This window comes from Haloarchaeobius sp. FL176, assembly GCF_024609245.1.
Lineage (GTDB): Archaea > Halobacteriota > Halobacteria > Halobacteriales > Natrialbaceae > Haloarchaeobius.
Genome location: NZ_JANJYH010000001.1, coordinates 1 through 53,307 on the forward strand (window position 1 = coordinate 1; position 53,307 = coordinate 53,307).

Sequence of the window (53,307 nt, forward strand, 5' to 3'; positions counted from 1 at the left end):
TGCTGGCGACGTGGCGCCAGCAGGGACGCAATCCATACGAAGAGCTTCGTCGAGTCGTCAGCAGCAATGATATGATCTCACGGGCTCACGCTGTGCCGGCTGTCGAGACCTCGGGGTAAACACATACCAACCTTCTTTCACTCTTAGAACCTCGCAGAGTTGCGACGCCCCTTCCAGTTGACAACGCATTCAACCCCGCGTACGACTCTCTATACTATAGGGGGTCAGCCAGCCAACACCGCCAGCCCAAACAGTCAAATAACTAACCACCAATTCTAATCAACCACACGACACGAATTGGTGGTCATGTTTCTTACAATTTGGGCGCGCGGTCCCAGCGAAATGACCCCCAATGTAGTAGCTGAATAGTTACAGTGTGGATAGGGAGGGCGCGGCGGCTGCCGCGCTCGATTGTGTTCGGGCGACTGTTCGTCTGGATCGATGGTCTCGGTGTTCTGTGCTGTCGTGTGCACGTGTTAGCCGCGTGTGCTGGGTCAAGAGACCGAGACACGTGTGTGGGTGTGAGCATTGAGTGGCGTGTGAGCGGTTTCTGAGCTGCTGCTTCGTGTTACTGTCGGGGAGCACTGGCGGCGTGTGAGTGGTTGCTGTCGTTGACAGGGTCATTGGTGTCGGTCGTGACTGTGGCGACGTCGTCGTCTGCACCCCAGGCCGGGCTGGCGTGACACTGACCGTGGCTGCGGGCGGCGTGACACTGTCTCGAAGCCCAGCGGCGTCTGAGTGACCACCAACCCGCCACTTCTCAACGGAGGGTAAATCCCTCTATACCGGACACCATCTTTGGACGAGATCGGCCGATATACAACCCTGGCAAACGGGATTTACGCGCTTAGATCGCATGCCAGGGTGGTATATCGCCTTAGCTACCCTGGTTCGTTTCACGTCGATTCCGCGCCTGATGTCCGATCGCGGGATTTTGCATTGATTCTCGTAACGGTTCCTCGGGAGTCGTTGAGCTGCACGGCGTGTGAGCGAAGTCACAGTGACACTGAACGTCTCAGACTCTTGGGAGGTAAATCCTCCACCCACCCTACATCTAACACCCTCTTCGGACGAAAACGGCCGGTATAGACCCGCGCCAAACCAGCTTTACGCTCTTAAGTTGCTTGGCGCGGCTTCTAAAGCGCTTAGAACCCGCGCCACGATTAAACAACTCAACGGTTTGAGATGGGGTGGTGAAACGGGTTCTGCGTGGGGTTTCTGCACCCCCAGTTTCGTTTCTGCGCGGTATTCTGCGAGGGTGTTTGATTTCCGCGGGGGTGTTCTGCGAGTGGTTTTCAGACGCGCCCGCGGAATACCCCGCGAAAGCTTATACCGCCACGCGCAGAACCTCTAACCGAAGAATCATGCCACAAGCAGATATCACAGCGTTCGACACTGACGACGGTGACGGGGAGGGTGACACTGCGGGTGAGACCTTCGTCGCAGTCGTGACTGGGGCGACGTGGAGTGAGGTGGACGATTCGCTCCGCCAGGTCCTCGCAGCAACTCGCGTGATTGCGGACAGTGGGCTTGGTGCAGCGGAGCGTGACAAGTTTGTCAGGCGTGTTGTCAATCAAGAGGTGGACATCCCTGCATTGGTTCGCGGCGAGAACAACGGGCGTGTCGGTGTTGGCCGGTCAGCAGATAACGCCAAGATCGCCGGGGCAGTCGGGTACGTTACCAGTCACGACATCCCGCACTTCTTCGTTAACAACCTCGTCACTCTCGGTGAGTCACCGGGTGAGATTGCTGACCGGGTCAGGGAGTTGGTCGATGCTGGTGTTGAAGTGCATGTCGTCTCGCAAGGGTTCGACATCACTGAGGATAACGTTGACGCGGTACTGGGGGTGCTGGACGGGCTCGATGCCGCCGGACTGGAACTGCAGCGGCGATCGGATGTCCGTGACGTCCAGCGCTGGTTGCCTGAGACCGCGCAAGCTGGACGGCCGCCACTCGGGTATGAGAAGGTCGATGGTGAACTGGTTCCGGGTCCAAACATCGAGGACGTCCGCGCGGTGATCTCGATGCGACTGCATGAGGACATCAACAAGCGGCAGGCTGCGGACCGTCTCGGTGTGTCACCGCGGACGATCACTCGTGCTGAGGAGAATGCTGATCGGTACGGGCTTGAAGGGGAGGGTGACACTGAGGAGTGACGTGGGCGGGTCCGGGGGTGCCTGCCTCTCTCCCGCGGTGCTCAGAAGTTCTCTAACGCGTCTCTACGGTCTTCCACTGGAACCTGATCGTACTTCATCGTCGTTTTCGCCGACTTGTGCCGTAACTGGTCCTTCGTCGCTTTCAAATCCCGCTCTGCAGTCATCAGGGTGCCAACACTGTGTCGAACGGCGTACCACGTCAGACTTCGTCCGCCTGAGTCGATTCCTGCATCGTCGCACAGTCTGGACAGTAACCGGGAGAGTGACCGGGACCCGTACGCAGTTGCTTCTCTGGTTAACCAGAGTTCGTCACGATCGTCGTACATCGAGTCGTCGCTGCGTTCCTGCAGCCAGTGTTCGAGCGCGGTCGCCGTTCGACTCGTTAGACTGACGCGCCAGTTATCGACGTTCTTCGATGAGTCTTCGCGCGGGATTCTGAGTAGCATGTTCTGCGTATCAACCCACGCAGGTCGCGCTCGCGCGACTTCTACGGGTCGTAACCCGGCATCGAGGCTTGTGAGAACGATTGATGCGACGCGCCACCCGTCGCCCGTTTCGAGGGCTTCCTCGCGCACCAGGCGTCGCTCACGCCGGGTCAGGTAGTCACGCGGAGCATCGCCCCCGCCGGAACGGAATCGTTGTTCTCGGTCCCACTCGGCGACGTGAGACGTCCCTGATGCCCATCGGTAGTACCGCATCAAGGCCTCCTCCGTCTTGCCCTTCGTCGCGTTCGTGATGTCACGGTATGCGACGACGTCGTCCATGTACTCCGTCGCCTGCTCGGGTCGTGGCGGGACGGTGTATCGACCGTCTTCACCCCATGTCCATCGATCGAACCGGGCGGTCTTGTACGCGGTCTCGTACACGGTGTAATCTGAGTACCCTTCGCGCTTACCCGGGTTCTTCCCCTTCGACCGTAGCCATTCGATGAACTCGGCGCGGTGCTCGCGGTAGTCCACGAGCTGCTTATCGTTCAGTGCGTCACGGTTCGGTTCCGGGACTAATCGGATCTTCCGCCCGGACTCGATTCGAATGTCACAGCGTTCGTTTTGCTTGGCTGTCATGCTTGTGTGCACAAGCAAAACCACGGGACTGCGTGAGGATTGAGTGCGCGGGAGGAGATTTGAACTCCTGGACCCCTACGGGACAGCGTCCTAAGCGCTGCGCCGTTTCCTGGCTTGGCTACCCGCGCTCAGCCCGAATTTCACCCGAAGGCTGTAAGAACCTGTCGGGTTCAGACGGCAGGCGATTTATGTACGAGAACGCGCTACGACCGGGCATGTACAGCGCACGGGACCAGGTCGAGAACGAGGAGTGGCTGGCCGAGATGGAGGTCGCCGCCGACCGACTCGACCTGAGCGCCGACGCACGCTCGTACGCGGTGGACATGTTCCTCTCCTCGGTACCGGAGTCGGACCGCTCGAAAGGGCCGGCGATGGCGGCGAGCCTTTACGCCGGCGCGCTGGTGGCGAGCGAGGGGCGCAGCCAGACCGAGGTGGCCGAGGCTGCGGGCGTTTCACGGCTGTCGATTCAGCAACGGTGGAAGGACGTCCTCGAGTCGGCCGGATTGCAGCCGCCCAGCTGGTGAGCTACCGGGTGGCGTCGCGGCCGTCGCGCTCGGGCGTGAGGTTGCCGTGTTCGTCGATCTCGCCCTCGACGATGCGGGTGCTCGAGATGACCGCGCCGTCCTCGGCGTAGACGTGGTCGACGACCTCCACGGTGAGTGGCTCGTGGCCGCGTTCGCGCCTGACCTCGTTGACCAGCTCGCCGCCGTCGCGTGTCTCGGGCGAGACCACGAGGTAGTCGAACTGTGGTTCCGTAGCGATACCTGTCGGTTCGGTCAGCTCGCGCACCTCGAACTCGCGGTCGTGCTCCGCGGCGAGTTCGGTCAACTCCCGTTCGAGGGCCGCGGCTCGTTCGTCGTAGGGCCTGACGTATCGGTCGACGTTCCGGGTCTTCGGTGCGAGCTCGTCGCTCGTCAGGCCGACCGTCACGTCGCCGAGTTCGAACGCTCGCTCGAAGAGTGCACGGTGTCCATCGTGCACCGGGTCGAACGTCCCGCCCAGCGCGACTTCCATGCACGGCCAAAAGCCTGCCCGTGCAATAAAAGAGTCGAAAGCGTGGGTCGTCCGTCGGCGAGCGCTACTCCGATGTGGGCTGGCCGTCGTCTGCCGTGGAACCCTCGTCGGCGTCGTCCTCGTCCGCGTCGGAGACCTCCTCGACGGTTATCGTGACCGGCTCGGCAGTGCTGTCTTCGGTCCGGCGCTCGCCATCGAGCACCTTGTCGAGGTTGAAGACGGTGTTCAGTTCCTCCTGTACCTGTCCGACGACACCGCCGACGAGCTCGCTCGGCGCGATGGCCGTGTACTCGTAGGGGTTGTTGCCCGCGCCGGCGCTCTCGCGCTTCTCGCGGTGAACCTTCTCCTCGTCGTGCAGTTCGGCGAGTGCCTCCCGGACGGTGGAGGGATACAGGCCCGTCCCCTGGGCGATCTCCTCGCTCGTACTGCCTGGACGCTTCTGGAGGTAGACGTAGATCTTCGCGCGGGTCTCGGTGTCGAGTACCCACGAGAGGAGGTCGACGAGGCCCTGGTCGAACCCTTCGACGGCCCTGTCTCGTCTCGACCGGTCGTCGAAGTCCTCGAACTCGTCGTCGGTCACGTGCTCGTCGTGGTCTGTATCGTCAGAAGACATGTCCTCTACAGGAGGACACAAGCCTCGGAGTGGTAAAAACCCATTGCTCACAGCAGGAGGTCCCGACAGAGCGCGTCGAGGCCCTCCGATTCGAGGATGCGCCGCTGCCTGGTGGCTCCACTGTCGGCGTCGTACACGTCGCGGATGCCCGAGACGCCGAGTCGGTCGCACTCGCGGTCGACGACCTCGCCGAGGTCGACGGTGCCGCTTCCCTCGCGCTCGATGAACGAGGCGGCGTGGCCGTAGCGGAGCGCTCGCCACTTGTTCTCGTCGAGCACCTCGCGGCGCATGCAGCCGTCCGTGCCGTCGGGGGTCGCCAGGTCCTCGTAGCGCTCGGAGAGGTCGGTGACGAGTGCCTGGGTGTACTCGAGGAACGCGAGGACGACGTCGGCGTCGGCCTGTGCGTCCGGCGCTCGCACCTCGACGGTCCCGTGACCTGAGTGGGGCCGCACGTCGTGCCAGAGCTCGCCGCGGTCGTTAATCGAACCGCTGTCTATCATCCGGTTCTCGAAGCGCTGGTACGATTCGTAGTCCGCAAACGCGGTGGGCATCCCCGTGTTGGGCAGGCCTTCGAAGATCTTCGCGCGGGCCGAGGCGAGACCGGTGTCGTAGCCGTTCCAGTACGGCGAGTTCGCCGAGAGGGCGAGCATCACCGGGAGGTGCCAGCGCAGTCGGTTCGCTACCCAGACTGCTTTGTCGGGGTCGTCCACGCCGACGTGGACGTGCAGCCCGGCGGTCGTGTTTCGGTGCTGTGGGTACTGGATGCGTTCGAGCTGTGCGCGGTAGCGGTCCTTCTCTGCGTGTTCGAGCTCGCGCCACCGGGCGGCCGGATGCAGCCCCGCGGCCGCGACCCCGAAGTCGTGGTCGGCGGCGTACTCGACGAGCGCCTCCCGGACGGCGCGGACGTTCGCTCTCGCCTCCGCGAGATCCGCCGACTTCGGTGTCTGCGTCTCGATGACGGTCTTGAACAGCTCGTGGTCGAGTCGGTCGTCCAGTAGCTCCGGTCGCTCGCCCTCGTAGACCAGTTCGTCACTGCCAGAGACGGGGGAGCCCGCCTCGTCGACGACGAAGAACTCCTCTTCGACCCCGAGCGTCCCCTGCTCGGTGAACGCGTCGGGTGACCCTCGCTCCATCGGACATCTCTTCGAGGGGGCGCCTCAAAAGGCGTGCGGAGTCGGGCAGCTTCACCGCGGACGCGCGACGACGGCGAGGTGATCCTCGTGGAGCGGGTCCATCCGCTCCGTGGTGACGACCTCGTACTCGGTCTCGATGGTGTCGACGACGTGGCCGAACGTGACCTCGGTGGGGCCAGTCACGTCCTCGCTCCGTGCCTTGATGGTGGCGACGAGCCAGCCGTCGTCCGCGAGGAACTGCCGGTTCCGGCAGGCGACCTCGCCCTGCCCCCGTGTCGCCACGTCCTGGAACAGCACGTCGACACCCGACTCGACGACGTGGGCGTAGGTCTCCGGCTTGCGGGCGTCCTTCAGCAGCGGGAACAGGTTCGGTCGGCTCTCGGCGGCTCGCACGAGGTCCCGTGCCGGTCGGGGCGCGAACTCGACGGCGTAGGTCGGGCCGGCGAAGTCGGCGACGTGGCTCACCGTCGTCCCGCTCGCCGCACCGAGGTAGAGGACGGTGTCGCCGCCGGCGAACCCGGTCTCGACTCCACGCCCGAGCATCGCCCCGAGCTTCGAGCGGCCGGGGTCCCACGCCCGCCAGCCGTCCTGTACGGGCTCGCCGTACACCGGCTCGCCGCGGGTCGCGAGCCGCTGGTCGCCGTCGAACGTTCTGGGCTCGACGCCGTCCGGGAGGTGACTGTCGCCGCCGTCGGCGAGTGGCGTCGCGGTCATTCTTCGTCGCCCTCCTCGTCGTCCTCGGCCCGGGCGCGGATGGCCGCCATGCGCTCGTCCAGCTCGGCGTCGAGTTCCGGCTTGCGCTCGCCCGAGTAGTGGTCCACGCGGGCGGCGATTGTCAGCTTCCCGGCGACTGCGCGGGCAGCCGACCCGCGGTCAGCCGGTCGGGTCCCTCTGACGTACTCGTGAGTGTAGATGACGCCGTGTTTCGGCGACGACGCGTGGCCACGGAGATGTGCGAACAGCGCGTCCTCCGCGCCGAGCACCTGCACCGTCCCGCTGGGTTTTTTGGCCAGCGACTCCAGCCCGCCCGCGAGCGCGACGAGCCGGGCGGCGAGCACCGGCCCGGCCATCGCGGCGAGGTTCGGCGCGACCGTCGGTGCACGGGTCTCCACGTACGCCTCCAGGTCCTCCGCCTCATCGGCGAGATCGACCACGCGCTCGGCCAGCGACACCGCACGCTCCTCGTCGGGCGTCGTCGGCTCGCGGTCCGCGACCGTCCTCGCGAACTCGACACCGGCGCCGTCCTCGTCGAACAGCGCGCCGGCCCACTCGCTCAGCCGCTCCGCGAGCTCGTTGGCCGTCCGCATACAGTCGTCCATCGCGCGAACGGCGTGGACGAGCTGCTGGTCACCGGCGCGCTCGGCCTCGGTTGCCTCGCCCCGTGTCGCGGCGACGCAGGCCTCGTGGAGCGCCGTGTAGTACGCCTCCTCGTCGGGCGCGAAGCCAGACTCGACGGCCCGTGTGGGCCAGTCAGCCGGCGCGTCGGCACGGCCCTCGCGGACGTGCTCGGCCGCCGTGGCGGTGTCGCCGGCGTCGCAGCCAGCGAACCACCCGTCTCCTGTCATGGACACGTCTTCGCCGGCCAGACGAGTAAAGGCCACCGACTCGCCCCAGTCCTAGAACGTGATTAAACTGTCCGGTGGGCGGAATCAGTCACGGCGGAAAGCTTATGCCTGCAGACCCGTCTCCATTTGATACCGCATTCGGGCCACAACGCCCGACACAGACTATGAACAGCGCGAACGATACGACCACTGACGGCCCCCAAGCTATCGACACGAGATTCAGAGCACGCGAATCCGACGACGGCCGAGTCGAGATATTCGACTCGGAGAACGAGGACGCGTGGATTCGCTCTGACTACACACTCGAGGTAGCGGGACCGAACTGAGCACCTACGATTCTCCCTGCGACAGGACGTACCGCAACGTGAAGCCGGAGCGACGGCTGACGACGGCCAGCGGCTGTCCCGGCCCGGTCTGGAGCGTCACCGGACCCGTCAGTACGTCGGCCACACGACCGAGGGGGCCGTCGTACTCGTTGCGGACGGCCGGTCCGCTGACCTCCCCTGTCAGCGTCTCGCACGCCCGAAGCCTGCCGTCTTCGCGGAGTTCGAACTGCAACGACCCGTCGTCGACGACGAACGGGAACGTCGCCGCGCCGGCCGTCCGGCGGCCGTCCGCGATGCGGCGGAGCTGGTCGGCCTCCGTCTCGACGACCGTCGGGGCGGGCGTCCCATCGGCGAGGAGAAATCGCTCGTCCTCGGTGAACCGGTCCGGGAGCGTCAGCGATACGTCGGCTCCCAGCGCGGAGTCACGGACGCAGTCGATACGTGCAGTCGCGTCGCCGCTTCGGACGACCAGCCGCGACGCATAACCCGTTTCTGGGTCGCCGTCCATCCTGACCGAAATGTCCCCCTCGCCGCCGCCCACCCACGCCAGCCAGTCGCGGAGCTCGACGATGTCGAACACCGCAGTGACGGGAGTTTCCGCGACCGCGTCGAACGTGTCGAGCAACTCCGTCCGTGCCGTGCAGTACGCCGAGAGTGGGGCGTCTGCACTCCCCGCGGGCGTCCGGAGCGACGACCCGTCGACCCGCACCAACATCTCGTCGTAGTACGGTTCGGCGCTGTCCGGCGGCTCGACCGCCGCGAGCGAGAGCATTCGCTCGAACATCTGGGAGGGTGCGGTAAACTCGGCGAGCAACTCCTCGTCCATATCTGCGTGTGCGTTCGGACGACCAAAGCTCCGACGGTCGGTCCAGTCGGGGGAAAACGGCGGAGACGGACCGGTTACTCGAACTTCTCGAAGGGCTGCTCGCAGTCGTTGCAGTAGTGCATCGACCGGCAGAGCGACGGGCCCTTCGGGTGGTCGCGGACGGTGTTCTCGGAGCCGCAGTACGGGCACTCGGCTCCCTCCAGGTCGCCACTGGTCGTGACGGACGGGTCTGCGCGTCTCATATGCTGAGTCCGAAGTCGCGGAGGTCCTGTTCACCCTGCTCGGTCACCAGCTCGAGGTTCCACTCCGGCGACCAGACCAGCCGGAGGTCGGCGCGGTCGACGCCGTCGACGTCCTCGACGGCCTCCTGTATCTGGTCCTGAAGCATGTCCCGTGCGGGACAGCCCGAGTACGTCAGCGTCATGTCGATCGTGGCGACGGTGCCGTCGTCGGTGTCGTCGACGCTGACGCCGTAGATGAGCCCGAGGTCGACGATGGAGATCGGCATCTCCGGGTCCTCGATCTCGTACAGGGTGTCCCAGACGTCGCGCTCGACGCCTTCGGCTCCCTCGCCCGTCGCGGGCACGTCGTCGTACGCCTCGCCCTCGACGTACTCGGTGTACGCACAGGCCTCCCCGGCCGGCTCGACGCAGTCGTCGTCGACGGGGTCGACCGAGTCCGGGATGTCGGTGTCGTAGGCGTTACTCATCGTCGGGGTCCTTCATGATGCGTTCGGCGCTGGTGCGGCCGAGCTCCTGATACGTGTGCGTGAAGTCGTCGTGCAGGTCGAACCAGGCGTCGGTGTGGGACTGGTCGCGACCGGTGTGCTCGGGGAGCTCGAGCTGGCTGTGGTGGACGTCGTACTGTTCGGGTAGCTCGGCGTCGTCGACGCTGAGTCCGAGCGACTCGAGGAACGGGATGACCTCGTCGAGCCACTCCTCGCGCATGGTGACGAGCGGCTCGCTGCGGATCCCGAGCTCGTCGATGCGTTCCTCGACCGCCTCGTCGGTCGGGGCGAACAGCGTCAGTGCGTGCGGGAACAGCCGGTCGAGGGCGTCCTGCACACGGGCACGGCTCTCCTCTTCCTCACAGAGCCGTTCGAGCCAGTTCGCCGCGTGCTCGCGGTGGTAGTCCTCCTCGCCGAGGATCTTCCCGACGCGGTCGCGGATGCGCGGGTACGACGAGTCCTGCAGCGCGCGGAGCTGGATGTCCTCGGCCACGTCGTAGAGGTACGACCGGAGGACCGGATCCGCCCAGTCGCCCTCGTCGAACGGCAGCTCGGCCAGCGTGGAGTGGCGCCACTCCGACGGGTCGCGCTCCCAGATGAGTTCGGACTCCTCGGCTCCCCAGTCCTGGAGCAGGTCGTACCAGAGCCGGGCGTGACCCAGCTCGTCCTGCGCGATGTTCGAGAACGCGAGGTCGGACTCGAGGGTCGGAGCCTTGACCTGCCACTCGGTGTAGCGCTCGGCGACGACGAACTCGTCGTCTGCCAGCCGGAACAGCTGGTGCTGGACGGCCTCTCGCTCGTCGGCGGTCAGGTCATCGGGCTCGGAGAGCTCTTCGACGGCCGCCATCAGCTACCACCCTCTATCTGGGCCTTGCGCTCGCGTTCGGCCGATGCCTGTTCGCTCTCGGACTCCTCGACCTCCGAGGCGGCGGCCTCGAAGTTGTAGGTCATGGCCCACCGGTAGGACTTGTCGGTCGTGCCGCCGAAGGCCGCGTCCTCGGTGTCGACCTCGCCGATCTCCTTCTGCGGGGTGACCCACAGGCTGTTCGTGGGCTTGCGACGGCCGTGCTGGACCTCGGCGAACAGCAGGGCCATCTCCCGGTCCGGTGCGTGGACGTTCCCACAGTGCTTGTGGTAATCGCCCGACTTCTCCTGTCTGAACACTTCCCAGATCATGGTCTCAGTCTGCCGCCTGCGGCTGGCTGGAACCGTAGAGCCGGTTCTCGTGGCTGTCGAGCGATTCGCGGACCCACTCGACGGCGTCCTGAGCCGCCTTCCGGCCGTTGATCTGGCCGACGCCGGGCTCGTAGTCGTTCTTCGCGATGGTGAAGAACTCGTCCCAGTCGAGGTCCTCCTCGACGACCTCGTAGGTGCCGTCGTCGTTCTTCGAGATGCGCGGCTCCTCGGGAATCTCGAGGCCGTACTTCTCGGCCTTCGGGATGTACGCGTTGAGGAACGCTGTCCGGAGGTCGTCGTTGCTCATCTGCTTGAGCCCGACCTCGCTGGCGAAGCCGTGGTGGGTCGACTTCTCGTTGGTGGGGCCGAAGAACTGGATGATGCGCGGCCACCACTCATCGAATGCCTCCTGGGTCATCTCCTGCTCCTTCTTCGAGCCGGTCATCAGCTCGTAGAGGATGGCCTCACCGTGCTTGACGTGGAAGCCCTCCTCGAAGCAGACCTTGTCCATCGCGTGGGCGTACGGCTCCCACGACGTGGACTTGAGCGTCGCCTGCCGGCGCATCGCCGCGCCGTCGACGAAGAACGCGATCATCGGCGTCTCGACGTAGCTGTCCATCGGGTAGTGGAAGCAGTTGAGGAACTTCCCCTTGCCCTCGGCGAGCTCGTCGAGCATCTCGTCACGCGTCTTGATGCCCAGGCTCTCGGCGGCCCGGTAGAGGAGCTGCCCGTGCCCGATCTCGTCCTGCACCTTCGCGCTGAACGCGAGCTTGCGGTCCAGACTCGGTGCCTGGCGGATGAACGGCTTCTCCAGGTACGCGCCCATGATCTCGGAGTTCGCGTGGAACTGGATCATCCGGGTCGCCGCCTTCCTGTACTTCTCCGGCATCTCGTCCTTCGGACTGAACTCCCGCGGTCCTGCCCGCTGTTTGACCTCCTCGATATCCATGATAGTTCATCCCAATTTTCGGAGCCCAACGACTAACAGGTTAACCCGTCCATGTGTGGGGTTTATATACTGGCCGCGGCAAGGTGTTCGGCTCGACGACAACACCATAGGTCCACACCGTGAACGCAGTCTCATGATAGAGGAGTGCCTCGTCGTCGAGTTCGCGGTAACCGGTGACGACTGTCCACTCGCGACCGCGACGCGCGAGACGGACACCACCCTCGAGGCGAAGCCACCACAGCGTCGTGCCGACGGCAACGCGCTCCTCCAGTTCACCGGCGACCCCGCCATCGCGCCGGTGCTCGACGCGGACGAACGCATCCGGTACCTCCACGCTTCGTCGACCGACGAGCGGGTCAACTACCGCTGTCTCTCCAAGCATCCCTGCGTCGTCCACCAGCTGACGGACGCGGGGTTCATGGCGGAGGCACTGAGCTACGCCGACGGCGTCGAGACGTACACCGGCGCGGTCGTCGGGTACGACGTGCTCGAAGGCGTGCTCGAGGCAGCCGGGGAGGCCGTCGGTGTCACCCTCGAGCGCATCTACCCGCTCGGGAGCGAGGACGACGAAGCCGTCGCGCGCCGGTGGGGGTTCACGCCCGCACAGGAGGAGGCGCTGCGGCTCGCCGACGAGATGGGCTACTTCGAGGTACCGCGGCGGGCCGATGCCGGCGACGTTGCGACAGAACTCGGCATCGGCAAGTCGGCGTTCCTCGAACGACTCCGCCGGGGACAGGCCGCACTCATGGCGCAGGTGTTCGACTAACCGAACCGCAGCGGGTGGTTACCCGGCGGTCGACCCGCTTAGCCCGAAGGTGAACCCCGCACCGCCAGTTGCGCTCTCCTCGGCGACGACCGACCAGCTGTGAGCCCGGGCGATGCGCTCGACGATGGCGAGCCCGAACCCGAGCAGGCCCAGCGTCGAGCCGCACGCACCGATGAACTGGACCACCAGCCAGGCGCGCTTGGCGACGAGATCGGTCGTGAGGAGCCAGAACACGTCGCCGACGGCCTAGATTGCGATGCTGAACGTCAGGGCGACGAACATCCGAACGACCGGTCGGTCGAGCAGGTGCGTCCGACCGACGCGCACGTAGACGAACAGCCCCAACGACAGGAGCGTCGAGAAGACGAACGGGATGATGTAGACGGTGAGTTGCCATTCCATACAGCAGGACTGAGGGAGGAGCGGGCCTGGATACGCTTTACTCTAATCGGCAAGCTCCGACCTACGAGAGAGCCGGACGACCGGGGAAGCATCACCCAGTCTTGTAGACGCCGCGGGCGTCCGCGATCAGCGTGTCGTCTTCGGCGGTGAACACGTCGACGTCGACGGTGCCAACGTCGCCACCACAGCGGACCACGTCCGCCTCCGCGTACAGGTCGCCCGTCCCGGCGTCGAGGTAGTCGATGCGCATGTCGATGGTCGGCACCGGCTGGTCGACCAGCGAGACGAGCGCCGCTCCACCCACGGTGTCCGCGAGGGTGAACGTCACGCCGCCGTGGGCCATCAACTGGTCCGCGTTCCAGGACAGCCCCTCGCGCATCTCCAGTTGTCCCTCGGCGTGTCCGTCGGCAGCTTCGGTCACTTCGACACCCAGGAGGTCGGCGAACGGCATCTCCTCGAAGAACGATTCGATGTCCATGCCCGGCCCTGCTCGGTGCATCCTCTTAACCCTTCAGGAAGGCCACGGTCGCGGCGTCGATTCCGTTGGCTGTTGCCACCGACGAGTCCGGCTCCGGATGGTCCCATACTCTAATCTATTAGGGTGCGGTTCGACGTGGCACTTATAGATTAGAGTCAAACGTTACCTACCTTGCCTCCCAAGAGTTACTTGGCGAATTGCAGCGACGTGCTGTCGCCACCCCCCATACCCCCCCAACCCCCCTTCCTTGAACCACCACCCCCGAGAGAGTTCCATCGCCGGCGGTCAGTCGCCGACGACAGCTAGTGACGTCGATATCGCTCCCCGTCTACTCCGGCCGTTCAGCTTCGTACCGCTCCACGAGCGACACGACTCCGTAGACGAACGGGGTGTCGACCACTGCGACGAGCACCTTGAAGACGTACTGCCCGACCATCAGGGCGAGGATGACCGACACAGGAAGGCCACCACCAACACCGAACACTTTGGGTGCGACGTAGAACGCGACCGAGACGAAGATGACCGTGTCGATGGCCTGACTCGTCGCCGTCGAGAGGATGTTGCGCAGCCACAGCGACTCGCCGTCGGTCGCCGCACGGAGCCGGTGGAATACGAAGACGTCCCAGTTCTGGCTCACGATGTACGCGAGCAGCGAGCCAGCCACGATGTTCGTGCTCGCGCCGAGGACCGTCTCGAACGTGTCGGCGGCGACGGCGCTGTTACCGGCCACGGGCGAGGCGATGGTGCTCCAGACGAGCACGAGGACGACGAAGTTCATCGCGAAGCCGACGTTGACCATCGCGGTCGCCGCGCGACGCCCGTACAGCTCCGAGTAGCAGTCGCTCGCGAAGAACGTCAGCGCGTACGCCAGCGCCGCGCCGGGCAGGACCAGCGTGTCACCGGTGTGCGGGAGCGAGAGTGGAATCCCGAACGCGAGGAGTTTGCTCGCCGTGACCTGTGCCGTCGCCAGCGCCGTGACGAACAGCCCCACGAGTGCGATCTGTCCGACGTCCGCTGCGTCGCCCTTCCGGATCGGGTCGGTCATGTCTACCGAGCGAACTCTCGCGACTCGTTTGAGGATTCTGGTTCGCGACCGTCGTCCGCGGAACCTCGATAGCCGCCGGGAGACACCTCAACCGTCGGCAGACGGTCGGTCCGGAACGGACTCCGTAGCAGCTTCGACGGCCCGGATGGCGTCGGCTCCCGCTCTCCGGCCGACGAGCGCGACGAACGCCTCACCGTCGAATCCCATCGCGTGCACGGTCACGTCTGCGAGCGCGAGCCGGTCGAGGGCGGCCGCGGCGAAGCCGGCATCGACCGCGCCGGTCGCGAGCACTGCCGTCCAGTCCCCGTCCGCAGTCGGGCCGTATCCCGCGTCGTTTACGCGAAGGAGTAGGTCGTCTTCCCCGTCGTCGCTCCCCGTATCGCCGTTGTCGACGCGGCCCAGCCCGCGCTGCATCGTCACCCGGACGGGCGGGGAGGAGGGCGCGTAGTCGGGGAGCGATTCGGCGTATCGGCGAAGGGCGGTCGCGACCGCCTCCGGCTCCCCCTCGACGTCGACGAACCGCGCCGCCGCGGCGTAGTTGACGACGCCGGCGCGAAGCGCGTCGACGAGGAACGGATGTGCCGCCGCTGCCTCTCGTGTCCGTGCCGCGAGCGTCATACCCTTCATCCCGTCCGCGCCCCCGATAAGCACCCCGGTCCTCGGGACGGGGCCCGTCCGCTCCCGAGGTGAGGCGTCGACCTACACCGGTTTTTCCGACCCGGAACACGACGGACAGTTTTTACGTGAACGGACGAGAACCCGGTTGCAGTGACCGAGGACCCGGCGCTCTCGGACGTCGTCGCGCTGCTCGACGACGAGTACGCCCGCGCGATCCTCGAAGCCACCAGCGAGGGGCCGAAGTCGGCCAAGGAGCTGAGCGAGGAGTGCGACGCCTCGCTGCCGACGGTGTACCGACGGACCGAGTCCCTGCAGGAGTGTGGCCTGTTGCGCGAGGAGACACGTCTCCAGGACGACGGCAATCACTACAGCGTCTACCTCGCCACGCTGGAGCGGTTCTCGGTCGAACTCACGGAGGGCGAATTCGACATGGAACTACAGCGAACCGAACAGGACGTCGCGGACACGTTCACCGACATGTGGCACAGACTCTGACCATGCTCGGGCTCACACTCATCGGCGACCCGGTGCAGGCGCTGGTCGTTGCACTCGCAGCGCTCTCGACGATCATCGGCCTGGTCATCGGCTACCAGGCGTACCGGGGCTTCCGCCGACACGACAGCCGCCCGATGCAGCTGCTCTCCATCGGCCTGCTGCTGCTGACGGCCGTGACCTACAGCATCTCTTTCGGCGGGAGTATCCTCCTCCGGGAGGGAATCCTGCCGCTCGCGTACCAGCAGGCCCACACCGTGCTGGTCCGCGTCACCCAGCTCGCCGGGTTGAGCTGTATCCTCTACTCGCTGTACTCCCGGTAGCGACCGACCCCTCCGTGACCCGCGGTCCGTGCGGCAGACTCTCCGAGTTCCTTTAAGTGCTTCTCGTCACAAGGGCTCATAGTGAGCGGAGACGGGCTCCGACGACACCAACCTCGGAGCCCCGCCTTTCTATACACTGGAGCCGCAACGAGGAGTCGAATGACCGACTCCGCAGTCCCACCGGCGGCCGACCCACGGTCGTCAGAACCGCCCGAACGCCGGGACCCACGCGACGTCCACGCCGGCCCCGGCGACGGCTCGCTCGGCCGCATCGACGCGGTGAAAGACGAACGGGTTCGCCGCTGGGACGTCGTCACCCCGAGCGCCACGCTCATCGGCCGCCCCCGTCACGCACACGAGGACGTGAGCGAGAGCCTCCGGCGGCTCCACGACGAGCAACACCCGGCGATGGCCGGCCACAGCGAGCGGATGCACCGACTGGAGAAGGTCCGTATCACCCACGCCTTCTGCAACAACCTCGCGCTGACACCCTGGGAGCGCGACCGGGCGCTCGGCATCATGGCGGAGCTGGACCTCACCGCGTTCGGCAGCCAGCGCGCCATCCAGCGGGTCGCACTCGTCGTCATCCGCCACGTCGTCGACGAGGAACGGAAGCGCCGCCTCGGGCTCCACGACGACGAGTGGGTGAGCGAGCGTTCGCCAGACGAGCTCGCCGCGCTGTCCGAGCAGTTCGAGTCGCTCACCGACGACGGCCAGTTCCGGCTGCTGCTGGACGAACACGGGCTCGACGTGACCGCCGTGAACCGGCTCACCCGCACCCTCAGGGACCAGCTCGACGAGCAGGACCTCGCGGACGCCGTGTTCGGCCGCTCGCCCTACCGCGACCCGAGCCTGCCGCCCATCCGCACCGACCCGCCTGCCCAGGACGGCGAGTCCGCCTGATTCTCGGTCTCAGATCTCGTCGACCCCAGCCGCTGTGAGCACCTGGGATTGCTGGCCCACGCGGATACCCGCACTCTCAGGCTCCCCGTCGACGCTCACCATCGGGCTGGAGAACCCCTGCCTCCGACCGCCAGGACCCTGAAGTGCCGCCGGCACCGCCCAGGAGTCCACGTCGTCGAACGCGAAGATGAACGGTGTCCCCGATGGGTCGGAGGGCGTCGGCTGTCCAGCGAGCCGCATACAGTCCGGGTCGGGACTGTCGTTCGGCCTGGCGTCCGTCGTGCTCGCGCCATCGGCACCACCACTGCCATCGGTCTGTGACGTGGCGCTCCCATCCGCGGTCTACGTTCCGTCTGCATCGTCGCCAGCCTCGCCAGCGGCGGCGGAAGCGTTTTGCAGGCGTGCACCGACCCACTCACCATGGACAGCTTTCCAGCGCTCGACCCCGACGACGGAGAGGTCCTCGACGCGGAGGTCGTCGTGACCGACGACGTGCTCGTGAAGGCGTTCGCGCTCGGCCCGGGTGCGGAGCTGTCGCCACACGAGCACGCCGACTCGACGAACGTCTTCCACGTGCTGGCGGGCACGGTCACGGTGGTTCGCGGCGACGCGGAGGCTGTCGTCGAAGCGCCCGGTGTCGTCCAGCACGACCGCGGCGTCGTCCACGGTGCACGCAACGAGACCGACGAGCGGGCCGTGTTCACGGCGAGCCTGTGTCCGATGCCGGGCTCCGGCTGACCGGCCAGAACGAATACGCTGCGGATTCGTGCCGACGATGCTCCCTCAGCACGGGGCGACCACCCCCACCGGGAACGCGGCGTTCGTCTCCCTGCTCCAGTTCACCGACGACGAGACGACCGTGCGGCCGGATTCGGTGGAGTTCGAAGAGAAACTCGGCCACGAGAGGAGTGATTCGACCGTGGTCGGGTTCATGGTGTCTGAAGTCGACGAGACAGTAGACGGCCTTCAGCTCGTCAGTCGTCCGTTGTTTGGCGGTTTGCTACCCGCTATTAGTGATTGCCAAAACTTTTTGTATCGCTTACCGAGGATACGGACGCCCGCATGAAGAAACCAGAATTGTACCGCGCGACAACGCTCTGGTTCGTTGCCCTGATTGCGGTCCAGACCGCTCCCACTGGTCTCGATGGCCCGATAATCACCGCCCATGCCATTGCGACCGTACTCGTGTACCTCATGCCGCTGTATGTGGTAGTTTCGTTGTTCAGCAGATGGCTTTCAGTTGCTCTCTCTGATTGATTCTCTCAGTACCGGACAACGGACGTGCCCAACGAGGCGTACGGCCTGCTCGGCATCTACGCCGGTGAGAAACGCGACCGTCGTATGGTCTCGGTGACCCTGGCGTGTACACCATCGACGAACTTGACCAGCGCTCCGGCCTGAAGAACACCCTGACGAGCATTCGGACACTCTCGTTGACCACCTCGGAGCCAACCGAGAAGAGGTGACCAACCAGTACGGGCGCCGGTAACTGCCCACCACTCCGAATGGGAGGTTGCCACACCACCGAGCGTACAAGCCGCCGGTACCGCTGACCCGCCCGTGCATTCTTGCGGCAGACTGTCTCAACGACCGAGTGATAGACGACTATGAGGCGGCTCAATACAGCGAGAAGGCGAAGACGCGTCGCTATCTTGCGATTTTAATCCGTGGAAGAACCGGGATGGGGACGGAGGGATTTGAACCCCCGATCGACTGATATCTCCGGTGTGCGCCTCGGAACTCCAGAGGGTCGTCGTCGCGAGCCGATGATCAGTCGGTCGCTCGGTATATCAGTCTGGAGTCTCGTCCCGGGCGCGTGGCCTCTGGAGTCAGTCGCCATGCCTGGCTTGGCCACGTCCCCGCAGGTGCTTCGTTTGGCGGTTCTCACTAAAGGGGTTTCGATTCGGACCCTAGTCGCGGTCGTCGTCGGCCCAGTCGCAGTCCTGGCACTTGTGGCCGGTGACGAGTTCGGTGACGCTCGGCATGTAGACGACTTCGAGGACGTCACCGCCGCAGTCGGGGCACTGTCGGTCGGCGTCGGCGATGGGTTCGGCTTCCATGACGGACTCGCCTTCGACGAGTTCGGCGAGTTTCTTCGGGGTGACCATCCGCCCCTGGACGACGCGGTTGTCGGACATGAACGAACAGGACGCCCGAACGCAGGTAAGCGCTCCGGTCAGTCGGCGGCGTCGGCGTGCGGAGTCGAGTCGGCGGTTGACTGGTCCGGGCGGTCGTCGGCGCAGCCGGGTTCGAGCGCGAACAGCGCGGCGACACCGACGACGGCGAGGGGTGCGGTACCGACATCGAGGCCGAGGATGGAGAGGGCGAGGAGGCCGAGGGCGACGGCGCTGCCGAAGCGGAAGCGGTCGATGTCCATGCGACGGCGGAGGTGTGGGCCCGCGACGGCGACGGCGAGGGCGAACCCGGCGCCGACGGCCGCGGCGGCGGCGGCGGCGGCGACCAGTCGCGGGTCGAGCACGACCTCGAACTGGGGGTTCGAGAGGTCGAGGCTGACGAGGAGGCCGAGGCCGACGACGACTGCGGGGCGCGGCAGGTACTCGCCGATGCGCGCGGAGGCGGTCTTGGCAGCGACGGCGAGGACGACCAGCGCGGCGGCGCGTTCGAACGTGTGGATGTCGAGGACGCTCTCGATGGTCGGTGCGAGCGTGGCTTCGACGGTCGCGAGTGCGACGAGGCCGACACCGACGGCGGCGACGGTGGTGACGATCTCTCGGTGCGAGCCGTCCATCTCTGCGAGGACCACGGCAACGGTCGCGCTGCCACCGAAGACGAGCAGACCGACCTGCACGATGTCCAGCGGCCCGTCGAGGGCGCCCGCGAGGACCAGCGCCGGGAAGATGCCATCGACGAGCGGGAGGCCCATCACGGTCGCGAGCAGCTTCGCGTCGCCGCCGACGAGCGACTGGAGTCTGCCGGCGACGGGGTGCGTAGCCGCGCTCATTCCGCAGGGGCCCTCGTGGTGGAAGTCGTCACTGCGGTACGCTGAGCGGCACCGGCTGTCCCGACCCTGCGCGGCGCGCGCTCGTTCCCTGCGAGTTTCGTCACGGGCCGCATCGAGGTTGCTGTCACGGGGAGGAACGGAAACGAGCACCCGGCGTGGTCGCTGTGCTCGGCACCGATGCGTGCTCCGTCCGTCGTGACGGCGGTCATACACCGCACTCGGGACGTGAAGGTAATAAGAATTCTGTGTCAACGGCATCCATGGCCGAACTATCGTCGGCTATTGCTGGCAGATGGCTACGATGTTTCGCCCGGTGCGGGGGAAATCCGTGTGGTTCTCACTAACGCATTCCCTCGTGTCGGATGGGCGAACCAGCCCGGGGCGGGCGGGTGTGGGACCGCGCGCCACGGGGCGACGGTCTCGGAACGTTTTTGTGCGAATCGTGCGGACCGCTTATATGGCGAAAGACGCTCCACGCAGCGGTCAGTTCTCGGCCAAACTCGATGTCCCAGAGGCGTTGACGTTCGACGACGTCCTGCTCCGACCGAAGGAGAGCCGCGTCGAACCCGACGACACAGACCTCGCATCGCGGGTCTCGAAGCACGTCGAGATTCCGGTACCGGTGCTATCGGCAGCGATGGACACCGTCACCGAGGCGGGGATGGGAATCGCGATGGCACGGCACGGCGGTCTCGGCGTCATCCACCGCAACCTCGACGTCGACGAGATGGCCGCACACGTCGAGCGCGTCAAGCGCGCGGACGAACTCATCATCCGTGACGTTGTGACCGCGAAGCCGGAGCAGACGGTCCGCGAGGTCGACGAGATGATGGACCACGAGGGAGTCAACGGCGCACCCGTCGTCAGCGACGACGGCGTCGTGCTGGGCATCATCTCCGGGACGGACATCCGCCCGTATCTGGAGGTCGGCGAACAGGACAGCGTCCGCGAGGCGATGACCGAGGAGGTCATCACCGCCGAGAAGGGCACCACGGCGCGGGAGGCGCTCGAGCTGATGTACGAGCACAAGATCGAGCGGGTTCCCATCGTCGGCGACGACGACCAGCTCATCGGCCTCGTGACGATGCAGGGTATCCTCCAGCGGCGCGAGTACGACAACGCGGCACGCGACGAGGACGGCCGTCTCATCGCCGGCGCCGCCGTCGGGCCGTTCGAGGTCGACCGTGCGATAGCCGCGGACGAGGCCGGCGCGGACGTGCTGTTCATCGACTGCGCGCACGCCCACAACCGCAACGTCGTGGACAGCGCCCGTGAGATCAAGGCGGAGGTCGGGGCCGACGTCGTCGTCGGGAACATCGGGACCCGCGAGGCCGCAGAGGCTCTCGTCGACTTCGCCGACGGCCTGAAGGTCGGCATCGGGCCGGGCTCCATCTGTACGACGCGGGTCGTTTCCGGCGCAGGAATGCCCCAGATTTCCGCGGTCGCACAGGTCGCGGATGTCGCGGCCGAGCACGACGTGCCCGTCATCGCGGACGGCGGTATCCGCTACTCCGGCGACGCGATCAAGGCCATCGCGGCCGGTGCGGACGCGGTGATGCTCGGCTCGTACTTCGCCGGAACCGACGAGGCACCGGGACGAGTCGTCACCATGCAGGGCAAGAAGTACAAGCAGTACCGCGGCATGGGCAGCGTCGGTGCGATGCAGTCCGGCGACAGCCAGCGGTACCTCAAGGAGGACAACGAGGACGAGGAGTACGTCCCCGAGGGCGTCGAGGCCGCGACCCCGTACAAAGGTAGCCTGAAGTCCGAACTCCACCAGCTCGTCGGGGGGATGCAGTCCGGAATGGGCTACGTCGGCGCCGGCACCATCCCCGACTTCAAGGAGCGCGCCGAGTTCGTCCGCGTCTCCTCGGCGGGGCAGACCGAGAGCCACGCCCACGACGTGCTCATCACCGACGAGGCACCGAACTACTCGCCGGACGGGAACTGACCGCTCTCTGGCCCTCGTGCTTTTTAACGTTCGAATCCAAAACCCATAGCCAATGGCCACCGAAGAGTCGGACAGCAGTGGCACGGGGACGGATGGGGGCAGCGACGTACCGACCGAGGGGACGCGGGCCGGCCGGTGGATCGGGAAGCGCTGGTACAAGACGTCGGTCGGCATCGTGACTGCAGCCCTGCTGGTCGTTCTGACCGGTGTTGGCCTCGCCGTCTCGACGGGGGTGGTCGCACCTGCGTTCACCGAGCACGAACCGTCCGCGGCGGCCGCCGTTCCGCCCTACGTCTATCTCTACGGTGGACTGGGCGGGCTGGCGTACGTGTTCACGAGCATGGTCATCGAGTTCGAGAAGACGACGGAGGAGCTCGGTCGCGCGGGACTCCGGCTGCTCGCAGCCCCGCTGCTGGCGGCGGGCATCTACCTGTTGATGCGGTTCTTCCTGAGTTCGCCGTCGACGCGCCAGGTGGCCGGGCTCTCCTTTCTGGTCGGCCTCTACGTCAAGGTCACCATCGAGGCGCTCGGCTCGCTCGCCCGTCGGCTGTACGGTCGACCGACGGGTCGAACACGGGACGGCGGCGACGATTCGGAGTGAGGAGAGCGACGCAGCCGCTCACTGCTCCCAGAACTGCATGAGGGTGTGGTTCCCGACGACGAGCCCGGCGAACAGCCCCGCAACAATCGGGTGCCCGACCGCGTAGACCCCCGCCGTCGCCGCGCCGAAGACGAGTCCCTCCAGTAGCAGCCGCCACCGGTCGGATACCGGGAGTGCAGCCTTCGGCGAACCGAAGACGCCCCAGACGATTGCGACGACCGTCGGGGCCGCGAGGGCGAGTGTGATACCGACCGGGAGCGAGTCACCGGTTTCGAACCCCCAGTACGCGATGGCGAGCAGTGCGGCCACCTCGAGGAGGAAGCGGAGGCCACGGTTCGCCAGCCCGAGGACCATACGAACGCACAGGGCCCGATAGATTTCAAGCCATCGACGTGTGCCCCTTCGGTCAGGCACAGCTCATCGAGGCGGCGATCTCGAGCAGCGTGCCGCGAGGGAGCGAGCCGCTGACGACGTAGCTCTGGTCGCCGCACCGCCACTGGACGTAGCCGCCCGTGTCGGTCCCGACGTACTGGACCGTCCGCCCGTCGAGCGTGACGGACTCGGCCTCGGACGGGGTGCCCCTCGGCGTGCCGTTCCGGACCAGTACGTGCAGCGTCGCCGAGCCGTTGGTGTACCGCAGTGTGGCCCGCTCGACGGAGCCGGCCGACAGGGCTGCTCGCCCCAGTGCGAAACCGGTCGGGACGTCCGGGGCCGGGACGTGGAGGCTCGTGTTCGTCCGCAGGAGTTCGACGCGCTCGAACGTCGTCACGGCCGGCGTCTCGTGCTCGGACCACTCGACGTCAGCGGGCACGTCCAGGGTGAAGCGGTCGTCGTCGATGGCGACGCCGAGGCGGAGGTCCTCGAAGGTCGTCGTCGAGGTGTACACTCGGTCGCCGACCGTCGACGTCGATACCAGGCGCTGGGGGAAGTACGTCTCGGTGTCGAGCCAGGCGACGAGACTCGCGTTGCCCGCCATCGACTCGTTCGGCACGAACCGCACCTTGTAGTGGTCTTCGCCGTCGAGTGCCGCCACCCCGACGAACTCGACGGTCGTCCGCTCGAGCAGTGACTGGACCGGGAGGCCGAGCATCGTGACCGAGCCGGCCGACTGCGGGAACGTCGTCACCTGCTCCGCGTCGGGCTCGTACACCGTCGTCGCGCTCTCGTTTCGCAGCATCACCGTGCCGGCGCGCTCCCGGGGAGCGACGACCTCCTGTCGGAGCTGCCGGTCCGAGGGACGCACCCACAGCCGGACTTCGCTCGTCGTGACGTTCTCCCCGACGGTGACGTTCGTCCGACGTGTGGCCACGTAGCTATCCAGCGACGACATCCGCTCGCGGAACGCGGCGACGACCGCCGCACCGTCCGGCCGGGCCGACTCGTTCGCGGAGACCGTGTGGGGAGTAGTCACGTCCGCTGTCGTCTCGGGCGCTGCCGCGTCGGTGGCCGTGCCTGCGTCGTCGAGACAGCCCGCGAGTGTCGTCGACGAGAGCAACACGAGACAGAGCACGGCGATTCGGAGGAACCGGTGGACCATATCGACTCGGCGTTCAGCCGCATCACGCATGAAAGGTTTGATACGAAGCGGTTCTGTGCAGGGCGAGTATAATCGAAACAGCACGAGTGGATGGCTCTATCTCTCTGATGTCGTCGTGACGGAAGCCGAGAACCAGGAACGGATCCACCGGAATTCGAGGCACGATCGTAGAGTCGCTACGCCGCGTGCTGGTTCACCATTCGTCTCACGACGGCCGTCCCGCTCGCACGCTCGCTTTGCTCCCTGATTCGATTTCCATCGCGGCCGCGACGCTCGTCACTTTGTTCGCAAGAGAAGCGGGCCGGATGGGAATTGAACCTCAGTCGGAATGCTCGCTCCGCTGTGCGTATCCTCCCTGCTTCAATTCCCTCGGAGCCGCTTCGCTCCTCACGTGCGTTCGGAGCAGAAGCGGGCCGGATGGGAATTGAACCCATGACCGTCTGATTAAGAGTCAGACGCTCTGCCTAACTGAGCTACCGGCCCGAGTGCACTCATTCGTTACGTGGTAGTGTTAAAAAGGGTTTTCATTCCATGGCGGCGCCCGCTCGCGAACCGCAATCCGTAACCCCCTCGACCCACAGACGAGAGGCATGTCCTGGGGAATCCTCGTCGTCGCCGGACTGTTCGAGATCGCGTGGGCGGTCGGGCTGGAGTACTCGGACGGTTTCTCGAAGCCGGTCCCATCCGCGCTGACGGTGGTCGCCCTCGTCATCAGCATGCTGCTGCTCGGGCGGGCGGTCGAGAGCCTCCCGGTCGGGACGGCCTACGCAGTCTGGACCGGTATCGGGGCGGTCGGGACGGCCATCCTCGGGGTCGTCCTGTTCGACGAGCCGGCGACGCTCGCACGGGCCGGATTCGTGGGGCTCATCGTCGCCGGAATCGTGGGACTGCACTCGACTGGGGCCTGAACCGAGGGTCGGGACCGTTAAGTGGGCCCGGCGAAAGATTTTGCGTACATGAGTACCGGGGTCAGCATCGCTGCGATGTCGAGATATGCGATTCTCGGCTGCGGGAGCGTCGGTCACGCAGTCGCCGAGGAGCTGGTCGATCAGGGCAAGGACGTACTCATCGTCGACAGGGACGAGGGCCGCGTCGAGGCGCTGCGCGACCAGGACCTCAACGCACAGGCGGCGGACATCCGCGAGCCTACGACTGCGGACGACGTGCGCGACTGCGACGTGATCCTCATCATGTCCTCGGACATCGAGGCCAACAAGGAGGCCGTCGCGAACATCCGTGAGCGCGATGCCGACCAGTTCGTCGTCGTGCGCGCCTCCGACCCCGTCTCCGGTGACGAACTCACCGAACTCGGCGCGGACGTCGTCATCAACCCGTCGTCCGTCATCGCCGACGCGGCGATGCGCTCCCTGGAGTCGGGCGAGCTCGAGTACCGCGCCACACAGCTCTCGGAGGTCCTCTCCGACGCGAACGACCGCGTCGCTATCTTCACCAACGAGAGCCCCGACCCGGACTCCATCGCGAGCGCGGCCGCGCTGCAGGCCATCGCCACGCATCTCGGCGTGGAGGCAGACATCTGCTACCTCGGCGACATCGGCCATCAGGAGAACCGGGCGTTCGTCAACCTGCTCGGCATCGAACTGCTGAACTGGGCAGACATCGACGACCGCGAGCAGTACGACACGATGGCGGTCGTCGACCACGCGAAGGGCGGCGAGGCATTCGAGCTCGAGGTGGATATCGTCATCGACCACTACGAGTCCGACGAGGAGTGGGACGCGTCGTTCGTCGACGTGCGCCCGAACGTCTCCTCCACGTCGACCATCATGACGAAGTACATCCAGGAGTTCGACATGAAGGTCGACGAGGCTGTCGCGACCGCGCTGCTGTACGGCATCCGTGAGGAGACGCTCGACTTCAAGCGCGACACGACGCCGGCGGACCTCACTGCGGCGGCGTACCTCTACCCGTTCGCGAACCACGACCTGCTCGAACAGGTCGAGTCGCCGTCGATGAGCCCGGAGACGCTGGACGTGCTCGCCGAGGCGATCCAGAACCGCGAGGTGCAGGGCAGTCACCTCGTCTCGAACGCCGGCTTCATCCGCGACCGGGAGGCGCTCGCGCAGGCGGCCCAGCATCTCCTGAATCTGGAGGGCATCACGACCACGGCGGTGTTCGGCATCGCCGACGACACCATCTTCCTCGCGGCGCGCTCGAAGGACATCCGGATGAACATCGGGAAGGTGCTCTCGGACGCCTACGGCGGCATCGGCGAGGCGGCCGGGCACTCCACGCAGGCGAGTGCGGAGATCTCACTGGGCATCTTCACGGGTATCGAGACGAACGACGAGAACCGCGATACGCTCCTCTCGCTCACCGAGGAAGCGGTCAAGCGGAAGCTGTTCCAGGCGATGGGTGTCGAGAGCGGCGAGTCAGGAAACGGCTCCTAGGCGACGACTTCCTCTTCCTCGTCCGGCGTCTTCAGGCGCTCGATGATGTCGTTGATGAGTACCACGTCACCGACGGCGCGGACCCAGCGGTACGGGACGAGCACGCCACGGTGATCGCCGATGCGGTTGCTGAACAGCTCCTGATTGAGGTTCGCCAGCGCGAGTCCGGTGACGACCTCGTTCTCGACGTCGAGTCGGACGTCCTCTATCTCGCCGACGAACACGCCGTTGTTCGAGTAGACCTCCCGGCCGACGAGGGCCGTAATCTCCTGTGGAGTGCCGTTCATATCCGTCCTGTCGTGGAGACGGGTCTTATAACTTGGTCAGACGCACGCGACACCGCACTACGCGAGGCTCGCGCCCGCCTCACGCGAGGTCGTCCAGCACCGACCCGAACGCCGACAGCGCGTCCTCGCAGTGGGCCGGATCGCGTCCGAGGCTGACCCGCACCGAATCGGGTTCGTCGAAGAACCGACCGGGGACGACGAGGATGCCGTCGTCCCACGCGGCCTCGGCGACGGTGTCCCCGTCGGCGGCCGTCGGCTCCAGCAGTGCGTAGGTCGCGCCGTCGTGGACCGTCCCCTCGAGGTCGTCGCGTTCGTCGACGAAGGTCGCGAGCAGGTCGTGGTTCGTCGCGACGAGCTCGCGCTGGCTGGCGAGCAGTCGGTCCTGGTGGTGGAACGCACGTCGTGCCAGTGAGACGCTCGGCTGGGCGAGCGCCGGCAGGTGGTGTGCGACCTGTTCGGCGCGCTCGACGAACGCGTCGTCGGCGACGAGCCAGCCGACGCGGAGCCCGCCGAAGCCGAAGAACTTCGTGAGGGAGCCGGTCACCACCACGTCGTCGAGGCCCGCCGCGGTCGGGCCGCCCAACGCTCCTGCGGCCGGGTCGGTCGTGAACGGGGCGTACACCTCGTCGACGAGGAGCCGGCCACCCGCGTCGCGGACCTGGTCGGCGGTTGCGGCGAGCGTCTCCCGCCCGATCAGCTTGCCGGACGGGTTGTGTCGGTTGGTGACGACGGTGAGACAGGCCTCGTCGGCGAGCGCACTGTCGACGCGGTCGGGGTCGAGCCGAAAGCCGTCATCCTGCGTCCGGAGGAAGCGATGAATGTGACCTCCGAGGGCGCGTGGTGTCGCTGTAAGTGGCTCGTACGCCGGCTTCTCGACCAGCACCTGTGGCTCGGCTGGCTCGTCGGTCTCCCGCTCGTGCCCGTCGAGCGCCGTCGCCATCGCGAGGACGTTCGCCATGCTGGCACCCGCCGTGACGAGAACGTTCGACGGGTCGACGTCGTACGCTGTCGCGACCTGCTCGGTGAGACGCACCGACGCGGGCGGCTCTGCGAGCCCCGCCAGTCGGCCCGGGACGGGGTCCCGTCGGTCGCCGCTGGATCTCCGGAGGTCGCTGGACCCGAGGTCGTGTTCGGCAGCCGCCGGGCGTCCGTCGATCCAGTCGAGGTACGCGATTGTCGGGAACACGTTCCCTCGCTCACCGGCTTGCGTGTTGAGTGTTCGGTTCGACGACGCGCCTGGAGTATATAAACTGGCAGTAGATATTTATATTATGATTCATTACCCGCTACTACTTCCAGGCGATGAGTGTAAGCAGGAGCCAACTGTACGGAGGAGTGCCGGGGTGCCTCTGACAATCCGGCCCTCGACGGTCGGCCATGCCCGGGCCGACCGTCGTACAGGGTTCGTTCCCTGTTTGTCTGTCTCAGCAGCCACGTGTAACCGAAGCGACCACCGGTTTCTCGCTCAGTGCTCGCGGTAGTCGAGTTCCACGTCCATCGTGCCGCCGAACCGCTCGTAGGTCGAGTCGGTCACGGCGTCACGCACTAGCGCGAACACCCCGCGGGCCGTCCGTTCGCGTGTCCTCGCCGTCGCCGAGTCCACGAGCTGGCCGACTGCCGAGCGCTCTGCGTACATCGACAGCACGTTGACGTTGTCGAACACCACCCAGCCCGTGCCGGGTTTGACGTGTCCCAGCGCTCGCTCGAAGCGGTCGTGGATGCCGGTCAGGTCGTTCGGGTAGACGACCGAGGTGGTCCACAGCGGCCCGTCGTAGTCCACCGGCGACCCCGAGACCGGGACGACGCCGACCCTGTTCGGGTCGCCGCCGCGGTCCTGCACGAACTGCTCGACCTTGTGTGCCGGGCGCGTCGTCGAGATGACGAGCAGGTTCTCGAACGCCGCCGGGGGCAGCGTCGCGAGCGGCGACCGCAGCGAGTCCGTGAGCACCAGCGCCTGCGTCCCCGGAGTGAGTCGGTCGAACGGGTCGCGCTCAGTCCGCACCGGCATCCTCGAACCCCCCTGTGCGTTCGGTCTCTCCAGCAGCACGTCAACCACCATCAGAGGTCCCTCCTGCCGTCAGCAGCACCATCGCTCTGATCGCGGCCACGACGGGGGCCAGCGTGGCCACGGAGAAGGTGGCCGCGTAGGCGACCGTGGACCCGGGGAGACTCGGAACACCGAACACCACTCAGAGGATGTTGACGAGGACGAACCCCCGAACGCGACCGGGAGGGGCTTGGGCATCCCGTTGATGGGTGCCCCGGCGAACCCCCGGACCGCAACCAGGGAGAGGCAGAACGCCACCGTCAGCACCAGCACGTTGGTCAGCGAGAGTAGCTGGACAATGAACCAGTACGCCCCGGCCGACACCATCAGCGCCCACCCACGAGCCGTGTCGCTGTCCGTCGTGAGCGTGGCGTTCTCAAAAACGTTGTGACCTCAGTCCCCGAGGATGCCGTCGAGGTCTGCGTGCCCCGCCAGCAGTTCGCCCATCCGCTCGACGGTCCCCTCGTCGCGCGTCCGGCCGACGCGGACCACGTCCTCGGCCCGTTCGATAGTCGTGAGGGTGTTCGAGTTGACCACCATGACGGGGACACCCTTCTCGGCGGCCTTCCCGAGTACCGCGCCCGACGGCCGGTGGCCGCCGGTCAGGATGAGGCACTTCACGCCCGGTGCCTCGAGCGCAGCGGTGTGTATCTCGGAGCGGTCGCCGCCGGTGATGACGGCGGTGTCCTTCGTCCGGCGCAGGCCGCGGAGGGCGGCGTCGGGGCCCATCGCGGCGACGCTGAACCGTTCGACGAACGCGTCGGTCGGCACGTCGGTCAGCAGGTCGGCGCCGAGGTCGTCGGCAAGCTCGCCCACCGTGACGCCGGCGAGTTCGCGCTCTCGCGGGAGCACGCCGTGGACCGTGATACCACGTCCTTCGAGGAACGGCACCACGTCCTCCTGTAGCTGGTCGTACACCGAGTCCGAGACCTGGTTGAACAGCACGCCCGAGAGCGAGCCGTCCAGATCGTCGACCGCCGCGAGCACGTCGTCCACGTCCGTCACCGAGTCGTACGGGCAGACGAGCAGGACCGACGCGTCGAGCAGCTCGGCCACGTCGCCGTCGGCGATGTCGAGCACCTTGCCGGCGGTCAGTCCGCCACCCTCGACGAACAGCCGGCCGTGGCCCGCGGCGAGCCCGTCGTACGCCTCCTGAATGCGCTCGCGCACCTCGGTGGCCGTCTCACGGCCCCGGATGGCCTCCTGGACGAACGTCGGCGAGTAGACGACTGGCTCGAGCTCGTGCATCTCGGCGTCGAGGTCGAGGAGGTCGCGGGCCAGCATCGGGTCCTCGTCGAGCGTCTTGCCGACGTTCGACTGGAGCCGGGTGCCCTTGGGTTTCATGTAGCCGACGTCGGTTCCTCGCTCGCGCGCCGCCTGGGCGAGTGCGAGCGTGACCGCCGTCTTGCCGGTGCTCTCTTCGTTCGCGGTGACGAGTAACGGGTTCATAGTTGATCGGTGTCGACCGTGAGTCTGACGTCGACCGCCCGGACCCCGTCCGGACCGGCGACGAGTGGGTTGATGTCCAGTTCCAGTATCGCGGGGAAGTCGGTGACGAGCTGGGAGAGCCGCTGGATGGTCTCGATGACGCCCTCCACGTCTGCGGGCGTCCGGCCCCGCGCGCCGCGGAGCAGCGGTGCGGCCTTCACCTCGTCTATCATCTCGCGGGCCTCCGGTTCGGAGACGGGTGCGACCCTGAGCGTCGTGTCCTCTAGCACCTCGACGAAGATGCCACCGAGGCCGAACAGGACGAGCGGCCCGAACTGCGGGTCGCGGTTGACGCCGACGATGGTCTCGGTCCCCTCGTCGAGGTCGACCATCGCCTGCACCTGCACACCGAGGATGGTGGCGTCGGGCTGGTAGTTCGTCGCGCGGGCGACCAGGTCCTCGTAGGCGTCGAAGACGTCCTCGTTCGCCACGCCGACCTTCACGCCGCCGATGTCGGACTTGTGGAGGATGTCCGGACTGACGATCTTCATCACGACCGGGCCGTCGATGCCCTCTGCGACGGCCACGGCGTCTGCGGGTTCGTCGACGACCTCGCCGGCCGGCGTCTCGATGCCGTAGGCGTCGAGCAGTCCCATCGCCTCCACGCCGAGACGATTGTCGTCCCGCTCCTTGGCGTCCATGAGGATCTCGCGGGCGGCCTCGCGGTCCACGTCGAACGTGGTCGGCTCGACGTACTCGCGTTCGGTGATGCGGCGCTGGCGTGCGAGCGCGTCGAGGCTGTCGACGGCTCGTGCAGGGTCGAAGTAGTTCGGGATGCCGGCCGCCCGCAGTTTCTCGACCGCCGGCCCGGTCCGTGAGCCCCCCATCAGGCTCGCGACGACCGGCTTCCCGTGTTCGGCCTGTACGTCGACGACCGCCTCGGCGAGTTCCTCGAAGTCGAGCACGGCGGTCGGCGCGCTGACGACGACCGCCGAGGAGACGTTCGGGTCTGAGAGTGCGGCGTCGACCGCCGTCGTGAACCGCTCGACGCCGGCGTCACCGATGACGTCGACCGGGTTGTAGATGTTCGCCTCCTCCGGCAGCACGTCGCGGAAGGTGTCGAGCGTGTCGTCGCCGAAGCTCGCGAGCGACAGCGTCGAGTCGCCGATGGCGTCCGTCGCCATCACTCCCGGGCCACCGGCGTTCGTGACGACGGCCACGTCGTCCGATTCCGGCAGTGGCAGCCCCGAGAGCGCGCGTGCCGAGTCGAACAGCTCCTGTACCGAGTCGGCCCGGAGCACGCCCGCCTGCTCCAGCCCCGCCTCGTAGGCGGCCTCGCTCCCGGCTATCGCGCCGGTGTGGCTCGACGCCGCCTTCGCGCCGGCGTCGGTGCGACCCGACTTGACGACGGCCACGGGGGTCTCCTGGGTCGTCTCGCGGGCCGCCTCGAGGAACTCCTGGCCGTCCTTGACACTCTCCAGGTAGCCGAGCACCACGTCCGTGTCGGGGTCGTCGCCCCACTCGCGGACGAAGTCCGTCTCGTCGAGGACCGCCTTGTTGCCCAGCGAGACGACGTCCTTGAAGCCGATACCCTGGTCGGCCGCCCAGTCCAGGACGGCCGTGATGAACGCCCCGGACTGGCTCATGAAAGACACCGAGCCGGGCAGTGCCATCTCCGGGCCGAACGTCGCGTTCATGTCGACGGTCGTGTTCATCACGCCGAGGCAGTTCGGGCCGACGAGGTTGAGGTCGTACTCCGCGGCGACGGCCTTCAGTTCTCCTTCGCGCGACGCGCCGTCCGCGCCGGTCTCGCTGAACCCGGCGGTGACGACGACGACGTTCTCGACGCCCGCCTCGGCGGCTTCACGTACCACCGGAATCGCGACGGACGGTGGCACGACCACGACCGCGAGGTCGACAGAGCCGTCGACGCTCGCCACGTCCGGATAGCAGCGGTAGCCGAGCACCTCCTCGCGGTTCGGGTTCACGGCGACGACGTCGCCGTCGAACGCGCCGAGGTTCTCCAGTATCGCGCGCCCGACCGAGCCCTCGCGGTCGGTCGCTCCGACCACGGCGACACGCTCCGGCGCGAACAGTCCTGACAGCGTTCCCATCGTTCGAAACGACTGTGGGCTCGCCGATAAAGGTACGTATCCGTCGCCGGGCTCGGCGGGAGCCGGCGGTCCTACTCGGCCACGTCGGCGACGGTCCCGCCCGACAGCTCGACGAGCCGCTCGGGGTCGACGGGGAACACCGCGTCGGGCGTCCCGGCGGCAACCCACACCGTCTCGAACTCCTGCAGGGTCTCGTCCACGAACACCTGCAGGTCTCGTTCGTGGGCGAACGGTGGCACGCCGCCGATGGACCAGCCCGTCGCCGCCTTCACCTCGTCGGGCTCGGCCATCCGTGCCGTCTCGCCGCCGACGAGGCGGGCCAGCGTCGCCGTGTCCACGCGGTTCGCGCCGGAGGTAACCGAGACGACGACCTGCTCGTCGTCCGTCCCCTCGTCGACGACCAGGACGATGCTGCTGCCGATCTGGGCCACGTCGCAGCCGATAGCCGCCGCCGCGTCGGCGGCCGTCTTCGTCCCCTCCGGGAACTCCGTCACCTCGGGCTCGAACCCGTACTCCTCGCGGGCACGGTCCGCGAACTGGGCTGCGGTCGAATGCATACCGTAGAGCGTGTACGAGAGGTGGCAAAAAGCCACGCAATCGGGCAACACTGCTAGGGCAGACAGTTTTGTGTCCGCCCCGAGTGGGTGCGACCATGACCCAGAGGCCCACCGTACTCGTCCTCAGGAAGGCCGCCCACGGGATGCCCATCGAGCAGTACGCGGCGGCTTTGCGGGAGCGGCTCCCCGACCACGACGTCGTCCTCGCCCGGACGCCCGCGGCGGAACGCGATGCGATACGAGACGCCGAGATCGTCACGGGCATGTGGCTCACCGACGACCTGCTGGACGAGGCCGAGAACATGCGGCTGTTCGCCTGCGGCTACGCCGGCACCGGCCACCTCCCGCGCGAACGCCTGGCCCAGCTCGACGTGGCCGTCACGAACGCCTCGGGCGTCCACGGTCCGAACATCGGCGAGCACGTCCTCGGAGCCATACTCAGCTTCTCACGGCGCTTCCACGAGGCGCGACGCCGCCAGCGCCGCCACGAATGGCGGTCGTTCGAGACGCACGAGCTGCAGGGCTCGACGGTCACCGTCGTCGGACTCGGGGCCATCGGCGAGGCGACGGTGAACCGGCTTGCGGGCTTCGACGTCGACACCATCGGGGTGCGCTACTCGCCGGAGAAGGGCGGCCCGACGGACCGTGTCGTCGGCTTCGAGGACGACGCCCTCCACAACGCGCTCGCGGAGACGGACTACCTCGTGCTCGCCTGCCCCCTGACCGAGACCACGCAGGGACTCATCGGCACCTCCGAACTCGTCACCCTCCCGCCAGAGGCCGTCGTCGTCAACGTCGCTCGCGGACCCGTCCTCGACAGCGACGCGCTCGTCACCGCCCTCCAGCGCGGCTGGATCCGCGGGGCGTCGCTCGACGTGACCGACCCGGAGCCGCTGCCGGCGGACCACGAGCTCTGGGACCTCGGCAACGTCCAGATCACGCCACACAACGCCGGCCACACCCCCGACTACTACGAGCGCCTCGCCGACATCGTCGCCTCGAACGTCCGGCACGTCACCGAGTCCGGCGAGTACGACGGTCTGGCGAACCAGGTGCCGCTGTAGTCGAGCGCTCGTGACGATTGGACACGTTCGATGAAGCGAACGTGACGAAGCACTCACTCTTCGAGGTAAGTGTCCCGGTAGGCGGCACGACCCTCCACGACGAAGTAACCGACGAGAAGCGCCACGCCAGTGGCGAATGCGAGGTCAGCCGGGTCCACGCCGAGTACGGTTCGTATCGGCCCCCCGAGGTAGTTGGCTGAGAAGAAGAGTGCGACAATCGCGTACAACGTCAGGACCCAACGAGCGCGCGAATCGACCGGCACCTCGCCGTCCTCGCCGCGGATCCAGAGGTAGAGATGAGAACCACCGAACACAATGGCTACGAACCCGACCGAAACCGCAGTGGAGACGGCGGAGTTGCTGACGGACGCGGAGATGTAGGTCAGCAGGAACCACGCCGGGGCGACGATACTGATATGGACGACGGTGTCACGAGAGAAGAACTGCGAACTGTCGGCGTTAGACATATCACGAACTCTACATCGCTCCCATGTATGTCTTTTCGGTCTCTACAGGTAGCCTTCGGAGCGGAGGAGTTCGCCGTTCAACACGCTCGCGCCGGCCGCGCCGCGGATGGTGTTGTGTGCGAGGCAGTTGTACTGGAGGCCGAACGTGGACTCCTGGAAGCCACCGGCCGCGACGGCCATGCCGCCGCCGACCGTGCGGTCGAGACGGGGCTGGGGACGGTCCGGCTCGTCGAACACGTGGATGAGTGTCTCGGGCGAGGACGGGAGGTCGAGGCTCGGGTACGACGCCATCGCGTCCACCGCGTCGGCGGGCGTCAGCTCCTCCGCGGCCTCGACCCAGACGTTCTCCAGGTGGCCGTCGATGGTGGGGATGCGGTTACAGGAGGCCGAGACGCCGACATCGTGTTCCGTGAGGGAGACGCCGTCGAACTCGCCCAGCAGCTTGCGGGACTCGGTCTCGAGCTTCCCCTCCTCGCCGCCGATGTGGGGGACGGCGTTGTCGATGATCTCCATCGAGCTGACGCCGTCGTAGCCCGCGCCGGAGACCGCCTGGAGCGTCGAGACGTGGACGCGTTCGAGCTCGTAGCCGGCGTCGGCGAGCGCGGCGAGCGTCGGCACGAAGGTGATGGTCGAGCAGTTCGGGTTCTTCACCAGCGCGCCGTCCCAGCCCCGTTCCTCGCGCTGGACCTCGAGCAGGTCGAGGTGGCCGGCGTTGATCTCCGGGATGACCAGTGGCACGTCGTCGGCCATCCGGGCGTTCGAGGAGTTCGACGACACGACGTAGCCCGCCTCGCAGAACGCGGGCTCGACCTCGGCACCGACGGAGGACGGGAGCGAGGAGAACAGCAGGTCGACGTCGTCGGGGACGGCGTCGGGGTCGGTCTCGGTGACGGTCATCTCGGCCACGTGATCCGGAATCGGTGCGTCGACGCGCCACTTGGCGGCGTCGCGGTACAGTTCACCGGCACTGGCCGAACTCGCCGTGAGCGCGGCGAGCTCGAAGTCGTCGTGTGGTGCGAGGAGCTGTACGAGGCGCTGGCCGACGGCACCCGTCGCGCCGAGGATGCCAACCTGTACGGTCATTGCTGATGCCCTCGGCCCCGGCGAGAGAAAACCCTTCGGGTGTTGTCAGTGATTGCTGCCGTCGTGGAGACGGGTCGTGTCGCCCGGGGGTCGCCCTGCCCGCGGGCCAGCGCCGCGCCTACGTCCGCAGAGAGAGTCGCAGTTACTGTTCGGTCGTCGCGTTACCCTTCTTCCGGGTGACGTAGCCCGCGATGCGGTTCCGGACGCCCTTGGACTCGATGTTGGTGAGCTTCGTGACGCTCTTTTTGTTCATGTCGAAGTCGTCTGTGAACGCGTTGGGGTATCGCTCGAGGAGGATGGTCCCCGTCTTCTTCACGTAGTCGGGCTTGATTGCCATACCCCTTCGTTCCTCGTTCGCCCCCTAAAATGATTCGTTCTCCGTCTTCCAGTCCGTCAGCGAGCCGATGAGCGCCATCGCCTCGCGCTCGCGCTCCCCCCCGCAGCGCTCGACGACGGCCTCGAAGTACGAGAGTCGCTGTCGGAGCGTCGTCTCGTCGTACGACGACACGTCGAGCCTGGACGCTGCGACCGTCGCCTCGAGGACGGCACCGAACGCGCGATTCACCGGCTCGACGGACCGCGACTCGACCGCCGACTCGGCCGGGTGGAGCTGCCATTCGGCCCACTCGGTGCTCCCGTCGTCACCGGTCGTGACGTGTTCGACCTCGACGCGGGCCCAGGCCTGTGCGCTGTCGAGCACCGGCTCCTGGCGCTCGTACACGTCGAGGGCCGCGCGGGTGAAGTCGACCGGGTCGCGGGTGAACTGTACGACACCACCGCCGCGCCGGTCGAAGTTCAGCCTGGTCCGAGTCCGACCCCACGTCCGAGCAGTCACCGGGTCGCCGGCGTGGAGGCCGAGCGCGGCGAGGTTCCAGCGGCCGTTCGGGCCCTCGGTCGCGACGACCGACTCGGTGACCCCACAGAGGTCGACTGGCCAGTCGGCGGCATCGGCGGCGCTGCCGGTCGGCTCCCCGTCGCTCACGGCACCACCCCGTCACGTTCCAGCGCGACGAACGTCGCCGCCGCCGTGATGTCCGCCGTCGTGCCCGGATTCACGCCACGTTCGACCAGTTCGTCCGCGAACGCCTCGCGCTCGTCGCGGTCCGCGTGACGGAGCGTCGCTGCCCGGTCGCTGACCGACTCCGCGACCGCGGCACCGTGTTGTTTCGCGACCATCGTGTCCGGCTCCCCGGCGAGCAGTTCGAGGAACGCCTCGGTGATACGGTCCGGGACCGGCCCGTCACCGTCCCGGACCGTCTCCGCCGCCGCGAACGTCCGCCGGAAGTCGTTCGTCCACTCGGCCGCGACCCCGTCCTCGGGGGCACTCAGCTCCATCACGTCGTAGAGGGTCAGCCCCCGGTCCCGTAGCGCCGGAATCGCATCGGCACCCCGGCGGACGTCGAGGTCCTCGGCTTCCGCGGGCGGTTCGTCGACGAACACGTCGACGTGCTCGAACGCCCGGTAGAAGCCGGCCGCGTCGTCGACCGTCGTCGCCTCGACGGCGGCGGCGGTCTCTTCGGGCGTGAGACCCCACGTCGTCGCCGCTCGCACCAGCGGCACGAGCAGAAGCAACGCACCGAACTGTGCGTTGCCGCCGCGTTGCTGGCTCATCCCCGCGACGGCGGTGTCGAACGATTCGCCGACCGGCTCACCGGCCGCGGCCGCCTCGAGTCCGTCGCACGCACCAACCGCCCCCGTGAGGAAGTGCTCGAACCGCAGGTCGTCGAAGTCGCGATGTCGGTCGACGTTCCCCGGTTTCGGCGTGCCAGCGACCTCGAGCAGGAGGGCGAGTTGGGCGTGCTGTGCTGTCCGCATGAGAATCAGTTCGACCTAGCTCGGTATGAAAGCCGCGCCACCGGAGACGGGCAGGAATCCTTTTCACAACCCCCGGACAAGGCTCGCACATGACTGGGGGCGGGTTCGACCGGAGAACGCTCGGTACTGGTGCAGCCGAGCAGATACGCGTCTTACACGTGGACGACGACGCCAACTTCCGGGAGCTGACGAAGACGTTCCTCGAAAAGCTACGCGACGAGTTCACCGTGACGTCCTTCGAGGACCCGACCACCGCAATCGACCGCGTCGACGAGTTCGACTGTATCGTCAGCGACTACCAGATGCCGGATGTCGACGGTCTCGACTTCCTGTCGCTCGTCCGCGAACGCCACGAGCGCATCCCGTTCGTGCTGTTCACCGGGCAGGGCAGCGAGGAAATCGCGAGCGAGGCGATCTCCGCCGGTGTCACCGACTACCTCCAGAAGGCCGGGAACCGGGACCAGTACGAGGTCCTCGCCAACCGTCTCGAGAACGTGGTCGCACGCCACCGAAGCGAGCAGCGCCTGCGGGACAGCGAACGCCGCTACCGGGAGCTTGCGGACACGTCACCGGTGCCGATGGGCATCCACGTTCCCGACGAGGGAATCATCTACGTGAACGACGCAGCGGTGGAGTTCTTCGGCGCCGAGACCGCCGACGAGATACTCGGGCGGAGTCCCGTCTCGCTCATGCATCCAGACGACAGGGCTGCCGTCGCCGACCGAGTCGACTCCCTGTTCGAAGACCGCGAAGCAATCCCCGGAGAGCCCGAGCGGTTCGTCGGCGTCGACGGCGAGGTCAGGACCGGCATTGTCTCCGCCGTCCCGACGACAGTGGCGGGACAGCCAGCCGCCCACGTCGTCATCAACGACATCTCGTCGTACCTCGACGCCAAGGCGCGAATCGGAGCCCAGCAGTCGCTCGTCCAGGCGATCATCGACACGCTCGACGACCTCGTCTACGTCTTCGAGGACGACTCGCTTGTCCGGTGGAACCAGCGGGTGCCGGAGGTCCTGGGCTACGACGAAGCGACCCTCGCCGGGATGGGCCCGCTCGACTTCGTTCCGGCTGCGATGGAGCCAGCCGCTGCCAGGTACTTGCGGCAGATCGAAAAGGACGGCCGCGCGACCGGAACGTTCGACCTGGTGACCGCCGACGGCGACCACCTCCCCCACGAGCTCGAAGGGTTCGCTGTGGACCACGAGGAGTCGACGTTCAGGGTCGGTCTCGCCAGCCCGGCCGACGAAACTGCCGGTCGGCGCGACCCGGAGAGAGACCGCTAGTTCGGCGACGAACGTCGGCGACCCGGGTCTGCCCGAGTCGCCTCAGTCGTCCGTGTGCGGCTCCGGCGACACGACCACGGAGACCGGAACCGGGTCCGGAGGCAATCGTCCGGCAGTTCGCGGAGCCCCACGACTGGACGGTCACCATCGACCAGGGGTCGCACAGATTGAGGTCGGCGGCGTCGAACCAGCCCGAACCGTCGGTTCAGGCCGGCGACGCGAACCACTCGACGGTCGCGTCGCGTACCCGCTCGAGCACCCGTGGGTCGTCGCTCGGGCGACCGACACTCACCGCGTCGGCACCGTACTCGAGGTACTCGCGAACACTGTCGCGGTCGCGGACGCCGTTGTTCGCGACGACGAAGCAGTCCGTTGCATCGACTATCTCGGCGATCATCTCCTCCGAGTCCATCGCGTCCACGTGGAGCACGTCCGCACCGGCGGTCTCCAGCCGTCTGGCGGTCGCGACGAGGTCGACGCCCGCGACCTCCGTCCGGAGCTTCACCGAGACGGTCGCGCCGGTCTCGGCGGCCGCGGTCACGTACTCAACCAGACGGTCCGTCTCGACGAGCAGCGACTCGCCACAGCCGACGGCGCACAGTTCGTCCTGGCGGCAGTGGGCGTTCACCTCGACGACCGCATCGTGGTCCGCACAGACACGGGCCGCCTCGCGGACCGGCTCCACGGTCGCGCTCCGGACGTTGAACGCCGGGTCGATGTCGGCGTCAGCGAGCGACGCCAGCTGTGCGTCGATGAACGCGAACGGGTCGTCGGGAAGGAACTCGTTCCGGTCGCGGGCGACCAGCTCGCGGGCGGCCCCGCGACTCGCCGTGTCCAGTGCTATACCGCCGAGGAACGCCAGCCCCGCGTACTCGCTGCCCGCCCGGGCCCAGTCGGCGTCGGCCTCACCGCTGAGACTCGCGAGTGCCACGCGTGGCTCGAACATCACTCGACGGCCTCGATGGCGCGAGCCACCGCTTTGCAGACTCGACCCGCGTCCTTGCGGTCGTCGATTCGGATGTCGGTTCGTTCGACCGGCCCGTCGAACTCGGCGTCGTCGTTCTCGTCGACGACGAACGCGTCGGCGAAGGGGTACGCCGTCGCCAGCCCCTCGGTGCTCGGCTCGGCGTTGACCGCCTGCATCAGCTTCCCGGCCGGCCCGGAGAACGCCTCGTCGCCGAGGAACGGCGAGACAGCGACGACGGTCGTCTCGTTGAGCGCGGCACCGAAGCCCGGAATCGATAGCATCGGTCCGATGCTCGTCACCGGGTTCGACGGTCCGATGACGACCGTGTCGTCGAGCGCGTCGAGCACGCCCGGGGCTGGCTCTGCCTTCGAGGAGCCGCGGAACTCGACGTTCTCGACCGTCGGCTCCCCGCCGTGGGCCACCCAGAACTCCTGGAAGTGCATCATCCCGTCTGGCGTGTGGATGAGGCTGGCGACCGGGTCGTTCGTCATCGGAAGCAGGTCGATCGTCAGCCCGAAGCCGGAGGCGAGTCGATCAGTGACCTCGGCGAGCGTCTGGCCCTGGTCGAGCAGGCTGGTACGTGTCACGTGGACCGCACGGTCCCTGTCGCCGATCTCCATGAACTCCGCGACCCCCGAGAAGCGCCGCCAGCGTGCGAGCTCTCGCCCCTCGGTCTGGCGGTCGTTCGGAAGGTACTGGGGGCCACCCTGTAGGCCGACCGCGTTCGCGATATCCGTGAGCGCATCGTGGGTCCGCGTGGTGTCACCCTCGATACCCCACCAGCGTTCGCGGTCGAGGAGCCCACCACCCTGAAAGACGAGCGTGTCGACGTCGGGACAGATAACCAGGCCGCCGAGTTCGATGTCGTCTCCGGTGTTCGCGATGACCGTCGTGTCGTCGGGGGAGAACGCAGCAGCGGCACCGTCGAGTAGTTTCGGTGTTCCGGTGCCACCGGAGAGGAACGTCACCATGGACGAACCGTTCTGTGTCGGGACTATAATCAGTTCCGGCCTTCACGGAGCCAGTCCGCGAAGCTCCCGGCGAGGAGCGTCTCCTCCTGAGCCTCGATGTACTCCCGCTGGGCGGCGTACACCGCCTCGTCGAACGCGGTGCCGCCGTCGACGAGCTCGCGGACGCGGTCGTGCTTCCAGCGCGCCGGCGTCGTGTGCTGGCGGACACGGACACGGAGCGGGTAGAGGAACGTCGCCGTGTCGTCGTCGCTCAGCCCCCGGTTCTGCAGGCCCTGCTCCGCGTGGTCGAGGATGTCCTCGTAGATGGCGACCGTGTCGGTCGACTGCTTGCCGTCGTTGGTGATCCAGGTGAAGTCGGCGTCGAGGCCGTCCCGCATCGCCCGGTAGAAGTTGTCGTGGGCGAGCTCCCAGTCGAGGTCCGCCACCGGATGTTCGAGCTTCGGCAGGGCCTCCATCAGCCCGGCGAACGCCGCCTGGAACGCGAGGCTGTCGCGGACCGTCGGCTGGGCGGCGATGGGACGGAACTCGATACGCGCGTTGGCGGCCGAGCGGGTCGGTCCGCCGAACACCGGCCGGACCCACCGCCAGTACGTTCCGTGTTTGGTCCGGAAGTGGGCGAACTTGTCGTCGAACCGATTGGTCTCCTCGACCTCCAGCGGCACGAACGTGTCGTCCTCGGCGATCCGGTCGACTGCCTCCTCGACCGTCTCGAAGTCCCGGGGAAACCGGACCTTACCCGCGGTGTCGGAGGCGGCGTTGAGCACCGTCTCGAAGACGCCGATGCGGTGCTCCATCCACGCCTCGTCGAGGATGGTCTCGGCGTCGACCGACTCGTCGTACAGCTCCGGTGGGAAGAACGGCGAGTTGACACCGAGGGCGAGGAGTGGCCCGGCGACACGGAGCGCGTAGCTGAAGAACGTCGGGAGGTCTGCGGCGTGGGACACCTGATAGTGCGGCTGGATGGAGGTGATGAGGCTCTCCGGCAGCACCGTGTCGGCCTCGAGGTCGACGTTCGGTGCGTCGAGTCGCATCCCCGCGGTCGTCGACCGGTCGGTGTTCGCCATCGCGTGATAGCGCGCCGAGTCGCTCATGTTCGTCGCGATACGGATGCCGCGGTCCTCGACGCTGTCGGTGAGGTACTGGCTCGCCGACTCCCCCTCTGGAGGGATGGTCCACAGCGCGTCGCTGACGAGGCGCATCCCCTCCGGCCGGGTGCAGTCGAGGGCGGTCTCCAGTCTCGCCAGCACCTCGTGTTCCTGGGCGAGCAGGCCGTGACGGTTGAACGGCTGCGGGCTCGTCGTCATCTCGGCGTTGTGGAGGCCGAGTTCCTTCTCGAACCCGATGAACTCGAGCAGTCGACGGGGGACGCGACGCAGGGGGTAGTCACCGTCGGTTCGGTGTCGCTCCGCATCGGGCTCCGAGACCGCGTAGAACTCGTACTCCAGGCCGACGATGGCCTGGGGGTTGTCGAACGTCCCCGCCTTCAACTCCTCTTTCAGCACTGCGGTGTCGTCGTCGACCTTGGCCTGAAACGCCTCGCGGTCGACGGACAACGCCGACTGGACTCGTTCGGCGAGGTCGTCGTCTGGCATGGGGGACAGTCGGACGGGTGTGCTCTAAAAACCCGTGGGTCAGCAGGTTGGCGTCGGTGGCGAGCAGGCGACACTGGATGCGCCCGAGGGACCGTGTCGCGCACCCGCGTTCCCCCTCGGGACCGGTCGGTCTGGCACGCCGACGTTGGCCCCGGCTTCCCTGATAAAGTCCGGGTCGTGGTTGGCGGCGGAATCCGACCGGTTTATCCCCCAGTCACCGGTACGCTCGGTCGATGAAGTTCGCGTCGTTCGCCGAGCGTGCGGCGGCAATGGAGGCGGAGCCGGCGGACCTCGAGACGGTCGCCCTCGTCAGCGACCTGTTCGCAGCGGCCGAGGACGACCTCGCCGTCGTCGCACGGTTCGTACAGGGCCGCGTGTTCCCAGCGTGGGACGAGCGCAAGCTCGACGTGGGGTCGAGTACGTGCTACACCGCCATCGCCCGCGCGGCCGGCCCGAACGTCGACGCCGACGACGTGGAGGCACGCGTCGCCGAAGTCGGTGAGGTCGGTGCCGTCGCAGCGGAGTACGAGTTCGGCGGCCAGACGGGGCTCGATGCATTCGGTGCCGGGGGCGGCGGGGACGACCGGACCGTGACATCGGTCTACGGGGACCTGGTCGCGCTCGCGTCCACCGAGGGAGCGGGGAGCGAGAGCGCGAAGGTGGACCGGCTGTTCGGGCTGTTCAACGAGAGCGAGGGACGGGAGGCCCGATACCTCGCACGTCTTGTCCTCGCGGAGATGCGAATCGGCGTCGGCGAGGGCACCGTCAGGGACGCCATCGCGGACGCGTTCGACGTGCCGGTCGACGCCGTCGAGCGGGCGCTCCAGGTGTCGAACGATTACGGGCTGGTCGCGGAGACGGCCCGGAACGAGGGTGAGGCGGGTGTAGCCGCGATGGACCTCGAAGTCGGCCGTCCCGTCCAGCCGATGCTCGCGCAGGCCGGCACCGCGAGCGACGCGCTGGCAGAGTGGGGAACCGCCGCGGTCGAGACCAAGTTCGACGGCGCACGCGTGCAGGTCCACTGGGACGGCGACGAGGTCTCGGTGTACTCGCGAAACATGGAGGACGTGACCGACGCACTTCCGGAGGTCGGCGAGTTCGTCCGCGAGCACTGCGACGCGCCGGCCATCCTCGACGGCGAGGTCGTCGCCGTGGACGACGACGGCGAACCGTTGCCGTTCCAGCAGGTGCTACGGCGGTTCCGCCGGAAGCACGACGTAGCGCAGGCCAGAGAATGGGTAACCGTCGAGCTGCGGGCCTTCGACTGCCTGCACGCCGGAGGCGACGACCTGCTCGACGTGCCCCTCCGCGAGCGGTACGGACGCCTCCGGGAGACCATCGACGCGGGCGTCGATGACCTGCTCCTGACCGACGACCCGGAGACGGTCGCGGTCCACGAGGCCGACGCGCTGGCCGCGGGTCACGAGGGTATCATGCTCAAGGACCCCGAGTCGACGTACTCGCCCGGCAAGCGCGGCCAGAACTGGCTCAAGCGCAAACCCGACGTGGAGACACTCGACTGCGTCGTCGTCGGCGCGGAGTGGGGCGAGGGGCGGCGGGCGAACCTCTTCGGGACGTTCCACATCGCGGTGCGTGACGGCGACGACTACCTGCCGGTCGGGAAGGTCGCCACCGGTGTCACCGACGAGGAACTGGCCGAGCTCACCGAGCGGCTCGAACAGCACGTCGCCACCGAATCCGGCCGCGACGTGACGTTCGAGCCGGCCGTCGTCTTCGAGGTCGGCTACGAGGAGATACAGACCTCGCCGACGTACGAGTCGGGCTACGCGCTCCGGTTCCCGCGGTTCGTCTCCGTTCGCGACGACAAGGCACCCGCGGACGCGGACTCGCTGACCCGGCTCGAACGGCTCGCCGAGTCGCAGTGACACCTTGAATTTCCCTGGTTTCGTCGACTGTCGGGCGGGTTGGCCGACGAATCGGCAAACACGCTTTTGTCCATCGGTATCCCTTCGTGGCTGTATGGGAATCGGCACACCGCCGGACGACATCGGCGACGACAAACCCGAATGGGTTCGCGAACGTGCCGACGAACTCGACGTCCAACCCGCCGTCGTCTGGGACTATCTGGAGGAGAAGACGGGTGGTGTCGCAACCGTCGACGAACACCGCACGCGCCTCGCGAAGCTGCTCGGCGCACATCTCGGTCGGCCCATGCTCTCCGACCACTACCGCGTCCAGATCTACGACGGCCCGACCGGCCGCTACGACTACGTGAAAGGGACCCACTACGCACGAGACGTTACCGACGACGTTCGCGAGGTCGTGCGGACGCTCGTCGACGAACATCAGCTGGTGGTCGAACTGGACGGCACCACCGGCATCGCGGTCCGCTACGACGAGCCGGTGCCGTCGGCGGACGCCTGTCTCGCCGCGGAGCTCTGCCGTCGCGCCTTCGACACGACGCTCGACGGGCTCGGCGACGAGGTGTACGAGGTCGTGGACCAAGACACCCGCCACTCGTGGACCACGGTCGACTGAGACGTACTGCCGCGACCCGCATCCACCGTCGTTTTGCCCCGGCCGTACCAACGGACAGCCATGACGATCCGCCACGACGGCCTGCTCGTCGACTGGCTCGGCTACGCGACCACGCGCATCGAAGCACCGGACGGGACCGTCGTCTACCTCGACCCCGGCCGGTACGGCGTCCTCTCGGGCGAGTGGACACCGCCGGGCGAGGAGGACCTTCCCCATCCGGAACCGCAGAACGACTACCCGAAGGACGGCGACCTCGTCTGTGTCACGCACGACCACCACTACGACACCGACGCCATCCAGCGCGTGGCGACGCAGGAGGCGACCGTCGTCGTCTACGAGGGCGTGGACGCCGCGAACATCGACCGCGACGTGACGCCGGTCGACGACCTCCCCTACGAGGTCGTCCGCGTCACCGACGAGGACCACCTGTCGGCTGCCGGGGTCGAGTGCTGGAGCGTCCCGGCGTACAACGACCCCGACGGGCCACGCGCCGGCCCCGACGGCTCCGTCACCCACCCGCCGGGGTTCGGCTGTGGCTTCCTGCTCTCCGTTGCCGACGTGACCGTCTTCTGGCCCGGTGACTCCGACGCACTCGATGGATTCGCCGAACTCGACGTGTCGCTGTTCCTCGCCAACATCGGCGGCACGGTCGTCAGCGACCGCCACGAAGCCGCGGGCCTGGCCGATCGCCTGGACCCCGACCTGGTCCTGCCGGTCCACTACAACACCATCGACATCCTCACCACGGACTCCGCGGCGTTCGCGGTCGACGTGGCCCGCCGCGGCGTCCCGGTCGTGCTGGACGAGAACTAATCAACGAACGACAGAACTGTCGAAGCCGATCAGAGGACGCCCATGTCGGTGAGCCGCTCCGGTAGGTAGGTGTCGGTGACGAAGTCGAGGCCGTTGGCAGCCAGTGCCTGCTGCTCGGCCTTCTTCCCGATGTCGAGCTGGAGCTCGATCTGTTCGGTCCAGAACTCGTCCTGGAACCGGGGGTCCTCCAACTCGGACTCCAGCGCGTTCACGTCGGAGTCGGCGAGCGGGTCCGTCGGCAGGTCGTACTCGACGATGTCCTGCGGGCGGATGCCGACGTAGCGTGCCTCCGGCGTCGCGAGGTACTTCGAGAGGTGTGCGGACTTGATGGAGCCGTACGCGACAGAGCCGAAGATGCGGTACGACCACGGGTCGCCGTCAGTGAACACCAGCACCGGGAGATCGAGTTCGTCGTGCAGGCGTTTCGTGACGCGGCGGGTCGCCCGGGCGGGCTGGCCCTTCAGGTGGACGATGAGGCAGTTGTACTCCGTGTCGAAGCCGTTCTCGACGAGCCGGTCGCGCATCCCACCGGTCTCCACGCAGAGGACGAAGTCGGTGTCGTGGTCCGTGAACTCGATGGTGTCCGGGTTGTTGGGTATCTGGTAGCCGCCCTCGCCGACGTCCTTCTGACAGTGGATCTGGCGTTCGCCCCGCCGGGTCTGCTCGATGAGTTCGAGCGGGCCGATGAGGGTCGCACCCGACTCCTCGGGGCGCATGTGGAAGTCCTCGCGCTTGACCTCGCTGACGATCTCCAGGTCCTCGACGAGCTTGTTCGATTCGTCCTGCCCGTTGAACTGTGCCTCCTCGGCGTCCCAGGACTCGGAGAGGTAGTACAGCTCACGCAGTGTCGACGAGCGGTCCTCGTCGAGCTGTCTCGCGAGGAACTCGATGGTGTAGATCGCCTTCAGGAGCTTGCGTGCGCCCCGGACGGAGTTCGCCGAGCGGGTGGACGTACGGTCGCCGTACACCCACACGTCGCTCGCCTCGTCGTACTCGATGTTTGACTTCGTCCGGGTCGGGAGCGTCATCGACGGGACGTCCCCGCGCTCGAACTGGTCGTAGAACTCCGCGGCGAGGTCGATGAGTTGCTGTCGTGCGTCTGCGTCTGTGTCGGTGCTCATATCAGTTGGTCACGGTGAGTTTCGGTCCCTCGACCCCGCTGACGGAGAGGTCGAACGATGCGTCGGTGGCGACGGTGTACTCGAGGACCGCCTCGTCGCCCGAGCTCACCTCCGGCTGCCACTTGACGAACCACTCGCCGTCCATCTCGACGACGCTCGCGCCGTCGGTCAGGTTCGAGGGTTCGGCGGTGACGATGTCCGTCAGCTCCGGCGACTCCTTCGTCGAGGCGTTGTTCTCGATGCGGACGGTCACGGTCTGGCCGTCGCCGTTCTCCGTCGTCTCGCGCTCGACGAGGACGTTGTTCATGATGCGGGCCAGCGCGTCGTCGTAGTTCGGCTCCGGTCGCCCGGTCACCTCGGCGACCTTCGTCGCCATCCGGGGCATGATGTCCGCGAGCACGTTCTGCTTCTGCTGGCGTTTCCGCATCGAGCGCTGCTTCTTCAGGTACGACTTGAGGTCGCGTGCGGCCTCCCGCACTGCGAGCTCGATTTCGTCCTCGATTTCAGGGACTGAGGCGACGGCGTCCTTCGACTCGCTCGTGAAGGGGACGTTCGTCGAGGCGACGTGGACCATGATGACGACGGGGCCGTTGGGAACGCCGCGGCCGCCCGGCTGGTCGAGGTTGTAGTTCCGCCAGCCGATATCCTGGATGACCTGCGTGATGGCACAGCCACCGCGCTTGTAGACGAGCGGAACGCGGTTCGCGTAGCGGAGTAACTGGGCCTGTCCCTCGGCCTCGATGTCGCCGCCGTAGGCGATGCCGGCCTCGACGACGAACGGGTCGCCGGCGGTCACCTCGGCGTCGCGTGTCGCCGCCGAGTAGAACTCCGCGTCGAACTCCTTGCGGAGGCCGGCCTCGACGAGTTCTGCCGAGATGGGCGAGAGACAGGAGGTCGGTGGCGCGATGATGTCGGTCATCCGCATCGCGGCGACGAGGTCGCCGACGCCCTGCCTGTCCGCGGCGAGGTCGCGGACCTTCGGCGGGTCGTCCGGGACCGTCACCATCGTCCCCCACAGCTCCTCGACGACGTTCTCCCGGGCGGTGTCGCCGAAGGTCGCGTCCTCGCGCTCCTCGGTCATGTCCGCGGCGCGGTCGACGTAGTCGCGGACGGTATCCCTGTGGAGTCGATTCCGGCGGGCGTCCAGGTCCTCGGTGTCATCACCCTCGGGGACGAACTTCGCGGCCAGCCGGTCGGCGAACGCGACCACGACCGCGTCGTCCTTCTGCACCGAAGTGGCGGCGTCGGCGTGGGCGCGCACGTCGTCGCGGATTCGCGACGTATCGTCTGCCTCCTCGTCCTCGCTGGTGACACCGTAGCCCGTGATGGCGGTCCAGACACCCTCGACGACGTTCCCGCGGACGGTGGAGCCGAACTGGGCCTCGGCCTCGACGGCCTCGGCGGCCGCCTCCACCGCCGCGGCGACCTGATGGTGTGCGACGCGACCGTCGGCAGCACGGTCGCCGAGTGCGGCGACGACCTGGTCCGCGAACGCGCCGACCGCCTCGGCGGGCTTGTTGTTCACCGCCTCGGTGACTGCCGCGATGACGGCGTCGTCGTCCGGCAGCGACCACGCCATCTCGCGGCCGTAGTGGCGGTCGCGGAACGCGTCGACGATGTTGTCCGCGGTCTTGCGGCCGACGCGGGTGAACTCGGTCTGGAGGAAGCCCGACACCGAGTGCGAGTCGGTCGCCTTCAGCATCTTGAGGACGTTCCCGAGCTCGACCCCGTGTGGGTGCGGGCGGATCTCCTCGGTCTCCTCGGGGAGGTCGGCGTCGTAGTCGGCTTTGGCGACGAACTCCTGGTTCGGCTCCGAGAAGGAGATGGTCGCGTGCGGGTTGACGACCGCGGTGTGTTTGATGTAGTCCTGTAGCTGTTGACGGGCACGCATGTTCCCCGCCATCTCCAGTTCGATGCGTGTGCCGTGTGTGTCGCCGAGGTCGGACTCGCCCGGGGTGAGCTCGCGCTCGTCGCGGATCTCGGGCTCGTTGTCGTCCGTGTCGATGACGAGTTCGAACTCCATCACCGTCTCCGACCCCTTCGTCCGGGAGGTGATCTTTGCGGGTTTCCCGCTGGTCAGCTGGGAGTACAGGACCGCAGCGGAGATGCCGATACCCTGCTGGCCGCGGGACTGTTCGCGCGCGTGGAACCGGCTACCGTACAGCAACTTCCCGAAGATCTTCGGTATCTGCGCTTTCGTGATACCGGGGCCGTTGTCCTCGACGGCGAGCCGGTAGTAGTCGCCGGACTCGGTTATCTCGACGGAGATGTTCGGTCGAATCCGGGCCTCCTCCGTGGCGTCCAGCGCGTTGTCGACGGCCTCCTTGACGGCCGTGACGAGCGCCCGGGCCTCGGAGTCGAACCCGAGCATCTGCTTGTTCTTCTCGAAGAACTCGGCGATGGAGATGGCCCGCTGGCTCTCGGCCAACTCCTCGGCGATGCCCGCCTCTTCGCCGAGTGTCTGCTGGAAGGACGTCATTCTGTACTCCCTCTTTCCGCGGCCGAGGTTAAAAGGGGTACGCTGGCGGAGTGAAAGTGGAACGAACGGCCGGCAGAGTCAAACCACGACCCTTCGTATCAACGGAACAAGAGATGGTCGTCTCCACGGCGGGTGACCCCGGCTACGGCGTGCTCCTGACCGGCGTGGCCCTCGTCGCGCTGGTCGTGGCGACCCGGACGACGATGCTGCTCGTCCAGCGCGGCGCCTTCGGGGAGAGCAGGCCCTGGCTCTCCGCCGGGGTCGCCGTCTGCGAGGCCAACGCGCTCCTGCTCGTCGCACTCACTGGCTACCTGCTGTCGTCCAACCAGCCCGTGCCGTTGGCACTGTTGCTGGCTGGTGCCGGGGTGATGCTCGCCGCCCTCGGCTCCTACCGATGGGTGGTGACCCACACGGCGGACGTTCGAGGAAACCACTGACCGCACTGCCCGGACACTCGGCTTCGGTGTGCCGTGTTCGGCGTCACCGACGCCCACTCTTCGTTCGGCCTCGTCGGTGCGTCTTCCTGACGAAAATCGTGACAGGGGACTGCAACGAGGTCGGACACGCGCGAGCGCGCACACGTGACTTTTATTACCCCACGTCATCTACCCGGAATCAGGTTTTCATGTCCAACGAAAATGAGTACAGCGCCGGTCAAATCCAGGTCCTCGAGGGCCTGGAGGCCGTCCGAAAACGGCCGGCGATGTATATCGGTTCTACAGACTCTCGAGGCCTCCATCACCTCGTCTACGAGGTGGTCGACAACTCGATCGACGAGGCCCTCGCCGGCTACTGCGACAACATCACTGTGACCATCCACGAGGACGAGTCCGTAAGCGTCTCCGACGACGGGCGCGGTATCCCCGTGGATACACACGAAGAGCACGACATGCCCGCACTGGAGGTCATCATGACCATCCTCCACGCCGGCGGGAAGTTCGACAACAAGTCCTACCAGGTATCCGGCGGCCTCCACGGCGTCGGCGTCAGCGTCGTCAACGCGCTGTCGAAGCGCCTCGAGGTCGAGGTGACGCGCGACGGTGCCGTCTGGAAGCAGTCGTTCAAGCGCGGCGTCCCGGCGGGCGAACTCGACCGCGTCCGCGACATGGAGGCGGACGAGGACACCGGGACGACGATCCGGTTCTATCCCGACGACGAGGTTTTCGAGACACAGGACTACTCGTACAAGACGCTCGCCAACCGCCTGCGCGAGCTCGCGTTCCTCAACTCCGGTGTCAACATCAGCATCGTCGACGAACGCGACGGCGAGTCGGAGACGTTCCACTACGAGGGCGGCATCAAGGCCTTCGTCCGGTACCTCAACGAGACCAAGACGGCGCTCCACGAGGACGTCATCTACTTCGAGGACGAGGAGCAGAACATCCACGTCGAGGTCGCGATGCAGGCCACGGACGAGCTTCAGGGCTCCATCCACGCCTTCGCGAACAACATCAATACGCGCGAGGGCGGTAGCCACCTCACGGGGTTCAAGACCGCGCTCACGCGGGTCGTCAACGACTACGCGACGACCAACGGGATGCTGAAGGACCTCGACGACACCCTCAAAGGCGAGGACATCCGCGAGGGGCTGACGGCCGTCATCTCCATCAAGCACCCCGACCCGCAGTTCGAGGGCCAGACGAAGACGAAGCTCGGGAACTCCGAGGTCCGGGGTATCGTCGAGGGTGCGATGCACGAGCACCTCGACACGTACTTCGAGGAGCATCCGAACACCGCCGAGGCCATCATCGGCAAAGCCGTCGAGGCCGCGAAGGCCCGCAAGGCCGCAAAGAAGGCCGAGGAGCTCACCCGACGCAAGAGCGCGCTGGAGAACACCGCGCTTCCGGGGAAGCTCTCCGACTGCCAGACCAAAGAGCCCTCGGAGGCGGAGCTGTTCATCGTCGAGGGTGACTCCGCCGGCGGCAGCGCGAAGCAGGCCCGGAACCCCGAGTTCCAGGCCGTCCTGCCCATCCGTGGGAAGGTGCTGAACGTCGAGAAGCACCGCCTCGACCGCATCCTCGAGAACGAGCAGATCCGCAACCTCATCACCGCCATCGGCACGGGTATCGGCGACGAGTTCGACATCGAGGAGGCGCGCTACGAGAAGATCATCATGGCGACCGACGCCGACGTCGACGGAGCGCACATCCGGACCCTGCTCCTGACGTTCCTCTACCGGCACATGCGCCCGCTCGTCGAGGCCGGCTACGTCTACGCGACGAAGCCACCGCTGTACCGCATCCGATACAACGGGAACACCTACGACGTGATGACCGAGGCCGAGCGCGAGGAGGTCGTCCGTGAGAAGTGCAACGGGAACCCGACGCAGGTCCAGCGGTTCAAGGGCCTCGGCGAGATGAACCCGAAGCAGCTCTGGTCGACCACGATGGACCCCGACAACCGCGTGTTAAAGCGCATCGACATCGAGGACGCCGCCGCGGCGGACAAGATGTTCTCCGTGCTGATGGGCGACGCCGTCGGCCCGCGGAAGCAGTTCATCAAGGATCACGCGCCCGAGGCGAACTGGGTGGATATATGAGCTCGGAAGCACCCGACGCCCCCGACGTCCCGGCGGACCGCATCGAGCACGTCCGCATCGAGGACGAGATGGAGCAGAGCTACATCGACTACGCGATGTCGGTCATCGTCGGGCGCGCGCTGCCCGACGTCCGCGACGGTCTCAAGCCCGTCCACCGACGCATCCTCTACGCGATGCACGAGATGGGCGTCACCAGCCGGTCGAGCCACCGCAAGAGCTCCTCCATCGTCGGCGAGACGATGGGTGACTACCACCCCCACGGCGACCAGGCCATCTACGACACGCTCGTCGGGATGGCACAGGAGTTCTCGATGCGCTACCCGCTCGTCGACGGCCAGGGGAACTTCGGCTCGATGGACGGCGACCCGGCCGCTGCCATGCGGTACACCGAGGCACGGATGTCGCCCATCGCCGAGACGCTGCTCGAGGACATCGAGAAGGACACGGTCGACTTCTCGGGCAACTACGACGACCGACTGACCGAGCCCGACGTGCTGCCGGCGGCGTACCCGAACCTGCTGGTCAACGGCAGCACCGGCATCGCGGTCGGCATGTCGACGAACATCCCGCCGCACAACCTCGGCGAGGTCATCGACGCCACCATCGAGCTCATCGACAACCCCGACTGCGACATCAACGACCTGATGGAGCACGTCAAGGGGCCGGACTTCCCGACAGGGGCGAACATCGTCGGCCGGAACGCCGTCCGGAAGGCGTACGCGACCGGCCGCGGTCGGCTCCGCGTCCGTGCCGAGTTCGAGGTCGAGGAGTGGAAGCAGGACCGCAAGCGCATCGTCATCACCGAGCTACCCTACCAGGAGAACAAGGCCCGACTCGTCGAGCGCATCGCCGAGAACGTCAACGAGGGCAAGCTCGAGGACATCTCGGACCTGCGCGACGAGTCCGACCGCAACGGCGTCCGCATCGCCATCGACCTCAAGCGCGGCACGAACGTCGACGTGGTGAAGAACCAGCTCATCGAGCACCACCTCGAGAAGACGTTCGGCGTCATCAACCTCGCGCTGGTCGACGGCCAGCCGAAGGTGCTCTCGCTGAAGGAGACGCTGGAGCACTACGTCGACCACCGGAAGGAGGTCGTCCGCCGGCGCTCGCAGTTCGAACTCGACGAGGCCGAGGACCGCGCGCACATCCTCGAAGGACGGCTCATCGCGCTCGACAACGTCGACGACGTGGTCGAGCTCATCCGCAACTCCGACGACCGCGACGCCGCGAAGGCGGGGCTGCAGGAGCAGTACGAACTCTCCGAGGCCCAGACCGAGCACATCGTCCGGATGCAGCTCGGCTCGCTGACGAGCATGGAGCGCACGGAGATCGAGCAGGAGTACGAGAGCGTCCAGGAGACCATCGAGTACCTCCAGTCGGTGCTCGAGAACGAGGAGAAGCTCCTCGGCGTCATCAAGGACGAACTCCGCGATGTCAGGGAGGAGTACGACGACGACCGTCGCACCTCCTTCGTCGAGGACACCGGCGAGGTCACCCACGAGGACCTCATCCCGGAGGAGGACGTGCTCGTCGTCGTCACCGAGGACGACTACGTCAAGCGGATGCCAGTCGACGCGTTCGACGCCCAGCACCGCGGTGGGAAGGGCATCATCGGCGGCGACATCAAGGAGGGCGACCGCGTCTCGAAGGTGTTCCGCGCGAGCACCCACGACTACCTGCTCTGCTTCACGAACCACGGGCAGGTGTACCAGCTGAAGGCCTACCAGATACCGGAGATGGGCCGCACGGCCCGCGGGAAGTCGGCGGTGAACATCCTCGACCTCGACGACGGCGAGGAGATAACCGCGGTCGTCAACACCGACGACTTCGAGCCGGACGAGGCCATCACGATGGTCACCCGGAACGGCTACGCGAAGCGCACGAAGACCGAGGAGTTCCAGAACATCCTCTCGACCGGTATCATCGCCGCCAAGCTCGACGAGGACGACGAGCTCGTCGACGTCGACGTCACCGACGGCACGAAGGACCTCGTCATCGCCACCGAGCAGGGGATGACCATCCGGTTCGACGAAGACGAGGTGCGCACGATGGGCCGGAACACGCGCGGCGTCCGGGGCATCAAGCTCACCGGCGAGGACCACGTCGCTGGACTCGTCGCCACCGACAAAGACGACGACGGCGC

Annotated in this window: 60 protein-coding genes and 3 tRNA genes (1 of these 63 only partly in view); 21 read left to right on the top strand and 42 right to left on the bottom strand. The window is 66.9% G+C overall.

Annotated elements, in window-relative coordinates; translation table 11 throughout:
• Nucleotides 1-1,364: 1,364 nt before the first annotated feature.
• The gene (locus tag NO978_RS00005) at nt 1,365-2,156 is read left to right on the top strand and encodes a helix-turn-helix domain-containing protein (protein ID WP_257297447.1); all 792 of its coding nucleotides are present in this window, start codon (nt 1,365-1,367) and stop codon (nt 2,154-2,156) included.
• Nucleotides 2,157-2,197: 41 nt separating this feature from the next.
• Here NO978_RS00005 and NO978_RS00010 read toward each other — a convergent pair whose 3' ends face one another.
• Nucleotides 2,198-3,220, bottom strand: a complete 1,023-nt coding sequence (locus tag NO978_RS00010) for a site-specific integrase (protein ID WP_257297448.1) — start codon at nt 3,218-3,220, stop codon at nt 2,198-2,200.
• A 44-nt stretch (nt 3,221-3,264) separates the two neighbouring features.
• Nucleotides 3,265-3,348: transfer RNA gene (locus NO978_RS00015), tRNA-Leu, on the bottom strand.
• Between the two features lie 87 nt (nt 3,349-3,435).
• Between NO978_RS00015 and NO978_RS00020 the strand changes: the two genes are divergently transcribed.
• Entirely contained in the window at nt 3,436-3,744 is a 309-nt protein-coding gene (locus NO978_RS00020) for a transcription initiation factor IIB family protein (protein ID WP_257297449.1), read from the top strand.
• A gap of 1 nt (nt 3,745) precedes the next feature.
• Here the strand turns inward: NO978_RS00020 and NO978_RS00025 are convergent, their stop codons facing one another.
• The 11 genes from NO978_RS00025 to paaA form a co-directional block, all read right to left on the bottom strand.
• Nucleotides 3,746-4,234 carry a phosphopantetheine adenylyltransferase gene (locus NO978_RS00025; RefSeq protein ID WP_257297450.1) on the bottom strand — a complete coding sequence of 163 codons (489 nt, stop codon included), beginning with the start codon at nt 4,232-4,234 and terminating at the stop codon, nt 3,746-3,748.
• Nucleotides 4,235-4,298: 64 nt separating this feature from the next.
• Complete coding sequence (locus NO978_RS00030) at nt 4,299-4,847, bottom strand: winged helix-turn-helix domain-containing protein (protein WP_257297451.1); 549 nt, start codon at nt 4,845-4,847, stop codon at nt 4,299-4,301.
• 47 nt (nt 4,848-4,894) lie between these two features.
• On the bottom strand, nt 4,895-5,980 hold the full coding sequence (locus NO978_RS00035) for a glutamate--cysteine ligase (protein ID WP_257297452.1): 1,086 nt from the start codon (nt 5,978-5,980) through the stop codon (nt 4,895-4,897).
• Nucleotides 5,981-6,031: 51 nt separating this feature from the next.
• Nucleotides 6,032-6,694 carry a fibrillarin-like rRNA/tRNA 2'-O-methyltransferase gene (locus NO978_RS00040; protein WP_257297453.1) on the bottom strand — a complete coding sequence of 221 codons (663 nt, stop codon included), beginning with the start codon at nt 6,692-6,694 and terminating at the stop codon, nt 6,032-6,034.
• Nucleotides 6,691-7,545, bottom strand: a complete 855-nt coding sequence (locus NO978_RS00045) for an NOP5/NOP56 family protein (protein WP_257297454.1) — start codon at nt 7,543-7,545, stop codon at nt 6,691-6,693. The genes NO978_RS00040 and NO978_RS00045 overlap by 4 nt, the downstream gene beginning before the upstream one ends.
• A 330-nt stretch (nt 7,546-7,875) precedes the next feature.
• Nucleotides 7,876-8,697 (bottom strand): hypothetical protein, encoded by an 822-nt coding sequence (locus NO978_RS00050; RefSeq protein ID WP_257297455.1) that lies wholly within the window; start codon nt 8,695-8,697, stop codon nt 7,876-7,878.
• 74 nt (nt 8,698-8,771) lie between these two features.
• The gene (gene paaE / locus NO978_RS00055) at nt 8,772-8,939 is read right to left on the bottom strand and encodes a 1,2-phenylacetyl-CoA epoxidase subunit PaaE (protein ID WP_256299971.1); all 168 of its coding nucleotides are present in this window, start codon (nt 8,937-8,939) and stop codon (nt 8,772-8,774) included.
• Nucleotides 8,936-9,406, bottom strand: a complete 471-nt coding sequence (paaD, locus tag NO978_RS00060) for a 1,2-phenylacetyl-CoA epoxidase subunit PaaD (RefSeq protein WP_257297457.1) — start codon at nt 9,404-9,406, stop codon at nt 8,936-8,938. The genes paaE and paaD overlap by 4 nt, the downstream gene beginning before the upstream one ends.
• Nucleotides 9,399-10,271: a 1,2-phenylacetyl-CoA epoxidase subunit PaaC gene (paaC, locus tag NO978_RS00065; protein WP_257297458.1), complete on the bottom strand. Its 873-nt coding sequence runs from the start codon at nt 10,269-10,271 to the stop codon at nt 9,399-9,401. The genes paaD and paaC overlap by 8 nt, the downstream gene beginning before the upstream one ends.
• Entirely contained in the window at nt 10,271-10,600 is a 330-nt protein-coding gene (paaB, locus tag NO978_RS00070; RefSeq protein ID WP_257297459.1) for a 1,2-phenylacetyl-CoA epoxidase subunit PaaB, read from the bottom strand. The genes paaC and paaB overlap by 1 nt, the downstream gene beginning before the upstream one ends.
• 4 nt (nt 10,601-10,604) lie before the next feature.
• Nucleotides 10,605-11,549: a 1,2-phenylacetyl-CoA epoxidase subunit PaaA gene (gene paaA / locus NO978_RS00075; protein WP_257297460.1), complete on the bottom strand. Its 945-nt coding sequence runs from the start codon at nt 11,547-11,549 to the stop codon at nt 10,605-10,607.
• A 133-nt stretch (nt 11,550-11,682) separates the two neighbouring features.
• Between paaA and NO978_RS00080 the strand changes: the two genes are divergently transcribed.
• Nucleotides 11,683-12,315 carry a helix-turn-helix domain-containing protein gene (locus NO978_RS00080; RefSeq protein ID WP_257297461.1) on the top strand — a complete coding sequence of 211 codons (633 nt, stop codon included), beginning with the start codon at nt 11,683-11,685 and terminating at the stop codon, nt 12,313-12,315.
• 18 nt (nt 12,316-12,333) lie between these two features.
• Here NO978_RS00080 and NO978_RS00085 read toward each other — a convergent pair whose 3' ends face one another.
• From NO978_RS00085 to NO978_RS00105, 5 genes are all read right to left on the bottom strand, one after another.
• The gene (locus tag NO978_RS00085; RefSeq protein ID WP_257297462.1) at nt 12,334-12,549 is read right to left on the bottom strand and encodes a hypothetical protein; all 216 of its coding nucleotides are present in this window, start codon (nt 12,547-12,549) and stop codon (nt 12,334-12,336) included.
• A gap of 12 nt (nt 12,550-12,561) precedes the next feature.
• Nucleotides 12,562-12,717, bottom strand: coding sequence for a hypothetical protein (locus NO978_RS00090; RefSeq protein ID WP_257297463.1), 156 nt, complete (start codon nt 12,715-12,717; stop codon nt 12,562-12,564).
• Nucleotides 12,718-12,808: 91 nt separating this feature from the next.
• Nucleotides 12,809-13,195, bottom strand: a complete 387-nt coding sequence (locus tag NO978_RS00095; protein WP_257297464.1) for a PaaI family thioesterase — start codon at nt 13,193-13,195, stop codon at nt 12,809-12,811.
• 328 nt (nt 13,196-13,523) lie between these two features.
• Nucleotides 13,524-14,228, bottom strand: coding sequence for a queuosine precursor transporter (locus tag NO978_RS00100; RefSeq protein WP_369684087.1), 705 nt, complete (start codon nt 14,226-14,228; stop codon nt 13,524-13,526).
• A gap of 99 nt (nt 14,229-14,327) precedes the next feature.
• Entirely contained in the window at nt 14,328-14,858 is a 531-nt protein-coding gene (locus NO978_RS00105; RefSeq protein WP_257297466.1) for a hypothetical protein, read from the bottom strand.
• A gap of 150 nt (nt 14,859-15,008) precedes the next feature.
• Between NO978_RS00105 and NO978_RS00110 the strand changes: the two genes are divergently transcribed.
• The 3 genes from NO978_RS00110 (at nt 15,009) to NO978_RS00120 (ending at nt 16,576) form a co-directional block, all read left to right on the top strand.
• Nucleotides 15,009-15,353 carry a winged helix-turn-helix domain-containing protein gene (locus tag NO978_RS00110; RefSeq protein ID WP_257297467.1) on the top strand — a complete coding sequence of 115 codons (345 nt, stop codon included), beginning with the start codon at nt 15,009-15,011 and terminating at the stop codon, nt 15,351-15,353.
• A 2-nt stretch (nt 15,354-15,355) separates the two neighbouring features.
• Nucleotides 15,356-15,673, top strand: coding sequence for a hypothetical protein (locus NO978_RS00115; RefSeq protein WP_257297468.1), 318 nt, complete (start codon nt 15,356-15,358; stop codon nt 15,671-15,673).
• A gap of 159 nt (nt 15,674-15,832) precedes the next feature.
• Nucleotides 15,833-16,576: a DNA-directed RNA polymerase subunit epsilon gene (locus tag NO978_RS00120; RefSeq protein ID WP_257297469.1), complete on the top strand. Its 744-nt coding sequence runs from the start codon at nt 15,833-15,835 to the stop codon at nt 16,574-16,576.
• Between the two features lie 9 nt (nt 16,577-16,585).
• Here NO978_RS00120 and NO978_RS00125 read toward each other — a convergent pair whose 3' ends face one another.
• A complete protein-coding gene (locus tag NO978_RS00125; RefSeq protein ID WP_257297470.1) occupies nt 16,586-16,816 on the bottom strand; it encodes a hypothetical protein in 231 nt (76 codons plus the stop codon).
• Between the two features lie 180 nt (nt 16,817-16,996).
• Between NO978_RS00125 and NO978_RS00130 the strand changes: the two genes are divergently transcribed.
• Genes NO978_RS00130 through NO978_RS00140 form a run of 3 tightly spaced genes read left to right on the top strand, consistent with a single transcriptional unit; the run spans nt 16,997 to nt 17,833 of the window.
• On the top strand, nt 16,997-17,314 hold the full coding sequence (locus tag NO978_RS00130; RefSeq protein ID WP_257297471.1) for a cupin domain-containing protein: 318 nt from the start codon (nt 16,997-16,999) through the stop codon (nt 17,312-17,314).
• A gap of 28 nt (nt 17,315-17,342) precedes the next feature.
• Entirely contained in the window at nt 17,343-17,642 is a 300-nt protein-coding gene (locus tag NO978_RS00135; RefSeq protein WP_257297472.1) for a hypothetical protein, read from the top strand.
• A complete protein-coding gene (locus NO978_RS00140; protein ID WP_257297473.1) occupies nt 17,639-17,833 on the top strand; it encodes a hypothetical protein in 195 nt (64 codons plus the stop codon). Before NO978_RS00135 ends, NO978_RS00140 begins: the two co-directional genes overlap by 4 nt.
• Nucleotides 17,834-18,258: 425 nt before the next feature.
• Here NO978_RS00140 and NO978_RS00145 read toward each other — a convergent pair.
• The 4 genes from NO978_RS00145 to NO978_RS00160 all read right to left on the bottom strand — a co-directional run bounded on the left by NO978_RS00145 (nt 18,259) and on the right by NO978_RS00160 (nt 19,747).
• Nucleotides 18,259-18,437 (bottom strand) — tRNA-Trp (locus NO978_RS00145).
• A 49-nt stretch (nt 18,438-18,486) separates the two neighbouring features.
• Nucleotides 18,487-18,714: a DUF5795 family protein gene (locus NO978_RS00150; protein ID WP_257297474.1), complete on the bottom strand. Its 228-nt coding sequence runs from the start codon at nt 18,712-18,714 to the stop codon at nt 18,487-18,489.
• A 38-nt stretch (nt 18,715-18,752) separates the two neighbouring features.
• Nucleotides 18,753-19,538 carry a DUF5794 domain-containing protein gene (locus NO978_RS00155; RefSeq protein WP_257297475.1) on the bottom strand — a complete coding sequence of 262 codons (786 nt, stop codon included), beginning with the start codon at nt 19,536-19,538 and terminating at the stop codon, nt 18,753-18,755.
• Nucleotides 19,535-19,747 (bottom strand): hypothetical protein, encoded by a 213-nt coding sequence (locus tag NO978_RS00160; RefSeq protein WP_257297476.1) that lies wholly within the window; start codon nt 19,745-19,747, stop codon nt 19,535-19,537. The genes NO978_RS00155 and NO978_RS00160 overlap by 4 nt, the downstream gene beginning before the upstream one ends.
• Before the next feature lie 248 nt (nt 19,748-19,995).
• Between NO978_RS00160 and guaB the strand changes: the two genes are divergently transcribed.
• Both guaB and NO978_RS00170 read left to right on the top strand, forming a co-directional pair.
• Nucleotides 19,996-21,489, top strand: coding sequence for an IMP dehydrogenase (gene guaB / locus NO978_RS00165; protein ID WP_257297477.1), 1,494 nt, complete (start codon nt 19,996-19,998; stop codon nt 21,487-21,489).
• Nucleotides 21,490-21,541: 52 nt separating this feature from the next.
• Nucleotides 21,542-22,090 carry a hypothetical protein gene (locus tag NO978_RS00170; RefSeq protein WP_257297478.1) on the top strand — a complete coding sequence of 183 codons (549 nt, stop codon included), beginning with the start codon at nt 21,542-21,544 and terminating at the stop codon, nt 22,088-22,090.
• Between the two features lie 18 nt (nt 22,091-22,108).
• Here NO978_RS00170 and NO978_RS00175 read toward each other — a convergent pair whose 3' ends face one another.
• The 3 genes from NO978_RS00175 to NO978_RS00185 all read right to left on the bottom strand — a co-directional run bounded on the left by NO978_RS00175 (nt 22,109) and on the right by NO978_RS00185 (nt 24,110).
• Nucleotides 22,109-22,444, bottom strand: a complete 336-nt coding sequence (locus NO978_RS00175) for a YrdB family protein (protein WP_257297479.1) — start codon at nt 22,442-22,444, stop codon at nt 22,109-22,111.
• 52 nt (nt 22,445-22,496) lie between these two features.
• Nucleotides 22,497-23,627 carry a hypothetical protein gene (locus tag NO978_RS00180; protein ID WP_257297480.1) on the bottom strand — a complete coding sequence of 377 codons (1,131 nt, stop codon included), beginning with the start codon at nt 23,625-23,627 and terminating at the stop codon, nt 22,497-22,499.
• Between the two features lie 409 nt (nt 23,628-24,036).
• Nucleotides 24,037-24,110 (bottom strand) — tRNA-Lys (locus tag NO978_RS00185).
• A 107-nt stretch (nt 24,111-24,217) separates the two neighbouring features.
• Between NO978_RS00185 and sugE the strand changes: the two genes are divergently transcribed.
• Together sugE and NO978_RS00195 are read left to right on the top strand one after the other, a co-directional pair.
• Nucleotides 24,218-24,535, top strand: a complete 318-nt coding sequence (sugE, locus tag NO978_RS00190; protein ID WP_257297481.1) for a quaternary ammonium compound efflux SMR transporter SugE — start codon at nt 24,218-24,220, stop codon at nt 24,533-24,535.
• A 48-nt stretch (nt 24,536-24,583) separates the two neighbouring features.
• The gene (locus tag NO978_RS00195; RefSeq protein ID WP_257297482.1) at nt 24,584-26,035 is read left to right on the top strand and encodes a DHH family phosphoesterase; all 1,452 of its coding nucleotides are present in this window, start codon (nt 24,584-24,586) and stop codon (nt 26,033-26,035) included.
• Here the strand turns inward: NO978_RS00195 and NO978_RS00200 are convergent.
• The 6 genes from NO978_RS00200 to NO978_RS00225 form a co-directional block, all read right to left on the bottom strand.
• A complete protein-coding gene (locus NO978_RS00200; RefSeq protein WP_089732762.1) occupies nt 26,032-26,322 on the bottom strand; it encodes a PRC-barrel domain-containing protein in 291 nt (96 codons plus the stop codon). The genes NO978_RS00195 and NO978_RS00200 overlap by 4 nt on opposite strands.
• 79 nt (nt 26,323-26,401) lie before the next feature.
• On the bottom strand, nt 26,402-27,508 hold the full coding sequence (locus tag NO978_RS00205) for a pyridoxal phosphate-dependent aminotransferase (RefSeq protein ID WP_257297483.1): 1,107 nt from the start codon (nt 27,506-27,508) through the stop codon (nt 26,402-26,404).
• Between the two features lie 279 nt (nt 27,509-27,787).
• Nucleotides 27,788-28,330, bottom strand: coding sequence for a hypothetical protein (locus NO978_RS00210; RefSeq protein WP_257297485.1), 543 nt, complete (start codon nt 28,328-28,330; stop codon nt 27,788-27,790).
• A gap of 432 nt (nt 28,331-28,762) precedes the next feature.
• The gene (locus tag NO978_RS00215) at nt 28,763-29,818 is read right to left on the bottom strand and encodes a phosphotransacetylase family protein (RefSeq protein ID WP_257297486.1); all 1,056 of its coding nucleotides are present in this window, start codon (nt 29,816-29,818) and stop codon (nt 28,763-28,765) included.
• Nucleotides 29,815-31,911 carry an acetate--CoA ligase family protein gene (locus NO978_RS00220; RefSeq protein ID WP_257297487.1) on the bottom strand — a complete coding sequence of 699 codons (2,097 nt, stop codon included), beginning with the start codon at nt 31,909-31,911 and terminating at the stop codon, nt 29,815-29,817. The genes NO978_RS00215 and NO978_RS00220 overlap by 4 nt, the downstream gene beginning before the upstream one ends.
• A 71-nt stretch (nt 31,912-31,982) precedes the next feature.
• On the bottom strand, nt 31,983-32,468 hold the full coding sequence (locus tag NO978_RS00225; protein ID WP_257297488.1) for a YbaK/EbsC family protein: 486 nt from the start codon (nt 32,466-32,468) through the stop codon (nt 31,983-31,985).
• Between the two features lie 95 nt (nt 32,469-32,563).
• On the opposite strand from NO978_RS00225, the gene NO978_RS00230 reads away from it, so the two are divergent.
• The gene (locus NO978_RS00230) at nt 32,564-33,532 is read left to right on the top strand and encodes a D-2-hydroxyacid dehydrogenase (RefSeq protein ID WP_257297489.1); all 969 of its coding nucleotides are present in this window, start codon (nt 32,564-32,566) and stop codon (nt 33,530-33,532) included.
• A gap of 53 nt (nt 33,533-33,585) precedes the next feature.
• On the opposite strand, the gene NO978_RS00235 is transcribed toward NO978_RS00230, so the two are convergent.
• The 5 genes from NO978_RS00235 to NO978_RS00255 all read right to left on the bottom strand — a co-directional run bounded on the left by NO978_RS00235 (nt 33,586) and on the right by NO978_RS00255 (nt 36,897).
• Nucleotides 33,586-33,999 (bottom strand): hypothetical protein, encoded by a 414-nt coding sequence (locus tag NO978_RS00235; RefSeq protein WP_257297490.1) that lies wholly within the window; start codon nt 33,997-33,999, stop codon nt 33,586-33,588.
• Between the two features lie 42 nt (nt 34,000-34,041).
• On the bottom strand, nt 34,042-35,082 hold the full coding sequence (gene asd / locus NO978_RS00240) for an aspartate-semialdehyde dehydrogenase (protein ID WP_257297491.1): 1,041 nt from the start codon (nt 35,080-35,082) through the stop codon (nt 34,042-34,044).
• 142 nt (nt 35,083-35,224) lie between these two features.
• Nucleotides 35,225-35,419, bottom strand: coding sequence for a 30S ribosomal protein S17e (locus NO978_RS00245; RefSeq protein ID WP_257297492.1), 195 nt, complete (start codon nt 35,417-35,419; stop codon nt 35,225-35,227).
• 24 nt (nt 35,420-35,443) lie between these two features.
• Entirely contained in the window at nt 35,444-36,064 is a 621-nt protein-coding gene (locus NO978_RS00250; RefSeq protein WP_257297493.1) for a DUF447 domain-containing protein, read from the bottom strand.
• A complete protein-coding gene (locus NO978_RS00255) occupies nt 36,061-36,897 on the bottom strand; it encodes a triphosphoribosyl-dephospho-CoA synthase (RefSeq protein ID WP_257297494.1) in 837 nt (278 codons plus the stop codon). Before NO978_RS00255 ends, NO978_RS00250 begins: the two co-directional genes overlap by 4 nt.
• Before the next feature lie 89 nt (nt 36,898-36,986).
• Here NO978_RS00255 and NO978_RS00260 point away from each other — a divergent pair, with 89 nt between their 5' ends.
• Nucleotides 36,987-38,180 carry a PAS domain S-box protein gene (locus NO978_RS00260; RefSeq protein ID WP_257297495.1) on the top strand — a complete coding sequence of 398 codons (1,194 nt, stop codon included), beginning with the start codon at nt 36,987-36,989 and terminating at the stop codon, nt 38,178-38,180.
• Nucleotides 38,181-38,385: 205 nt separating this feature from the next.
• Here the strand turns inward: NO978_RS00260 and NO978_RS00265 are convergent, their stop codons facing one another.
• From NO978_RS00265 to NO978_RS00275, 3 genes are read right to left on the bottom strand one after another with little or no spacing between them, the layout of a single operon-like run.
• Nucleotides 38,386-39,126 (bottom strand): tRNA-dihydrouridine synthase, encoded by a 741-nt coding sequence (locus NO978_RS00265; RefSeq protein WP_257297496.1) that lies wholly within the window; start codon nt 39,124-39,126, stop codon nt 38,386-38,388.
• The gene (gene cofD, locus NO978_RS00270; protein WP_257297497.1) at nt 39,126-40,118 is read right to left on the bottom strand and encodes a 2-phospho-L-lactate transferase; all 993 of its coding nucleotides are present in this window, start codon (nt 40,116-40,118) and stop codon (nt 39,126-39,128) included. The genes NO978_RS00265 and cofD overlap by 1 nt, the downstream gene beginning before the upstream one ends.
• A 29-nt stretch (nt 40,119-40,147) precedes the next feature.
• A complete protein-coding gene (locus NO978_RS00275; protein ID WP_257297498.1) occupies nt 40,148-41,710 on the bottom strand; it encodes a hypothetical protein in 1,563 nt (520 codons plus the stop codon).
• 233 nt (nt 41,711-41,943) lie between these two features.
• On the opposite strand from NO978_RS00275, the gene ligA reads away from it, so the two are divergent.
• From ligA to NO978_RS00290, 3 genes are all read left to right on the top strand, one after another.
• A complete protein-coding gene (gene ligA / locus NO978_RS00280; RefSeq protein ID WP_257297499.1) occupies nt 41,944-43,596 on the top strand; it encodes an ATP-dependent DNA ligase LigA in 1,653 nt (550 codons plus the stop codon).
• A 94-nt stretch (nt 43,597-43,690) separates the two neighbouring features.
• Nucleotides 43,691-44,209 carry a hypothetical protein gene (locus tag NO978_RS00285; protein ID WP_257297500.1) on the top strand — a complete coding sequence of 173 codons (519 nt, stop codon included), beginning with the start codon at nt 43,691-43,693 and terminating at the stop codon, nt 44,207-44,209.
• A gap of 60 nt (nt 44,210-44,269) precedes the next feature.
• Nucleotides 44,270-45,022 carry an MBL fold metallo-hydrolase gene (locus NO978_RS00290; protein WP_257297501.1) on the top strand — a complete coding sequence of 251 codons (753 nt, stop codon included), beginning with the start codon at nt 44,270-44,272 and terminating at the stop codon, nt 45,020-45,022.
• 29 nt (nt 45,023-45,051) lie between these two features.
• Here NO978_RS00290 and NO978_RS00295 read toward each other — a convergent pair whose 3' ends face one another.
• Entirely contained in the window at nt 45,052-46,143 is a 1,092-nt protein-coding gene (locus NO978_RS00295) for a DNA topoisomerase IV subunit A (RefSeq protein WP_257297502.1), read from the bottom strand.
• Between the two features lies 1 nt (nt 46,144).
• Nucleotides 46,145-48,622, bottom strand: coding sequence for a DNA topoisomerase VI subunit B (locus tag NO978_RS00300; RefSeq protein WP_257297503.1), 2,478 nt, complete (start codon nt 48,620-48,622; stop codon nt 46,145-46,147).
• A 113-nt stretch (nt 48,623-48,735) separates the two neighbouring features.
• On the opposite strand from NO978_RS00300, the gene NO978_RS00305 reads away from it, so the two are divergent.
• From NO978_RS00305 to gyrA, 3 genes are all read left to right on the top strand, one after another.
• Complete coding sequence (locus NO978_RS00305) at nt 48,736-49,059, top strand: hypothetical protein (protein WP_257297504.1); 324 nt, start codon at nt 48,736-48,738, stop codon at nt 49,057-49,059.
• A gap of 188 nt (nt 49,060-49,247) precedes the next feature.
• Entirely contained in the window at nt 49,248-51,161 is a 1,914-nt protein-coding gene (gene gyrB / locus NO978_RS00310) for a DNA topoisomerase (ATP-hydrolyzing) subunit B (RefSeq protein WP_257297505.1), read from the top strand.
• Nucleotides 51,158-53,307 carry the 5' portion of a DNA gyrase subunit A gene (gene gyrA / locus NO978_RS00315; protein WP_257297506.1) on the top strand. The gene runs 334 nt beyond the window's last position, so only the first 2,150 of its 2,484 coding nucleotides appear in the window; its start codon is at nt 51,158-51,160; its stop codon lies beyond the right edge, outside the window. The genes gyrB and gyrA overlap by 4 nt, the downstream gene beginning before the upstream one ends.

Excerpts from the sequence above, each read along its gene's own strand:
- NO978_RS00115 (WP_257297468.1), top strand. The coding sequence starts at position 15,356 with ATGCTCGGGCTCACACTCATCGGCGACCCGGTGCAGGCGCTGGTCGTT.
- NO978_RS00225 (WP_257297488.1), bottom strand. The coding sequence starts at position 32,468 with ATGCATTCGACCGCAGCCCAGTTCGCGGACCGTGCCCGCGAGGAGTAC.
- NO978_RS00195 (WP_257297482.1), top strand. The coding sequence starts at position 24,584 with ATGAGTACCGGGGTCAGCATCGCTGCGATGTCGAGATATGCGATTCTC.
- NO978_RS00025 (WP_257297450.1), bottom strand. The coding sequence starts at position 4,234 with ATGGAAGTCGCGCTGGGCGGGACGTTCGACCCGGTGCACGATGGACAC.
- NO978_RS00030 (WP_257297451.1), bottom strand. The coding sequence starts at position 4,847 with ATGTCTTCTGACGATACAGACCACGACGAGCACGTGACCGACGACGAG.
- asd (WP_257297491.1), bottom strand. The coding sequence starts at position 35,082 with ATGACCGTACAGGTTGGCATCCTCGGCGCGACGGGTGCCGTCGGCCAG.
- NO978_RS00045 (WP_257297454.1), bottom strand. The coding sequence starts at position 7,545 with ATGACAGGAGACGGGTGGTTCGCTGGCTGCGACGCCGGCGACACCGCC.
- NO978_RS00305 (WP_257297504.1), top strand. The coding sequence starts at position 48,736 with ATGGTCGTCTCCACGGCGGGTGACCCCGGCTACGGCGTGCTCCTGACC.
- NO978_RS00155 (WP_257297475.1), bottom strand. The coding sequence starts at position 19,538 with ATGAGCGCGGCTACGCACCCCGTCGCCGGCAGACTCCAGTCGCTCGTC.
- NO978_RS00010 (WP_257297448.1), bottom strand. The coding sequence starts at position 3,220 with ATGACAGCCAAGCAAAACGAACGCTGTGACATTCGAATCGAGTCCGGG.
- NO978_RS00105 (WP_257297466.1), bottom strand. The coding sequence starts at position 14,858 with ATGACGCTCGCGGCACGGACACGAGAGGCAGCGGCGGCACATCCGTTC.
- NO978_RS00160 (WP_257297476.1), bottom strand. The coding sequence starts at position 19,747 with ATGACCGCCGTCACGACGGACGGAGCACGCATCGGTGCCGAGCACAGC.
- paaE (WP_256299971.1), bottom strand. The coding sequence starts at position 8,939 with ATGAGACGCGCAGACCCGTCCGTCACGACCAGTGGCGACCTGGAGGGA.
- paaA (WP_257297460.1), bottom strand. The coding sequence starts at position 11,549 with ATGGATATCGAGGAGGTCAAACAGCGGGCAGGACCGCGGGAGTTCAGT.
- NO978_RS00215 (WP_257297486.1), bottom strand. The coding sequence starts at position 29,818 with ATGAACCCGTTACTCGTCACCGCGAACGAAGAGAGCACCGGCAAGACG.
- NO978_RS00090 (WP_257297463.1), bottom strand. The coding sequence starts at position 12,717 with ATGGAATGGCAACTCACCGTCTACATCATCCCGTTCGTCTTCTCGACG.
- NO978_RS00300 (WP_257297503.1), bottom strand. The coding sequence starts at position 48,622 with ATGACGTCCTTCCAGCAGACACTCGGCGAAGAGGCGGGCATCGCCGAG.
- NO978_RS00095 (WP_257297464.1), bottom strand. The coding sequence starts at position 13,195 with ATGGACATCGAATCGTTCTTCGAGGAGATGCCGTTCGCCGACCTCCTG.
- gyrB (WP_257297505.1), top strand. The coding sequence starts at position 49,248 with ATGTCCAACGAAAATGAGTACAGCGCCGGTCAAATCCAGGTCCTCGAG.
- paaD (WP_257297457.1), bottom strand. The coding sequence starts at position 9,406 with ATGAGTAACGCCTACGACACCGACATCCCGGACTCGGTCGACCCCGTC.
- guaB (WP_257297477.1), top strand. The coding sequence starts at position 19,996 with ATGGCGAAAGACGCTCCACGCAGCGGTCAGTTCTCGGCCAAACTCGAT.
- NO978_RS00140 (WP_257297473.1), top strand. The coding sequence starts at position 17,639 with ATGAAGAAACCAGAATTGTACCGCGCGACAACGCTCTGGTTCGTTGCC.
- NO978_RS00175 (WP_257297479.1), bottom strand. The coding sequence starts at position 22,444 with ATGGTCCTCGGGCTGGCGAACCGTGGCCTCCGCTTCCTCCTCGAGGTG.
- NO978_RS00120 (WP_257297469.1), top strand. The coding sequence starts at position 15,833 with ATGACCGACTCCGCAGTCCCACCGGCGGCCGACCCACGGTCGTCAGAA.
- NO978_RS00040 (WP_257297453.1), bottom strand. The coding sequence starts at position 6,694 with ATGACCGCGACGCCACTCGCCGACGGCGGCGACAGTCACCTCCCGGAC.
- NO978_RS00230 (WP_257297489.1), top strand. The coding sequence starts at position 32,564 with ATGACCCAGAGGCCCACCGTACTCGTCCTCAGGAAGGCCGCCCACGGG.
- cofD (WP_257297497.1), bottom strand. The coding sequence starts at position 40,118 with ATGGTGACGTTCCTCTCCGGTGGCACCGGAACACCGAAACTACTCGAC.
- NO978_RS00265 (WP_257297496.1), bottom strand. The coding sequence starts at position 39,126 with ATGTTCGAGCCACGCGTGGCACTCGCGAGTCTCAGCGGTGAGGCCGAC.
- NO978_RS00180 (WP_257297480.1), bottom strand. The coding sequence starts at position 23,627 with ATGGTCCACCGGTTCCTCCGAATCGCCGTGCTCTGTCTCGTGTTGCTC.
- NO978_RS00285 (WP_257297500.1), top strand. The coding sequence starts at position 43,691 with ATGGGAATCGGCACACCGCCGGACGACATCGGCGACGACAAACCCGAA.
- NO978_RS00005 (WP_257297447.1), top strand. The coding sequence starts at position 1,365 with ATGCCACAAGCAGATATCACAGCGTTCGACACTGACGACGGTGACGGG.
- NO978_RS00150 (WP_257297474.1), bottom strand. The coding sequence starts at position 18,714 with ATGTCCGACAACCGCGTCGTCCAGGGGCGGATGGTCACCCCGAAGAAA.
- NO978_RS00080 (WP_257297461.1), top strand. The coding sequence starts at position 11,683 with ATGATAGAGGAGTGCCTCGTCGTCGAGTTCGCGGTAACCGGTGACGAC.
- NO978_RS00035 (WP_257297452.1), bottom strand. The coding sequence starts at position 5,980 with ATGGAGCGAGGGTCACCCGACGCGTTCACCGAGCAGGGGACGCTCGGG.
- NO978_RS00245 (WP_257297492.1), bottom strand. The coding sequence starts at position 35,419 with ATGGCAATCAAGCCCGACTACGTGAAGAAGACGGGGACCATCCTCCTC.
- ligA (WP_257297499.1), top strand. The coding sequence starts at position 41,944 with ATGAAGTTCGCGTCGTTCGCCGAGCGTGCGGCGGCAATGGAGGCGGAG.
- NO978_RS00020 (WP_257297449.1), top strand. The coding sequence starts at position 3,436 with ATGTACAGCGCACGGGACCAGGTCGAGAACGAGGAGTGGCTGGCCGAG.
- NO978_RS00260 (WP_257297495.1), top strand. The coding sequence starts at position 36,987 with ATGACTGGGGGCGGGTTCGACCGGAGAACGCTCGGTACTGGTGCAGCC.
- NO978_RS00290 (WP_257297501.1), top strand. The coding sequence starts at position 44,270 with ATGACGATCCGCCACGACGGCCTGCTCGTCGACTGGCTCGGCTACGCG.
- NO978_RS00220 (WP_257297487.1), bottom strand. The coding sequence starts at position 31,911 with ATGGGAACGCTGTCAGGACTGTTCGCGCCGGAGCGTGTCGCCGTGGTC.
- NO978_RS00235 (WP_257297490.1), bottom strand. The coding sequence starts at position 33,999 with ATGTCTAACGCCGACAGTTCGCAGTTCTTCTCTCGTGACACCGTCGTC.
- NO978_RS00050 (WP_257297455.1), bottom strand. The coding sequence starts at position 8,697 with ATGGACGAGGAGTTGCTCGCCGAGTTTACCGCACCCTCCCAGATGTTC.
- paaB (WP_257297459.1), bottom strand. The coding sequence starts at position 10,600 with ATGATCTGGGAAGTGTTCAGACAGGAGAAGTCGGGCGATTACCACAAG.
- NO978_RS00130 (WP_257297471.1), top strand. The coding sequence starts at position 16,997 with ATGGACAGCTTTCCAGCGCTCGACCCCGACGACGGAGAGGTCCTCGAC.
- NO978_RS00255 (WP_257297494.1), bottom strand. The coding sequence starts at position 36,897 with ATGCGGACAGCACAGCACGCCCAACTCGCCCTCCTGCTCGAGGTCGCT.
- NO978_RS00125 (WP_257297470.1), bottom strand. The coding sequence starts at position 16,816 with ATGCGGCTCGCTGGACAGCCGACGCCCTCCGACCCATCGGGGACACCG.
- NO978_RS00200 (WP_089732762.1), bottom strand. The coding sequence starts at position 26,322 with ATGAACGGCACTCCACAGGAGATTACGGCCCTCGTCGGCCGGGAGGTC.
- NO978_RS00295 (WP_257297502.1), bottom strand. The coding sequence starts at position 46,143 with ATGAGCACCGACACAGACGCAGACGCACGACAGCAACTCATCGACCTC.
- paaC (WP_257297458.1), bottom strand. The coding sequence starts at position 10,271 with ATGGCGGCCGTCGAAGAGCTCTCCGAGCCCGATGACCTGACCGCCGAC.
- NO978_RS00210 (WP_257297485.1), bottom strand. The coding sequence starts at position 28,330 with ATGCCGGTGCGGACTGAGCGCGACCCGTTCGACCGACTCACTCCGGGG.
- NO978_RS00275 (WP_257297498.1), bottom strand. The coding sequence starts at position 41,710 with ATGCCAGACGACGACCTCGCCGAACGAGTCCAGTCGGCGTTGTCCGTC.
- sugE (WP_257297481.1), top strand. The coding sequence starts at position 24,218 with ATGTCCTGGGGAATCCTCGTCGTCGCCGGACTGTTCGAGATCGCGTGG.
- NO978_RS00170 (WP_257297478.1), top strand. The coding sequence starts at position 21,542 with ATGGCCACCGAAGAGTCGGACAGCAGTGGCACGGGGACGGATGGGGGC.